Raw genomic sequence first — 55,981 nt, 5'->3', positions numbered from 1 at the left:
AGGACGCGTTCCCGACCCAGGACGTCTACGGCCCGGTCGACCACGCCGCCCTCCGCCTCATCACCTGCGGCGGCGAGTTCGACGCCGCGACCGGGCACTACCGCGACAACATCGTCGCGTTCGCCGACCTCGAGCAGGCCCAGCCCGGCCCGGCACCGCAGCCGTCCTGGCCGGCGACGACGCCCCACCGCTGACGGATCAGCGGTGGGGCCGCGCCGGTCAGGGTGTCTTGGCGGTACGGGTCACGGTGATGCGGTAGTCGCCGGCGACGAGCGGGCTCTCGTTGGCGAGCACCACGCCGTAGTACCCCTGGGTGCCGGCCGTGAAGGACGACGTCGCCACCGTCTGCTGCAGCTTCGTCGTCACCGCCGCCCGGGCCGCGTCCACCCGCCCCTGCACCCACAGGTTCGGGTTGTCCGGCCGGCTCTGCATCAGGAAGACCGCCGGCACCGTGCCGGGCGTCTGCGGCGCGACCGTGATCGTCACGGTGTCACCGAGGTTGACGAAGAGATCGAACACCGCGACCGGCTGCCCGGCGCCGAGGTGCACCGTCTCCGTGCCGTTGCTCAGCACGTGGTTGCCCTCGACGAAGCTCACCCGGTAGTCCGACTCCTCCGCGGTCGGATTGTTGAACCGGTCGACGGCGGCGACGTAGCCGCCGAACGGCCGCCGGTTGCTGTCGACGGCGACGAAGTCGACCGCCGGCTTCAGCGGGTCGAACGAGGCCGTGCTCGTGGCCAGCTGCGCGCCCGTCGCCGGGTCCTCGACCCGCAGGTCGAAGTCGTGCGAGTCGGGCGTGATCGCCACGACCGACCAGAACGGCGCGGTGGTGGCGAAGGTGTAGCGGGTCGGGACGAGGGGCTTGGGCCGCCACAGCGGGACACCGTTGGTCAGCGGCCGTTGGCACCGTCGGCGAGGTCCTGCAGCGCCGCCGTGACCCGGCCCTGCACCGCCTCGCCCGCGTCCCAGGCCTGCATGTGCGTGTCCTCGAAGTCCACGGTCACGCCGTTGGGGAACGTCAGGACCTTGTTCTGGGTGCCCAGGATCGCGAACCGGTCGGCCCACCCCTCGCTCCAGGCGCACTCCGCGCTCAGCGGCACACCCAGCTGGTGCGCCGTGCAGTCGGCGTCGAACGGCGTGTCGTGCTCGTACGCGTCCCACATCACGGCGTGACCCAGCTCGTGCACCGGCGTGGAACCGTCCGGCGCGTTGAACGTCAGGTGGATCTGGTTGGCCACCGGGCACTTCGCGCCACCGGCGCCGACACTCGGGCAGAAGAAGTCGCCGTCCGCCGAGTCCGCCGTCCACCGGACCAGGATCTGCGGGTGGCAGACCGAGTCCAGCGCGTCCCAGCAGTTGGCATTGCCGTGCGGCAGGAACATTCCAGGCCTCGGCGATCTCCTCGAACGCGTGCCACGCCCGGTGCACGGCCGCCGGCGGCTGGACCGCGCCGAGCTTCGTCGTGCTGCCGTCGACGACGTCCTCGGGGCCCTCCACCCGCACCGTATAGGCCTTGCCGGCGGCGTCGTGCACCTTCCAGCGCGTGTTCTCGGTGGCGATGATGACGTACACGTCCATGCCGCCGACGCCCGTGTCGTCGTTGCCGAAGCAGGCCGAGTAGCTGCCGTCCAGCTTGCTCACCACGGTCGCCAGCAGGGTGTCGCTGAAGACGCCCCGGTCGTAGACCCGGACCGTGGCCTGCTCGCCCGGCAGGAGCCGGCCGATCGCGTCCTCGAACAGCACGGAGCCGGTGACGCAGGCCGTCTGGCCGGTCAGGTCGGCCGCGGCCGACGCGCCCGGCCCGGGCGCGGGGCCCGGCGCGGGCCCGGTCGACCGCGCGACGACGGCCGGGCGGGCGTCGCCCGGCAGCGCCTCACCGAGCGCGTCGACCGGTGCGACGATGGCCAGCCGGGCGCCCGCACTGTCGGCGCCGGCCGTCACCGGCACCGTGGCGGCACCGTGCTCGGCCGCGCCGGTGGGCGATACCGCCCGCACCGCCGCCGTGATCTCGGCCGGACCGGCCGTGGTGGCCCGGACCGTGCCGCTGATGCGCAGGTGCGCACCGGCCCGCAGGTCCCGCCGCCCCACCGTGCGGGCCGTCGGCCCGTACGGCGTCGCCGGCCCGGCGCCGGCCGCCCGCATCCCGTCGGGTACGGCGGCCCAGGCGAAGCTCGCCGGCAGGTCGACCTCGACGGCCGCGCCGCCCCGGTCGACCGGCGAGTCGACGTCAACGGTCAACGTGACCGCCGCGCCGACCACGGGCGCGGCCGACAGCGCGACCGCCACGGTGAAGCAGTCCGCCTAGAAGGACGCACAGTGGCGGGGCGCGGGGTATGAGCCCCGCCACAGCGGGCAACGCGCCGGCCGTCAGGCGTCGCCCCGCTGGGACGCGGCGGCCTGCGGGTGGAGGTCGGCGCGGCGTCACCCGAGGCGGGCACCCGGCGGGACCTGGCCGGCCGGCACCGCGAACACGGCCTTGTACCACTCCGGCACGTAGCAGGCGGTCCCTTCACCGCCGGTGAGCTTCGCCGTGACGCGCGTGGCCGTGATCGTGAGGGCCGCGCCGTCGTTCTGGCAGCCGGCGAGCACGAACTCGAAGATCCGCGGGTCCGCGCCGGGGCCGGTCGTCTCGGTCGCGCCGCCGGTGCCGCCGTCGCGGACGCGGCCGAACTGGACCAGCACCGCAGCCGTCGGCTTGGGCGACACGGGCGCCGCCGACGAGGGCGGGGGCGCCGGCGGCGAGACCCGCGACGGGGACGGCGACGGCGCGGGCACGGACGGTGACGGCACGGGGGACGACGGCCCCGCGACCGGCGCGGGCGTGGCCGCCGGTCCGCCACAACCCGTGACCGTCAGCGCGAGCAGTACCAGCCAGAACCGTTTCCTCATGGCACTTGGACGGGCCACCCCCACGGCCCGGTTCCAACCCTTCATCGGCGTATCCGCTCTTGCCCACGTCATCCGATCAGAGTATTTACACATTCAGATCTATGCACGTGCTGCAACGACGCAGAGGGGGAAACGATCGTGGGCACATCCAAACGGACAGCCGCGGGGCTGATCGCCGTCGCGGTGATCGCCGGCCTCACGGCGACCGCGGCACCGGCCTGGTCGGCACCGCCGCCGCGGGAGCCGGTCGCCACGCGCGGCGCAAGCGACTTCCTCGGCGAGGGCAAGGGCGCCCGGGACGTGGACAACCGCAAAGGTACCGTCGCCCCCAGCGGGCAGCAGCGCTCCCTCGCCGGCAAGTTCGGCGCGGTGCGGTTCAACGCGTTCGGCACGCCACGGGCGCTCGGGCCGGCCGCGCGGGGCCGGACGTCCCTGGCCGCGGGGCTGGCGGCCGACCCGGAGACGGCCGCCCGCCAGTTCCTCGTGCAGAACCAGGCGCTGTTCGGCATCGACGAGCAGTCGGTGGCCGCGATGGACGCGGTCCTGGTCCGGCCGATCGGCAGCGCGACGGTGGTGACGCTGCGGCAGCGCTTCGGCGGACTGCCGGCCGGGCACGACGGCCTCGCCTCGATCCTCGTGAGCAACGGCGCCGTCGTGCGGGTGACGTCGTCGCTGTCCCGTGACACCCGGGAGCCGCAGCCGGCCACCGTGTCGGCCGACGACGCGATCGCCGCCGCCGCCCGCGACGCCGGGCTGACCGCGGCCCAGGTCGGGCCGGTCAAGGTCGACACCGTCGCCGTGCCAACGCCCGCCGACGGGCCGCGGGCCGCCTACGCGGTGACGCTGAGCGGCACCGACCTGACCCGGCCGGTCGCGTTCACCACCTACGTCGACGCCCGCACCGGTGGCGTGCTGGTCCGCGAGGACCTCGTCGACTACGACGCGGACAACCCGAGCTGGGCGGTGTTCCCGGCCGCGCCGACGAACGTCGTCGGCCTGGACTCGCGGGTGCGCTGGTGCTTCAGCCCGATGCCGGCCTGCGTGCGCACGGTCCGTGACCCCAACAGCGGCCAGGCCTGGGACGTCAACCTGAGCACCGGGCAGCCGACGTTCACCTCCAGCGGCAACGCGGCCAATAACGTGGTGCAGTGGGGTGGCGGGACCGCGCCGGCGCCGGCGACGGCGAAGCCGGACCGCAACTACGTCTACCCGTTCACCGACCAGTGGCGCGCCGCCCGGTGCAACCCGGCCGGGTTCACCTCGGCGCAGCGCAATGACGCCGACGCGGCGGTGACGAACCTGTTCGCCATGCACAACCGGATGCACGACTGGGCGTACACCCTCGGCTTCACGGAATCGGCTTGGAACATGCAGGTCGTCAACCTCTCGCCGGACGGGCTCGGTGGCGACCCGGAGCAGGGCCGGGCCCAGTCCAACGCGCTCGGCGGCAGCCGCAACAACGCCAACCAGGGCACTCCCCGCGACGGTCTGCCCCCGACGTCGAACATGTTCCTCTGGCAGCCGGTCGCGGGCGCGGCGTACCCGCCCTGCGTCGACGGCGACTACGACATGACCGTGATCGGGCACGAGTACACCCACGCGATCACCAACCGCATGATCGCCGGCCCCGACACCGGGATCGGCTCGTTCCAGGGCGGCTCGATGGGCGAGGCGTGGGGCGACCTGCTCGCCGGCGAGTACCTGTTCGAGAACGGCCTGCGGGCGCCGGGTGACACGCCGTTCGTCACCGGCGCGTACGTCACCGGGAACAACACGACCGGCATCCGCGACTACGACGGCAGCAAGAGCCCGCTGAACTACTCCGACATCGGCTTCGACATCCCGGGGCCGGAGGTCCACGCCGACGGGGAGATCTGGGTCGCCACCAACCTGCGCGTCCGGGCGGCGTTCGTGCAGCGCTACGGGGCCGGCACGCCGTCGCTGCAGCAGCGCTGCGCCGACGGGCAGGTGACGGTCGACGCGTGCCCGGGCAACCGGCGCTGGGCCCAGCTCACCTTCGACTCGTTCCTGCTGCAGGGCGACAGCCAGGTCAGCATGACCGACATGCGGGACAACATGCTCGCCGCCGACCTGGTCCGCTTCGGCGGGGCGAACCAGGACCTGATCTGGAACGCCTTCGCCCAGTCGGGCCTCGGCATCGACGCGACCGGCGACCCGGCCGACACCGACCCGACGCCGAGCTTCGCCTCGCCCTACGCGAACAACGCCACCGTGACCCTGCAGCCGGTCGGCGACTCGGCCGGTGCGGTCATCCGCCTCTACGTGGGTGACTACGAGGCCCGGGCCGTCCCGGTGGCCGACACCGACCCGGAGACCGCCATCCCCGACACGTTCCAGATCGTGCCCGGGCAGACGTTCTCGTTCACCGCGGTCGGGGCCGGCTACGGGCACAAGAAGTTCACGTCACTGTTCCTGCCCGGCCGGGCCCAGGACCTGAAGCTGAACCTGCCCCGCAACCTGGCCTCGACGTCGGCGGGCGCGGTGCTCACCGGCGACGGCGTCAACGTCGCCCGGCTCGGCGACGACACCGAGGTCACCGACTGGGCCTCGCTCGACGGCGTGGCCGGCAAGAAGGTCACCGTCGACCTGGCCGGCGACCGCCCGGTCTCGGTGAACACGGTCAACGTGAGCGCGCTGCTGCGCCCGGCGATCGACGGCGACGTCGACCCGCTCGGCCAGAACCGGTTCTCGGCCCTGCGCCAGTTCCGCATCCTCGCCTGCGACGCTACGGCCTCCGACTGCTCCGCCGACGCCGGCTACCGCGAGGTGTACCGCAGCGCCTCGGACGCCTTCCCGTCCGAGGCCTTCCGCCCGACCGCACCCCAGCTCAACCTCCGCACCTTCCACTTCAACCCGGTCAAGGCCACCCACCTGCGCATCCAGGTGCTGACCAGCCAGTGCACCGGCAACCCACGCTACGCCGGCGAGCAGGACAACGACCCGGCCGCGGCCACCGACTGCGCGACGGCGAGCCCGTTCGCCGCGCAGGTCCGCATCGCCGAGTTCCAGGCCTTCTCCCGCTGACGCCGGCCGATCGGAGGGGTCCACCGGGCCCCTCCGATCGACGCGGAGGCACTGATGTCACGGCCCGGCGGATCGCCTGCTGCCGCTCATTGTGGATCGGCCGGCCGGCTGAACCCTCAGCCGGTGGAGACGGCGCGGACGAATGTCACCTTGACGGTCGCGGTGCGGGCGGTGGCGCTGGTCAGGGTGGGCGTGAAGGACACGACGCCGGTGCCGGTGCAGGGCACCAGGATGTTGGTCGGGATGGCGGCGTTGGCCTGGAAGAAGCGTAGCGTCACCGGCGGCAGCGGGGACACGGACGAGCCGATGCCGACGACGATCGCGGTGCCGGCGCTGCCGGTGAAGCCCAGGCCCGGTGTGGTGTCGCCCGGCTTGACCTGGACGGCGGTGACCGTCTGCCCGGCCAGGGGGTGGCCGGTGGGCACGATGTCGGCCGGGCCGTCGCAGACGACCGCGATCCGGGACAGGCCGGCCACCCCGTTGACCTGGCCGGCGAACGCCTGGTTGGGCGAGACCGGGACGGGGTCGAGCACACCGCCGGCGACAGCGGGGTCCGCCGCCCCGAAGAGCACGGCGGCCGCGCCGAGCGGCACGAACCAGCGACGCAACTTGCTGGACATGGCTCCTCCTCCTGCCGGCCGCGCATCGGCCGGTCGACCGGGAGGCGTTCCAGGCCGTGCCATTCGATCGCGCGGGCCGACCACCTGGCGCGCATGGTCATATCGTCATACAATCTTGGCGATGGAGCTCGCTCAGCCCGAGGGGTTCGATCGTCTGCTGCGCGGGGCGATCGATGTGCATGTCCACGGTCAGCCCGACCTCGCCGACGGGCGGCCCAATCGCGGGGCCGACGTCGAGGTGGCCCGGCTCGCGCACGCCTACAGCATGTCCGGCTTCGTCCTCAAGTCGCACCTGTGGGCCACGACCGACCGGGCCCGAGCGGTCCGGGACGAGATGGCCGGCAGCGGATTCACCGTGTATGGCAGCATCACGCTCAACCCCGTCGTCGGCGGCCTCGAGCCGAGCGTCGTCGAGCTCGCGGCCGCGCACGGCGCCCGGGTGGTGTTCCTGCCGACGTGGGGTGCGGCCGCCGACGTCGCCCGCGGCGGCTACATCTCGAACCTTCTCAAGCACATCTCGCCGTCGTTCGCGGAGTACAACGCCCGCAACGCCATCGCGCTCCGCGGACCCGACGGGGCGCTGACCGCCCGGGCCCGGGCTGTCGTCGACGCCTGCCGCGCGCTCGGTCTCGCCCTGGCCACCGGGCACGCGTCGGTCGCGGAGAGCCGGGCCGTGGCCGCGTACTGCGCCGACGTCGGGCAGCGGCTGCTCATCACCCACCCGATGCATTACACGACGGACCCGGCCGAGCTGCGGGAGTTCGCCGACACGGGCGCCTTCCTGGAGTTCTGCAACGCACCGCTGGTACACCCGGATGGGCATCTGCGTCTTCGGGATGTGCACGAGGCACTGTCCGCGGTCGGGCCGCAGCGGGCGATCCTGACCACGGACGTGTTCTCCCGGTGGGTGCCGCCCGCGCCGGAATGCCTGCGCATGTTCGTCGAGCAGCTGGCCTACCTCGGCTGGACGGACGAGCAGATCGCCACGATGGTGCACGCCAACCCCCGCACGTTCCTCGAGCAGGAGAGCCCGCATGCGCGTTGACGACGTCGACCCCGCGGCCATGACCGACGCCCAGCGGGCCCTCTACGACTGGTACAGCACCGGCCCCCGCGCCGCCCCGGACAGCCCGTTCGCACTCGTCGGCCCGGACGGCCGGCTCCAGGGCCCGCCCGCGATCTGGATCCTCAGCCCACCGTTCGGCCAGGCGCTGCAGCAGATCGGCGGCGCGGTCCGGTTCGGCTCGCGGCTGCCCGCCCGGGCCCGGGAGATCGCGATCCTGCTCGTCGGGCACCACCACGACAGCGCCTTCGAACTCTACGCCCACCGCCGGGCCGGTGCCGCCGCCGGCCTGACCGACGCCGACCTGACCGCCCTGGCCGAGAACCGGGAGCCGGCCGGACTGTCCGATGTGGAGGTCTGCTGCTTCCGGGTGACCCGGCGGGTCCTCGAGCACGGCACCCTCGACGACACCGATTTCGCAGACGCCGCGGGGGTACTGACTGAGGCCGGACTCCTCGAACTGGTCACGATCGTCGGGTACTACAACATGGTCGCCTGGCAACTCGCGGTCTTCGACGTGCGGCCGCCGTCGTGAACTGGTCCATCTGGATCGTCGAGTACGGCTACGTCGAGAAGTTCCCGGCCAGCAATCTGTTCGCCGCCCAGCCGAACGAGGGGTACCGCCGCATGCCCTATTGCTTCGGACTGCTGCGCACCGCCGGCCGCTGCGTGCTCGTCGACACCGGCTTCGCCGATCCGGCCGTCCATCGGCGGCTCACCGCCAAGTACGGCGACACCCGCTGGTGCCACCCGGTCGAGGCCCTCGCGCGGGTCGGCGTGCGGCCCGACGACGTCGACACCGTCCTGCTCACCCACAACCACTTCGACCACGCCGGGTGCGTCGAGGCGTTCCCGGCCGCGCACGTGTGGATTCAGCGGCGCGAGATCGAGCGGTACCTCGCCGCCGCCGATCGGCCCGGCCGGTTCGAGTTCCTGACCCGGTCCTGCCAGGCCGACCTGCCGCAGCACCTCGCCACCCGCCCGGCCACCCTCGCCGACGGGGCGGTCACGGTCGCGCCCGGGATTGAGCTGCGGCCCGCGTACGACACCCACACCGCCGGCTCGCAGCTCGTGGCCGTCACCAACGAGGCCGACGGCGACTGGGTGTTCGCCGGCGACAACGTGTACAGCTACGAGAATCTCGAGGGCATCCGCGGCGACGGGGTCCTCGCGCCGATCGCGATGAGCACCGGCAGCGCCACCGCCTGGCTCGACCTCGCCGACGCGATGCTGGCGAGCGTCGGCGGGGACACCCGGCGGGTCCTGCCGTTCCACGAGGCGGCCGTGTGGGACCGCTTCCCGACGGTCACCTACGCCGACGGCCTGCACGTCGCCGAGGTGTCCCGGGCCGGCGGCTGAGGCTCAGGTTCTTGTCCGCAGGCTTCAGGTTCTCGTCCGCAGGCTTCAGGTTCTTGTCCGCAGGCTTCAGGTTCTCGTCCGCAGCCCGAAGCGGGCCAGCAGGCGGGTGGCCAGGGCGTAGGCGAGGTGGCCGCCGGGCCACTGGGTGACGTTGTGCCCGGCCGGGTCGTGGTAGTAGTTGTGGCAGCCGGCGTTCATCGCCGAGGCGTCGCGCCCCATCCGCCGGTCGATCCAGGCGACGAAGCGCCGCGCCGCCGACGGTGACGTGTCGATGCTGGCGCGCTTCCCGGCCCGGGCCAGGCGCCGCACCGCGCCGACGACGACCTCGGCCTGCCGCTCCAGCTGGGCGATGATGGAGACGCCGCCGTTGGTGTTGGGGCCGTAGAGGATGAAGAAGTTGGGGAAGCCCGGCACCGTGATGCCCATGAAGGCGCTGGCCCGCTCCCGCCAGGCGTCGTGGATGCTGCGCCCGTCGCGGCCCTTCACGTCGATGCTCGCGAGGAACCGGGTCGGCTGGAAGCCGGTGCTGAGGATGAGGACGTCGACGTCGTGGGACCGGCCCGTCGCGTCGACGACGCCGGTCGGGGTGACGTGGTCCACCGCGTGCGCCACGAGCTCGACGTTGTCGCGGTTCAGTGCCGGGTAGAACGTCGAGGAGATCACCGGTCGTTTGCAGCCCCACGGATACTGCGGGGTCACCGCGGCCCGCGTCGCCGGATCGGCGATGGCGGCGCCGATGAACCCCTCGCAGACCGCGCGCATCCGCCGCTGCCGGCCGGACGTGACGTCGTAGCCCTTGAACCGGCGGTTGCCCTGGTGGAAGATCCGGGCCCGGTTCAGCCGCTGCGCGAGGGGCACGTTGCGGAAAACCCAGCGTTCGCGGGCGGTGAACTCCCGCTCGTGCTTCGGCTCGATCCAGCCGGGCTCGCGCTGGAAGACCCGCACCCGCGCGGCCGCCGGGGCGATCGCCGGCACGATCTGCACGGCCGTCGACCCGGTGCCGACCACCGCGACCGACTTGCCGGTGAGGTCGTGCTCCTCCCAGCGCGAGGTGTGGAAGCACGGGCCGGCGAACGTCTCCAAACCCGGCCACTCCGGGTAGCGCGGCACGTTGAGCAGGCCCAGCGCGGAGATGACGACGTCGAACTCGGCGCGGTCGCCGTGCTCGGTGGACAGCGTGTAGGTGCCGGTCGACTCCTCCCACACCAGGCCCGTGACCCGGGTGTTCAGCCGCAGCAGCGGGGCCAGCCCGAAGCGCTCGACGACGTGCTCGGCGTAGGCCAGCAGCTCCGGCTGGGTCGCGTGGGTGCGCGGCCAGTCGTACTTGAGGAACGAGAACGAGTAGGCGTGCGAGTGCACGTCGACCTCGCAGCCCGGGTACCGGTTGTCGAACCAGGTCCCGCCGACGCCGGCCGACTGCTCGTAGATCACGACGCTGGCCGTGGCCCGCTTCCGCAGCTTGACCGCGGCCGCGATACCGCCCAGGCCGGCGCCGATGATCGCGACCCGGACCGGTGCCCGCCGGCCCATCAGCGGCCGGCCGGCGCCGGGTAGTCCGCGGCGTTGAACACCCAGCCGTCCTGGGCCGAGAAGTCGAAGCGCGGCGGGGAGAACACGTCGATGAGGTGGTTGAGGTCCGGCCCGATCGCCTCGCTGGTGTGCTGCGACGGCGGCGGGATCACGGTGACGGCCGGGGCCAGGACGGTCTCGTGCTCGTCGGCGCGCCAGTTGGCCTTGTTCGTCGTCCAGGGCCAGCGGATGTGGTGCACGTACTGCCCGGCCAGGACGATCGAGCACTGCTCGAAGTCGTCGTGGTGGTGCGGGGAGAGCTTCGCGGGGTCGCGCGGGCCCTGCTTCGGGTCGATGAAGTTCACCATGAAGGTGGTGCAGCGGTACAGCCGGAACGGCGGGTTGGACAGCGGCGGCACCGTCAGGTCGTAGCTGCGGACCCGGTAGCCGCCGACCGGCTGCGGCCACGGCGCGAACGGCGGGATGTTCTCGTGCGGCTCGGTGTAGGAGCCGGCGTTGGCGGCGAGCGCGGCGACGTCGTCCGACCTCGTCGTCAGCAGCCGCAGCACCCGGCCCCGCCCGGTGACCGTCACCGTGCTGTCCCCGGGCGGCACGACCAGCATCGTCCGCCCGCTGGCGGAGACGTCCTCGCCGGGCGTGCGGACGGTGGCCGCGAGGGTGTCGTCGGCCAGCAGCACCACGTACTCGTCCGGCTGCCCGGCCCGGGTGAACGTGGCCGTGCCGTCGAGCTCGGAGTAGCCGACGACGAAGTTCTGGCCGCGGGCGTACCAGGTCGAGACGTCCGTGGATTTGTCGGCCGGGGCCAGGTCGCGAAACGTGACGTGCTCGGAGCCGGAGAACCGCTCGGGCGCCGCGGCGGCGCCCGGCGGCCGGCTCGCCGGCAGGGTGGAGCGCAGGTCGGTGGCGTCATACGCCATTGGGGCCTCCCTTGAATGCGTCGACGGCGGCCGCAGCGGCGCCCCGCAGCAGGCTGGTGTCGTTGCTGAGCATCACGAACCGGTAGCCGCGGTCGGCCGCGGCCCGGGCCTGCGCCGCGCTCCGCACCGCCGTGCCGGCCGGCACGCCCCGCCGGTGCGCGGCGCTGAGCAGCCGGTCGACGAGCTTCTGCAGCACCGGGTCGGGCTCCGGCAACCCGGAGGACAGCTGCAGGTCGCCCAGCCCGAGGAACACGCCGTTGAGCCCGGCGACGTCGAGGATGTCGTCGACCGCCTCGATCGCGGCCCGCTCCTCCAGCTGCACGGCCCGCATGACCTCCTCGTCGCCGAAGCGCAGATACTCGGGGCGCGGCAGGCCGCCCCACCGTCCGGCCCGCGACGTGATGCCCATCCCGCGGTCACCGCCGGGCGAGAAGAGCATCTGCCGCACGGCCGCGTCCGCCTCGGCGACGGAGGTGACCCGCGGCACGAGGATGCCGTCGACGCCGGCGTCGAGCAGCCGCTGCAGGTGGCTGCCGCTGCGGTCGGGGACCCGGACGACGACCGACAGGCCGGCGCCCTGCGCGACGACCGTGGCCTGATAGACGAAGTCGAACGTCAGCGGTGCGTGCTCCTGGTCGAGCACGATGTAGTCGAATCCGGCGTCGGCCAGGATCTCGATCGGCTCCAGAGCCGGGATCTTCACCCAGGTGCCGACCAGACAACGGTCGGCCGAGGCCAACCGGCGAGCGAAACCCAATCGCGCCATGACGCTCCTCACGAGGGGTTTTAGGCTTCGGAAATGTAGCATCGTCATACGATCTGAAACAACCGTGCGGCGCACCGTTCCGGCTCGGCACGGCCCCGACCGCACTGGGTACCATGACAGGCACGACACGCCGGGTGAGTGTGGAAAGGGAGGTCGGCGGTGACGCGAGCCCCCGAGTTGCGCGTTGAACGGGCCCCGGCGCTCATTCGCTCCCAGGTCCTGGAAAACCTGCGGCAGGCGATCCTCGACCGCCGGCTCGCGCCCGGGCAGCGGCTGATCGAGCGGGAGCTGGTGGAGCTCACCGGCGTCTCGCGCACCAGCGTCCGGGAGGCGCTGCGCGAGCTCGCGGCCGAGGGCCTCGTCACCGCGGTGCCCAACAAGGGCATGGTCGTCACCAGCGTCAGCGCCGACGAGGCCCGCCAGCTCTACCAGGTGCGCTCCGTGCTCGAGGGCCTGGCCGGCCGGCTCTTCGCCGAGCACGCCGGCCCCGCCCAGCGCAAGGCCCTGGTCCGCGCCCTCGAACGGGTCGAGCGGCAGGCCGCGAAGGGCGCGCCGATCCTGGCCGCCAAGGACGCCTTCTACGACGTGCTCTTCGACGGCGGCGGCAACACCGCCCTGGCCGCCGTCGTCGGCAGCCTGCACGCGCGGGTGAGCGTCCTGCGCTCGCTGTCGATGTCGGTCCCCGGCCGCCTCGAGCACAGCCTCGCGGAGCTGCGCGCGATCGTCGACGCCGTCCAGGCGGGCGACGCCGACGCCGCCGCGGCCGCCTGCGCCCGGCACGTCGAGGAGGCCGGGAAGGCCGGCCTCATTGCCCTCGTCGACCAGCCCGAGGCCTAGGCCCACCGCCCGGCGGGAACTTTCCGCGCCGCTCACGGTTCCGCAAGATTGTATGATCGTCGTACGCTGTCCCTGCCCATCGGCCAGAGACAGGAGCGGTCCATGAGTGACGACATCAGCCGGCTCGAGCGCGGCGACCGGGTCCGGCGGGAGGTGCTCGGCGACGCCCACGTCCACCGGTCCCGCGCGCAGGCCACCGACTTCACCCGGGTCGTGCAGGAGTACGTGACGGCCAGCTGCTGGGGCGACGTCTGGTCCCGGCCCGGGCTCGACCGGCGCACCCGCAGCCTGCTCAACCTGGCCATGCTGACCGCGCTCAACCGGCCGCACGAGTTCTCCGTGCACGTGCGCGGCGCGCTGCGCAACGGCTGCACCGTGGCCGAGATCCAGGAGGTCCTGCTGCAGACCGCGGCCTACTGCGGCGCCCCGGCCGCCCTGGAGTCGTTCCGGCTCGCCGAGCGCGTCATCCTCGAGGTCCAGCAGGAGCAGGCGGCCGCGACCACGGCCGGGACCAGCGCCGCGACCACGGCCGGGACAGTCGCCGGATGACGCGCCGCACCGGCGCCCGGGTCGTCGCCGACATGCTCGACGGCTACGGCGTGACGCACGTGTTCCTCGTCCCGGCGATCCTGCGCCGCACCCTGGCCGAGCTCGAACGGCACCACCCGCACATCCACCGGGTCGTCACGCACGGCGAGAAGGCGGCCGCCTACATGGCCGACGGCTACGCCCGCGTGTCCGGGCGCCCCGGCGTCGCGATGGCCCAGGTCGTCGGGGCGCTCAACCTCGCCGCCGGCCTGCGCGAGCCGTTCCTGGCCGGCTCGCCGGTGCTCGCCCTCACCGGCGGCCGCTCCCCCGCGACCAAGTATCGGCAGGTCTACCAGGAGATCGACGACCTGCCCGCGTTCGCGCCGGTGACGAAGTTCAACGCGACGGTCGAGGACGCCGACCGGTTCCCCGACATGCTGCGCCACGCGTTCCGGGTCGCCACCACGGGCGCCCCCGGCCCCGTCCACCTGCAGATCCAGGGCAACGAGGGCCAGCTCGACGCCGACGGGACCGACGCCGAGCCGCTCGTGGAGCCCGGCTTCGCCCGGGTGCCGCCGCTGCGCCCGGCCCCGGACGAGGCGAGCGTCGCGGCGGTCCTGCGGCTGCTGGGCGAGGCCCGCCGCCCCGTGATCGTGGCCGGCGGTGGCGTGCGCGCCTCCCGCGCCGGCGCCGACCTCGTCGCCCTCGCCGAGGCGCTGGGCATCCCGGTGGCGACGTCGGCGAACGGCAAGGACACCATCCCGGGCACGCATCCGCTCTCGGCCGGCGTGGTCGGCTCCTACTCGCGGGAGTGCGCCAACCAGGTCGTCAACCGGGCCGACCTGGTCTGCTTCATCGGCACGCAGACGGGCGGCATGACCACGCACTTCTGGGCGGTACCCCCGATCGGCACCCCGGCGATCCAGATCGACGTCGAACCGTCGCACCTCGGGCGCAACTATCCCCTCCAGGCCGCCGTCGCCGCCGACGCCAAGCTCACCCTGGCCCGGATGCTGGCCCTCGCGCCCCACCACGCCCGGCCGGACAGAACGGCCTGGCTGGCCGAGGTGGACGCGGCCAAGGCGGCCTGGCGGGCCCGCCACCGCGACGTGCTCACCAGCGACGCGGTGCCGATCCGGCCCGAACGCATCTGCGCCGAGCTGACCGCCGGCCTGCCCGGCGACGCCGTCGTCGTGGTCGACACCGGCCACGCCGGCATGTGGATGGCCCAGTACCACGACACGACCGCGCCGGAGCAGGACTACCTGCGCAGTGCCGGCCACCTCGGCTGGGCGTTCTCGGCCGGCATCGGCGCCAAGTGCGGCGCACCCGACCGGCCGGTGGTGGTCTTCACCGGCGATGCCGGGCTGTACTACCACCTCGGCGAGGTCGAGACGGCCGTGCGCCGCCGGATCAACCTGGTCACCGTGGTGAACAACAACCATGGCGGCAACCAGAGCAAGCGGGGCTTCGACCGGGCCTACGGCGGGCAGGCCACGGCGCAGTCCCGCGAGCTGTGGACGTATCACGAGGTGGACTTCGCCCGGATCGCCGAGGAGATGGGTGCGCTCGGCATCCGGGTGGACCGGCCCGGCGACCTGGCGAAGGCCCTGGAGCGGGCCCTCGATGCGGACCGGCCGGTGGTGTTGGACGTGCACACCGACATCGACGCCATCGCGCCGCTGCCGGTGAGTCAGGAGCCGTAGAGCGAACGGTCGTGGGCGGCGAAGTCCCAGGCGCCGGCGCCGCCCGACGGCCGGACCGTGCTCACGACGCTGGCGCCGCCGTCGACCGAGACCACCTCGCCGGTCATGTAGGCGGCGTCGGCGCTGAGCAGGAACGCAACCACGCCCGCGATGTCCTCGCCGGTGCCGGCCCGGCGCAGAGGGGTACTGGAGGCACGGTGCGTCATGTCGTCCCGGCCGGACGCGCCGAACAGGTCGGTGGGCACGATCCCGGGGGCGACCGCGTTCACCCGCACGCCCAGCGGGCCGCCGTACATGGCGGCGCCGCGCAGGATGCCGAGCACCGCGTGCTTGGAGGTCTGGTAGGCGAGGAGGTCCGCGCTGCCGCGCAGGCTGCCGATCGAGCCGGTGATCACGATGCTGCCGCCGCCACCCTGCTCGGCGTAGCGGCGGAAGGCGGCCCGCACGCCCAGGAACACGCCGCGCACGTTGACGGCCATCACCCGGTCGAGCTCGGCCACGCTCAGCTCGGGCAGGGTGGCGTTGGAGCCCGGGATGCCGGCATTGAGGTGGTGCAGGTCGATCCGGCCGAACCGGTCGACGGCGGCGTCCGCGTAGGCGGCCACGTCGCCCTCCGCCGACACGTCGGCGCGGACCCACGCCCCCTCGGTCGGCAGTGCTCGCACCACCTGCCGCAGCCGGTCCTCGTCGAGGTCGACGGCGACGACGTGCACGCCCTCCTCCGCGAGCCGGCGGGCGGTGGCCGCACCGATGCCCCCGGCCGCACCGGTCACTACCGCGATCTTGCCGGCCAGTCCGCGCATCCGCCGCCATCCCGTCAAAGATTGTCTGCCGATCATACAATCATGCCACCGGGGCCGGGTCGCCGGCACCCCCGCGGGCCGCATCGCTCGGAAATCGCGCCGAAATCTCGTCCGGCCCTTGACAGTCGTCGGGATGGATCACCTACATTCCTCTGTACCGGATAGCCGGATGAGCACCCCGCATTGCGGGACGACACCCCGACGCTCATTGGGAGGCATCGCATGGAGATCGCCAGCGGGGACCTCCAGGTCGTGGCCCGGGTCGTCCAGCTGCTCCGGCTGCTCGCGGCCAGCGAGACCATCGACCTGGTGTCGGCCGCCGAGGAGCTCGGCGTCGGCAAGTCGACCGCCCACCGATACCTGGCGTCCATGGAGAACCACGGTCTCCTGCAGCGCCGCGACCGCAACCGCTACGAGTTCGGCGTGCTCCTGGCCGAGCTCGGCACCATGGCCCTGTCCCGGCTCGGCGTCCTCGACCTGGCCGGCCCGGTCATGGAGGAGATCAGCGAGCGCGTCCGCCACACGGTCGTGCTCAGCGTGTGGAACGGCCACCGCCCCGTGGTGGCGCAGGTCCGCGAGGACAGCAGCCGGACCGCCCGCGTGTCCATAGCGGTCGGCAGCCACCTCGGCCCCGACGCCGCCCAGACCCTCATCTTCTGGGCCTTCCGGAACCAGTCCTACCACCGGTTCCGCGAGGGCGCACCACCCGCGAACGCGACCGCGGCGGAGCTGGCGGAGGTCCGCCGCACCGGCGTCGCCGTGCGCGTGAGCCACGAGAACGGCGTCAGCGCCGTCGCGACCCCGGTCCGGGACGCGGCCGGCCAGGTCGTCGCGACGCTCGCCGTGGTCGGCATCGCCCAGTTCGTCCCCGAGGAGATCGACAGCCCGGTGGCGCGCGCCCTGTTGTCGGGCGCCGACACGATCAGCCGGCGCATGGCCAATCCGCTGGACAGCGCAGCGGACTGACACCGGCACCGGAACGCCCCGGCGCGGCCGGGGCGAAGCGGGGCGGCACCCACGGACGGTGCCGGCCCGGGATAACCGTGAGCGGGAACGAGCGACGGGTTCCCGATCGAGAAGAGGCGACAGTCATGAGGACCTTCCGCTTACTCACCTTGTTCACCGTCGGTGCCCTGACGTTGTCGGCCTGCGGCGTGGGCGGCGACCCCGGCGGCGGCTCCTCGTCGGGCAACACGCTGACGTGGGCCAGCACCGGCGGGCAGTTCCAGGAGGACGAGAAGACCGCCCTGCAGGTGCCGTTCACCGCCAAGACCGGCACGAAGTTCACCAACATCAGCCCGGCCGAGCAGGCCCAGGTCCGCACCATGGTGGCGGCCGGCAAGACCATCTGGGACCTGGCCAACATGAGCTGGATCTACGCCGGGGCCTACTGCGGCGAGCTGTTCGAGAAGCTCGACGATCCCCGGCTGGAGCGCGGCAAGTTCCCGAAGGGCACCACCGGCGACTGCTTCGTGCCGACCTACCGCTACGCCAACATCTTCAGCTACAACGCCGACCTGTACCCGGGCGAGAAGCCGACGAAGATCCAGGACTTCTTCGACGTGAAGAAGTTCCCGGGCAAGCGGGTCGTCTACGACTACCCGAAGGCCGGGCTGTTCGAGGCCGCCCTGGTCGCCGACGGCGTCGCCCCCGACAAGGTCTACCCCCTGGACCTCGACCGGGCCTTCAAGAAGATCGACACGATCAAGAGCTCCCTGGTCTTCGCGCCCAGCTACGGCGCGATCCAGCAGATGCTCGTCGACAAGCAGGCCGGCATGGTGCTCACGGTGACCGCGCGGACGATCGTGTCGGCGTCCAGCGGGGCCAACCTGGTGCCGGTGTGGGACTTCAACACCACCGACATCGGGGTGCTGGTCATCCCGAAGGGCTCCCCGCACAAGCAGCTGGCGCAGGACATGCTCGCCTTCGTCACCGAGCCCGCGCAGGCCGTCGCCTACGCCAAGCTGACCGGCACCGCCCCGGCCCGGCCCGACATCGACCTCAACACGGTCGGCTACAGCGATCAGCAGAAGCAGTTCAACGCGTTCCTGCCCAACCGCGGCACCACCATCGAGCAGGACAAGCAGTGGTGGATCGACAACACCGACGCGCTGACCAAGCGCTGGACGAGCTGGAAGGTCGGCTGAGCCGGATGAGCGTGCCGACAGCCACGACCGAGGCGCCCCCCGCCGGGCGATGCGGGCCGGCCCGCATCGCCCGGGCCCGCGTGTCCGGCTGGCTGCTCCTGCTGCCGGCGCTGGTCGCCCTGGTGGTCCTCTTCGTGCTGCCGCTGGTGAACATCGTCGTGGACAGCTTCACGGAGCCCGAGACCGGCCTGGGCAACTACGCCTCGCTGTTCACCGACGGCTACACCCTGCGCGTGCTGGGCCGCACCCTGCTCGTCGCGCTGGTCGTCGCGGTCGTGGGCGCGCTGCTGGCGTACCCCTACGCGTATGCGATGACCCTGGCCGGCCCGACGATGCGGGCGGTGCTGGTGACGATCGTGCTCGTGCCGTTCTGGACGAGCATGCTGGCCCGCAACTTCGCCTGGCTGGTGCTGATGCAGGACGGCGGCGTGATCCAGAAATTCTTCGGGCTGTTCGGGCTGGGCGACATCACGCTGGTGGGCACGACCCTGGCCGTCGGCATCTCGATGACCCAGGTGCTGCTGCCGTTCCTGGTCCTGCCGATGTACACGGCGATGGAGCAGGTCGACGGGCGCCTGGTCCCGGCCGGGCAGAGCCTCGGCGCGCCCCGGCACCGCGCCTTCCGCCGGGTCTACCTGCCGCTGTCCACGCCCGGTGTCGTGGCCGGCATGTCGCTGGTCTTCGTGCTGGCGCTCGGCTTCTACGTGACACCGGCCCTGCTCGGCTCCACCCGCAACGCGATGATCGCCCAGGTCATCAACGTGCGCACCAAGGAGCTGCTGGACTTCGGCGGGGCCGGCGCCATGGGCATGTTCCTGCTCCTCGTCACCCTCGCCGTCCTCGGCCTCAGCCGCCGCCTGGCCGGGCCCAAGCTGGCCACCGCCGCCAGCGCCGGCGGCCGGCCGGCGCGGGGCCGGGCCGGCGGCGAGCGGACCTCGGCGGTGCGGCCATGGCTGCGGGCCCACACGACGATCGTCGCGATCCTGCTCGTGGCGCCGACGCTGGTGGTCATCCCGATGAGCTTCTCCGCCGCCCGGACCTTCCGGTTCCCGCCCGACGGCTGGTCGCTGCGCTGGTATCAGGAGCTGTTCACGTCGCCGGAGTGGACCGCGGCGATCCTCAACTCCCTGCAGGTCGGCGTCTTCACCGCGCTGTTCGCCACGCTGCTGGGCACCACGGCCGCCTTCGGCCTGACCCGGCTGCGCCCGCCCTGGCGCGGCGCCGTCAACGGCTTCCTGCTCTCGCCGATGATCGTCCCGCACATCCTGGTCGCGCTGGTGGTCTTCTCCGCCTTCCTGCGCCTCGGCCTCAACGGCACCCTCATCGGCATCATCCTGGCCCACACCGCGCTGGCCATCCCGTTCGTCGTGATCGCGGTGACCGCGCGGCTGCAGGGCATGGACGGCCGCCTGGCCGGGGTGGCCGCCAGCCTCGGCGCGAGCCCGGTCTCGGCCTTCCGGCGGGTGACCCTGCCGCTGGTCCGGCCCGGCATCCTGTCCGGGACCGTGCTGGCCTTCGTCACCTCGCTCGACGAGGTCGTGATCGCCCTGTTCCTGCAGGCACCGGGGGCGATCACGCTGCCGGTCAAGATGTTCAACAGCGTCACCGTCCAGATCGACCCGACGATCTCGGCCGCGTCGAGCCTGATGGTCGTCCTGGTCAGCGTCCCCATCCTGCTCGCACAGATCGCCGGTTCGAGAAGAGGCCCCAGATGAACTCCGCGGCAATCAGCGCCACCGGTGCCCGGGTCGAGCTGACCGGCCTCAGCAAGCGCTACGGCGCGGCCGAGCCGCCCGCCGTCGACCACATCGACCTCGACATCGAGCCGGGCGAGTTCATCACCCTGCTCGGGCCCAGCGGCTCCGGCAAGACCACGACGCTCAACATGATCGTCGGGTTCACCGAGCCGACCGCGGGCAGCATCCGGCTCAACGGCCGCGACGTCTCCCGCACGCCGCCGCACAAGCGCAACCTCGGCATGGTCTTCCAGAACTACGCGCTGTTCCCGCACCTCACCGTCGCGCAGAACGTCGCCTTCCCGCTGCGCGAGCGCAAGGTGCCCGCGCCCGAGTCGGCCCGCCTGGTCGGCGCCGCCCTCGACCTGGTCGACCTGGCCGGCATGGACGGCCGCCGCCCGCACGAGCTCTCCGGCGGGCAGCAGCAGCGCGTCGCCCTGGCCCGGGCCGTCGTCTTCTCCCCCAGCGTGCTGCTGCTCGACGAGCCGCTCAGCGCCCTGGACCGCAAGCTGCGCCAGGCCCTGCAGCGCGAGATCAAGCGCCTGCACAGCGAGCTGGGCCTCACCTTCGTCTTCGTCACGCACGACCAGGACGAGGCCATGACCCTCTCGGACCGGATCGCGATCTTCGACCGCGGCCGCATCGTCGCCCTCGGCCCGCCGACCGAGCTCTACCACCGGCCGCCGAACCAGTTCGTGGCCCGCTTCCTCGGCGAGTCCAACGTCTTCGCCGGCCGGCACCTGGCGGCCGACGTCTACGCGTGGCACGACCGCAAGTGGGCGGTCGGCGGGCAGACCCCCGACGACGACCGGCACGTGCTGATCGTGCGGCCGGAGCGCCTGGCCGTGGCCGTCGACGAAACGGCGGTACCCCCCGGATCCAACACTGCCCCGGCGGTCGTCACCGACGTGTCGTTCTACGGCACCTACCACCGGGTCGAGCTCGCCTTCGGCGACGACTCGGTCGGCTGCGCCGTGCTGCCCGTCGGCGCGTCCTCGGCCGTCGGCCCGGGCGCCCGGGTCATCGCCCACTGGCGGCCCGAGGACCAGGTCCTGGTCGCCGAATGACCCCTCTCCCCCGCGACGGTAAGGACATCAGCGTGAGTACTGCCGACTACCCGTTCAACCCCGAGGCCGACGAGGACCGCCAGGTGCCCGACCCGGAGGCCGACGCCCTCCTCGTCGGCGCCGTCGACCTGCACCAGCACCCGGGCCCGAGCCCGTTCCCCCGGCGGATGAGCATCCTGGACGCGGCCCGCGACGCGGCCGGCGCCGGGTTCCGCGCGATCGTGGCCAAGTCGCACCACCACAGCATGGTCACCGACATCCTGGCGCTGCGCTCGGCCGGCCTCGGCGAACTGCCGATCGAGGTGTACGGCGGGATCGCCCTCAACCGCACCGTCGGCGGCCTCAACCCCTACGCCGTCGAGCTGGCGCTGCGGATGGGCGGCCGGATGGTGTGGTTCCCCACGCTGTCCTCCGCCGCCCACGTCCAGCACCACGAGCACCACGACACCGGCTTCCCGACGCCGGAGGTGGACCTGCGGCCGAACGAGATCATCTCGATCCTCGGCGACGACGGCAAGGTGCTGCCCGAGGTCCGCGACATCCTGTCGGTGATCGCGGCCGAGGACGCCGTGCTGACCTGCGGGCACCTCGGCATCACGGAGTCGCAGGCGCTGATCGACGCCGCGCTGGCGGCCGGCGTGCGCCGCATCGTCGTCAACCACCCCGTCTTCGTCGTCGGCGCCTCGGTCGAGCAGGCCGCCGCCTGGGCCCGGCAGGGCGTCCACATCGAGCACTGCGCGATCATGTACTACGGCCACCCCGACCGCCGCCGCGACCTCGACGAGCTGCTGGCGTTCATCAAGGCGGTCGGCGTGGAGCGGACCATCATCTCCTCCGACTCCGGCCAGAAGACCAACCCGCTGCCGGTGACCCTCTACCGCCGGGCCGTGCGCGGCCTGCTCGACGCCGGCCTGCCGGAGGCCGACATCCGGCAGCTGGTCGGGGCGAACGCCGGCGGGCTGCTGCTGCGATGACGGCGACCAGGATCGGCTTCGCGGGCCTGGGCAACATGGGCGGGCGCATGTGCGCGGCCATCGTGCGCGGCGGCCGGGAGGTGCTCGGCTACGACGTGCGGCCCGAGCTCGTCACCGCGGCCGGCGCGACGCCCGCGGGCTCGGCCGGCGAGCTGAGCGACGGCAGCGACATCGTGCTGCTGTCGCTGCCGGACAGCCACGTCGTCGAGGCGGTGGTGCTCGGCGACGACGGCCTCCTCGCACACGCGCGGCCGGGTCAGATCATCGTGGACCTGTCCACCGCCGCGCCCGACTCGACCACGCGCATCCACCGGCTGCTCGGCGAGCGGGGCGCGGCCTACCTCGACGCCGGCATCTCCGGCGGTGCGGCCGCGGCCGAGCGGGCCGCGCTGACCATGATGGTCGGCGGCGACCCCGCGGTCCTCGAGCGGGCCCGGCCGGTGCTGGAGCTGTTCGCGGCCGATATCTTCCACTGTGGACCGAGTGGTGCGGGGCACACGGTGAAGCTGCTGAACAACTTCCTCAACGCGATCGCGCTGTCGGCGACCGCCGAGGTGATGGTGGCCGGGAAGAAGGCCGGCCTGGACCTGGAGGTGCTGCTCGCCGTGCTCAACGCGAGCTCGGGCGTCAACTTCGCCACCCTGAACCGGTTCCCGAAGATCATCCACGGCGACTACCTGCGGGGCGGGCTCACCAACACGCTGATGCTCAAGGACGTGAACCTCTACGTCGAGCTGGCCGCCCGGCTCGGCGTGGCCAGCCTCAACGCCGCCGGCCCGGTCGCCAGCTTCGGCCTGGCCCGCGCGCTCGGCTACGCCGACCGGATCAGCAACACCGTCGTCGACGCCATCGGGGACCTCTCCGGCGGCGTCCGGCTGCACACCGAGGAGCCGGCCGCATGAGAATCGTGCCCGGCCGAGCCGCGGACACCCGGTCCGAGCAGCGCCCCGCCACGGTCACCGGCGAGGCCTGGTTCGACCCGATCCTGCCCACCGCCGACGGCACCACCATCACCACGGTGTTCTTCACCCCCGGCGCCCACACGTACTGGCACACCCACGAACACGGCCAGATCCTGCAGGTGCTCGCCGGGCAGGGCCTGATCCGCACCGACGGCGAACCGCCGCGGACGATCCGCGCCGGGGACACCGTGTGGGTGCCGGCCGGCGAGCGGCACTGGCACGGCGCCGCCCCCGGATCGTCCATGACGCACACCGCGATCTCGCTCGGCGTGACCCGGTGGGCCGAGGCCGTCACCGACTACCCGGGTGCGGCCGATGCCTGACACCGTCGCCTGCATCGGGCTCGGCAACATGGGCGGCCCGATGTCGGCCCGGCTCGTCCGGGCCGGCTACCGGGTCCAGGGCTTCGACGTCGCCGAGCCGGCCCGCCGGGCCCTCGCCGACGCCGGCGGGGTCGCGGCCGCCGACCTGGCCGCGGCCGTCCGCGGGGCCGCCGTGATCGTGCTCATGCTGCCCGGCTCCGACGCCGTCGCGGCCACCGTCCATGATGGACAGTTTGCCGTCGGGCCGGGCGTGACTGTCATCGACATGAGCTCCTCGGAGCCGCTGCGCACCCGGGCGCTCGCCGCCGAGCTGGCCGCGCGGGGCATCACCCTGATCGACGCCCCCGTCTCCGGCGGCGTCGGCCGGGCCCGCACCGGCGAGCTCACCATCATGACCGGCGGCGAGCCGGCCGACCTCGAGCGGGTCGCCCCCGTCCTGGCCTGCTTCGGCACGGCGACGCGGGCCGGCGGCGTCGGCTGCGGCCACGCCGTCAAAGCGCTCAACAACCTGCTGTCCGCCACCCACCTCCTGGTCACCAGCGAGGCGATCCTGGCCGGCGAACGGTTCGGCCTCGACCCGGCCACCATGCTGTCCATCTTCAACAGCTCCAGCGGCCGCAGCGGATCGACCGAGCACAAGTGGCCGAATTTCGTGCTGACCGGGCAGTACGACTCCGGCTTCGGGCTTCGGCTCATGCTCAAGGACATCCGCATCGCCGTCGGGCTCGCCGACCAGGTGGGCGCGGCCGATCCGCTCGGCCGGGCGGCCGCCGAGCTGTGGTCGCAGGCCGCCGCGGCACTCGAACCCACCGCCGACCACACCGAGATCGTCAACTGGCTGCGACAGGACGGACCGCGATGACGCTCCCCGCACGGCAGGAAGCCATCAAAGCCGAGTTCATCCGCGTTCGCGGGGTGTGGAGCGACACGTGGGAGGGGGTGCTCCGGCTCGACCCGGAGTTCCTGCAAAGCTATTTGCGGCTCTCGGCGGTACCGTGGCGATTCGGCCCGCTCGAGCCGAAAGTGAAGGAGTTCATCTACATCGCGATCGACGCCAACGCCACCCACATGTACCTGCCGGGGGTACGCCAGCACATCCAGGCCGCGCTCGAGCTGGGCGCCACCCCACAGGAGATCATGGAGGTGCTCGAGCTGGCGGCGACGCTGGGCATCCACGCGATGAACATCGGCGTCCCCGTCCTGGTCGAGGTGCTGCGGGAGCGGGGCCTGCGGACCGGGCCGGCGCCGCTCACCGAGCGCCAGGAGCGGATCAAGGCCGAGTTCACGAAGACCCGCGGCTACTGGCACGCGTTCTGGGACGAGATGCTGGAGCTCGACCCGGAGATGTTCGCCGCCTACACCGAGTTCTCGTCGGTGCCGTGGCGCTCCGGCCCGCTCGAGCCGAAGGTGAAGGAGTTCATCTACATCGCCTTCGACACCGCGGCGACGCACCTGTACGTCGAGGGCCTCAAGCTGCACATCGAGAACGCGATCGGCTACGGCGCCACCGCGGAGGAGATCCTGGAGGTCATGGAGATCGCCTCGGTCCTGGGCATCCACGCCGTGACCGCGACCGTGCCGATCCTGGTGGAGGAACTGCGGGCTAGCCGATCGTAGCGGCCAGGCCGTTCAGACCGGCCGGGGCGAACCGGCCGAGGGTGTCCGGGTCGTGGCCGGGCACCAGGTGCCGGACCTCGCGCATCGCCCGGATCCGCTCGAAGGCCGCGTACATGTCGACGAGGCTGGCCACCTGGGTGAACGGCATGCTGCGCTCGAGCTCCTCGTAGTAGTGCACCGAGTCCGATGCGAGGAGCACGGTGCCGGCGTCGGTGTCGACCAGCACGACGCTCTGCCCCGGGGTGTGGCCGCCGACCTGGAGCACCCGCACCCCCGGCGCCAGGTCGAGGGAGCCGGCGAAGGTCCGCACCCGCCCCTCCCGCTCGGCCTGCCGCAGGTATGCGAGCTCCTCGTCCTCCACCGAATGGTGCAGCAACATCCGGTTCGCGTACGGGCCGGTCCAGAAGTCGTACTCGGCCGCGGCCAGGATCACCGGTGAGGCCGGGAACAGGTCCAGGTTGCCGATGTGATCGTAGTGCGCGTGCGTGACGACGACCGGCGGGCCGGCCGCGCGGTCCACGCCGAGCGCGTCGAACGCGGCGGCGGGCTCGATCAGCGTGGTGCGGCCGCGGCGAGCACCACCGGCCGCCGAGAACCCGGTGTCCACGATGATCGTGCGCTCGGCGTTGCGGACGATCCAGAAGAAGTAGTCCATCCCGATCGGGCCGTCCGGCTCACCGTAGAGGTGGTAGTTGAGGTACACGTCGCTGCGCACCGTCTGCCGGGTCCCGTACTTGACGATCGTCACCTGGTATTTAGCGTGCGACATAGCCACCGTCCACACTCAAAATTGCGCCGGTGATGCCGCCCGACTCCGGTGCGGCCAGGAACACGATCGCCCGGGCCACCTCGTCGGGGGTCGACATCCGCCCGATCGGATGGTTGGCGAGGGTGACGGCCAGGCTCGCCGCCGGGTCCGGATCAGCCGCCCGGGCTGCGGCCATGAACTCGGTGTCGACCGCGCCGGGGGCCACGGCGTTGACCCGCACGCCCCGCCCCGCGAACTCGATCGCGAGCTGCCGGGTCAGCTGCACGATGGCACCCTTCGTCATCGCGTAGACACTCTGGTCGGCCACGCCGATCAGCCCGGAGATGGAGGCGGTGTTGACGATGCCACCCCGGGACTCGACCAACGACGGCAGCGCGGCCCGGCTGAACCGGAACACCGGCCGCACGTTGACGGCGAACAGCGCGTCGAAGTCGTCATCGGTGGTGTCGAGGATCGGCCGCCGCAGAAACCGGGCCGCGTTGTTGACGAGCAGGTCGAGCCGCCCGAACTCGGCCACCGCCCGCCCGACCACGGCCGCCGGCACCCCGTCGCCGGTCACGTCGGCGGCGACGGGCACCACCCACCCGTCCTCGGCCAGCTCGGCGACCGCGGCCGACACGTCGACCGCCACCACCCGATACCCCGCTCCGCGCAACCGCACGACCGTGCTGCGCCCGATCCCGCGAGCGGCCCCGGTCACGACGGCGATGAGATCCATGCTCTGAGCATTGTACGATCGTCATACATTTGCAAGCCCATCGTCGCACCCACCGGCGCAGCAGGTGTCGCCGCGCCAGGCGTCGCGGCCTTCCCGCACCGCGACGGCGGCGATGGCGAGGGCGGCGATCGGGTCGGCCCACCACCAGCCGAGCAGCGAGTTGACGGCGAGGCCGGCGAGCAGGACCGCGGACAGGTAGGTGCACAGCAGCGTCTGCTTGGAGTCCGCGACCGCCGAGGCCGACCCGAGCTCCCGGCCCGCGCGGCGCTGCGCGGCCGACAGCAGCGGCATCACGGCCAGGGACACCGCGGCCAGCACGAGACCCACGGTGGAGTGCTCGGCCCGGTCTGCGCCAAGGAGCGCCCGGCCCGACTCCACGGTCACGTACGCGGCGAGGGCGAAGAACGACCCGGCGATGATCCGCAGCGCGACCCGTTCCCGGCGCTCGTGGTCGGGCCCGGCGAACTGCCAGGCGACCGCGGCGGCCGACGCCACCTCGATCACCGAGTCCAGCCCGAAGCCGATGAGCGCGGCCGACGAGGCCGAAGCGCCGGCGGCGAGCGCGACGACCGCCTCGACCACGTTGTAGGCGATGGTGGCGGTCACGAACCATCGGATGCGGCGGGTGAGCAGCACGCGCCGGTCGGTGGTCAGCAGCATCAGCAGCAGCCGTCCCGCTCGGCGGCCGGGCAGGCGGCCGGGTCCACGGCCAGGACGAGGCCGAGGAGGTCGCCGAGGGCGTGGGCCAGGCGGGGATCGGCCAGCTCGTAGCGGACCCGGCGGCCCTCGGGGACGGCGGCGACGAGGCCGCAGCCGCGCAGGCAGGCGAGGTGGTTGGAGAGGTTCTGGCGGCTGGTGCCGAGCGTGTCGGCCAGCTCGGCCGGGTAGCCAGGGGCCTCCCGCAGGGCCAGCAGCAGCCGGGCCCGCACCGGGTCGGACAGCGCATGGCCGAAACGGGCGAGCACCTGGCCGGGCGTCAGCGTCTCCACCCACCGAACGGTACAGCAGATGCTGAATAAAGCAACCACTGTACTGACATGGTGGCCGCGGGACTGCAACCACGGCTCGGGCCTCGACCGTCTGGTAGGTGTGCGTTTCGCGACCTCCGGACCGCTGACCGCGGTGGTACTGCTCCTGCTGGCCACCATGACCCGCGACGGTTCCCCGGTGCACCCTCCCCTGCCACCGCCCCCGGCCCCCGCCGCCGTCCCGGTCGCCGCCGCACCCACACCCGGCGCGATGCCGTCGGCGTCCCCGAGCCCGACGTTCCACGACGGCGACGGCCCCGTCGGCTCGTTCCTCACCACGAAGAGCCAGGCGGTCGCGCTGACCTTCGACGACGGCCCGGACCCGATCAACACCCCGAAACTCCTGGCGCTGCTGCGGGAACGGCACATCCACGCCACGTTCTGCATGGTCGGCTTCCGGGTCCGCGACCGCCCCGACCTCGTCCGCGCCATCTACGCCGACGGCCACACCCTGTGCAACCACTCCTGGCAACACCTGCTGAACCTGGCCCAGCGCGACGACGCCTACATCGACTGGGACCTCAAACACACCAACGACATGATCCGGGCCGCCGTCGGCGCCGACGCCCCGATCCGCTACTTCCGCGCCCCCGGCGGCAACTTCACCCCCGCCCTCGTGGCCAAGGCCCGCTCCCTGGGCATGGACTCGATCTACTGGGACGTCGACCCCCGCGACTGGGAACACACCCACGACAACGGCGCCGCCGCCCACATCTCCCGCGTGGTGAGCGAGGTGAAGTCCCACACCCGCCCGGGCTCGATCGTCCTGTCCCACGACAACGGCCAGCCGAACACCATCACCGCCTACCAGCAGCTCCTCCCCTGGCTTCAGGAGCACTTCACCCTGGCCGGCCTCCCCACCTCCGGGCTGTAACTTTCGAAACCTCCGGGGCGGCACGCTGCGGGGGTGTGGGCGCGGGATTGCGGCCGGGCTGGAACGCGCAGGCCGACCCGGCGCTCGTGCAGGCCGAGCAGGCGGCCGGGATGTGGATCGGCAACCACACCTGGGACCACGACAACGTCAGCGACAAAGCTACCGCCTACATCCAGTCCGAGCTGCAGCGGACGCAGGACGTCATCGCGCAGTTGACGGGGACCGCGCCGAAGTTGTTCCGGCCCCCGTACGGCTCGACGAGTGCCGCGCTCAAGGCGGTCGAGGCGCAGTACGGGCTCACGGAGGTGCTCTGGGACGTCGACACGCAGGACTGGAACAACGCCACCACGGACGCGATCGTGCAGGCCGCGAGCACGTTGACGAACGGTCAGGTGATCCTCATGCACGACGGGTTTCCGAACACCATCGCGGCGGTACCGCGGATCGTGGCCGGTTTGGCGAGCCGTGGACTGTGCGCGGGGATGATCTCGACGGTGACGGGCCGCGCCGTGGCGCCCGAGGGCGGCGCCACCCCGGCGACGTCGACGGCCAGCCGGACGCCGACGGCCCCGTCCTCCCCGAGCCCCTCCCGCACGACGCCGTCGGCGTCGGCGTCGGCATCCGCGGGGGCCGGGGGCTGCACGGCCACCTACACGAAGACGGGCGAGTGGACCGGCGGGTTCCAGGCCGACGTCAAGGTCACCAACACCGGGTCGAGCACCACGACGGGGTGGGCGGTGACGCTGACGTTCGCGAACGGGCAGCGTGTCACCCAGGTCTGGAACGGGCGGACCGCGTCGGCGGCCAGCCCCTACACGGTGACGAACGAGGCGTACAACAACGCGATCCCGGCCGGTGGCAGCGCGTCGTTCGGGCTGCTGGGCTCCTGGACCGCCAGCAACTCCGGTCCGGCGGTGGCCTGTACGCGTACCCCCTGATCCGCTTCTCGCATCAAGACGTTATGCCGCAAGACGTATGTTGATTCGACCATGACTTGGGTGGTCCTCTGGATGCTCGTGTACCTCCACACCCAAGGAGGCTTGATGAGCCGGACCCGGAGGCTCTGCACCCTGCTGGCACTCGTCCTCGTGAGTGGTGGCGCCCTCGTCGTCGCCGGCGGCGCAGGACCGGCCGCCGCTGACGTCGCCGAGACCGCGTCGCCGTATCTGGTCGACTCGGTCAACACCCTCGAGCAGCGCAACCGGATCGCCGCCAGCGGGGCGGCGATCGACGGGATCGAGCACGGCGTCGCGGACATCACCGCGACGCCGTCCGAGGTCACACTCCTGCGCCAGCTCGGCTTCACCGTCACCAAGGTCCCGCGGCCGGTCACCCCCGGCCGGTCCAAGGTCCAGGACTTCCCGTCGGCCGACTCGCAGTACCACAACTACGCGGAGATGACCGCCGAGCTCAACCAGGCGGTCGCCGACCACCCGGCGATCCTGCGCAAGTCCAGCCTCGGCCTGTCGTACGAGGGGCGGGACATCCCGGTCATCAAGATCTCGGACAACGTCGCGACCGACGAGAACGAGCCCGAGGTCCTGTACACGGCGCACCAGCACGCGCGGGAGCACCTGACCGTCGAGATGGCGCTGTACCTGATCAAGCAGCTCACGGACGGCTACGGCACCGACGCGCGGATCACCGGCGTGGTCGACTCGCGCGAGATCTGGATCGTGCCGGACATGAACCCGGACGGCGGCGAGTACGACATCGCGACCGGGGCCTACCGGTCGTGGCGGAAGAACCGCCAGCCCAACACCGGCAGCAGCAACGTCGGCACCGACCTGAACCGCAACTGGGGCTTCAACTGGGGCTGCTGCGGCGGGTCGTCGGGGACGACCAGCTCCGAGACGTACCGCGGGCCCTCGGCCTTCTCGGCGCCGGAGACGCAGCGCGTCCGCGACTTCGTCCTGGGCCGCCGGGTCGGCGGGGTGCAGCAGATCAAGACCCACATCGATTTCCACACGTACGGCAAGCTCGTGCTCTGGCCGTTCGGCTACACGACGGCCAACACCGCGCCGGGGCTGGACGCCGACCAGGAGGCGACGTTCCGCACCCTCGGCGTGCAGCTGGCCGGCACCAACGGCTACACGCCCGAGCAGGCCAGCGACCTGTACATCACCGACGGCTCCATCGACGACTGGCTGTGGGCGAGCCAGGGCGTCTGGTCCTACACGTTCGAGATGTACCCGGCCGGCAGCAGCGGCGGCGGCTTCTACCCGCCCGACGAGGTGATCGCCGCGCAGACCTCGCTCAACCGGGAGGCGAGCCTGCAGATCGCCGAGTACGCCGACTGCCCCTACCGCGTCATCGGCAAGGAGGCCCAGTACTGCGGCGCCGGGACGGGCACCACCGTCTGGTCCGACGACTTCGAGACGGGCCTCGGCTGGGTGACGAACCCGAACGGCACCGACACCGCGGTCAGCGGCGCGTGGGAGCGCGGTGACCCCGAGGCCACCGACTCCAGCGGCCCGAAGCAGCTCGGCACCACGGTCAGCGGCAGCAACGACCTGGTGACAGCCCGGCTGGCCGGCTCCAGCGCGGGCGCCAACGACGTCGACGGCGGCACGACCAGCGTCCGCTCACCGAGCATCGCGCTGCCGGCGAGCGGCACGTTGACATTGAGCTATTCGTGGTACCTCGGCCACGGCAACAACGCCACGGCGGCCGACTTCTTCCGGGTCAGCGTGGTCACGAGCAGCGGCACCACCGTGCTGTTCACGGCGGCCGGCGCCGCCACCGACCGCGACGCCGCCTGGTCCACCGGCAGCGTCAGCCTCACCCCGTACGCGGGGCAGAACGTGCAGATTCTCATAGAGGCCGCGGACACCGCGACCGCCAGCCTCGTCGAGGCCGGCGTCGACAACGTGACCATCCGGCAGACGTGAACCGGCGGAGGGCTCCCGCGCGGGCGGGGGCCCTCCGTCCACGGCTCAGAACTCGGTCACCATCGGGCGGTCGTCGAGCCAGGCGATCATCTGCAGGACGAGGAAGTTCCAGTTCTGGAAGTTCCTGGTCATGATCGGTTCGCCGCTGTCGGGGTGGTAGAACTCGTGCAGGCAGCCGGTGGTCTCCAGGTCGCGGCCGAACAGCCGGACCGTCTTGCCGGCCAGGTCGCGGGCGTCGTCGTCGAAGCCGTACTTCACCAGCCCGCGGAACACCAGGTAGTTCGTGATGCCCCAGATCGGGCCGAGCCAGTTGGACGGGTTGTTGGAGGCGCGCAGGTCGTACATCTTCTCCAGCCGGGACAGCGACCGGATGCCGTAGTTGGCGGCGAACGTGCGCTGGTCGCGGACCCGCCGCACCATCCGCTCGGCCTGCTCCTGGGTCGCGAGGCCGGCCCACATCGGCAGGAAGCTCGACCAGTTGTCGACCCGCAGCAGCAGCGACGACCACGCCCGCGGCGCGCCGCTGTGCAGCCAGTCGCCGTCGTCGACGGGGCGCAGCGCGAGGTCGGCGCTGTAGAAGGTGCCGTCGCGCTCGTCCCAGCAGTGCGCGTGGATCGCGTCGGCGAGGTCCTGGGCGCGGCGCCGCCACCGCACCGAGTCCTTGACCTCACCGAGCTGCTCCAGCAGTTCGCCGTAGGCCAGGAGTTCGCGGTACATCAGGCTGTTGAGGTAGATGGCGGCGGTGCTGCGGGCCGGGCGGTAGTAGACCGACGGGTCGTTGTCGACGCCGACGGCGAAGTCGGTCTGCCAGTGGACGAGGCCGGTCTCCGCGTGGAAGTGGCGGGTGAGGTAGCCGTTGAGGAACGCCTCGAGCTTCGGCCGGTGGGGGCGCAGCCACTCGGCGTCGCCGCGCCGGCGGGACAGCAGCGCCGCGTGCTGTACCAACACGGGCTTATGGGTGTTTTGGTTCTTCGCGTATTCCGCTTCGGTGCCGAAGTCGCCGTGGCGGAGGGTGCCCTCGGGGTTGAGCTGGATCGGGATGAAGCCGTCGCGCGCGTGGTCGAGGAAGTTGAGGATGCAGCCCTCCTGGTACTGCGCGAAGCGGCCCGTCTGGCCGGTCTCGGCCTCGACCTGGGCCAGCACGACGCTGGCCAGCCAGGAGTCCCAGTCCCAGAGGTGGCCGCTGTAGTACGGCGAGTCGGGGCTGCTCGGCACCAGGAACGGGTGCTGGATGATGCCCACCGGCTCCCGCGTCATCTCCTGGCTCTTCGCGAGGATGTGCGCGCTCAGCAGCGATGCGTAACGGTCGGTCATGCTGTTCCTTCCATCGTGAGCATCGCACCGGGGTTGAGGATGCCGAGCGGGTCGAGGGCCTGCTTCACCCGCCGGGTCAGCGCGAGCGCGTCGGCGCCGAGGTAGGCCGGGAGCCACGGCTGCTTCAGCCGGCCCACGCCGTGCTCGCCGGTGATGGTGCCGCCCAGGGACAGCGCGAGCTCCATCACCGCCGCGAACGCCCGCTCGGCCCGGGCCGTGTGGCCGGGGTCGCGGGCGTCGTAGACGATCACCGGGTGGGTGTTGCCGTCGCCCGCGTGCGCGACCAGCCCGATCGTCACGTCGTGCGCGGCCGCGATCGCCTCGACGCCGGTGACCAGCCGCGGCAGCTTCGGCAGGGCAACGCCGACGTCCTCCATCAGCAGCTCACCCCGGCGCTCCAGGGCCGGGAACGCGAGCCGGCGGGCGGCGGTGAAGGCCTCACCCTCGGCCGGGTCGTCGGTCGTGAAGACCTCCGTCGCCGCGTGCTCCCGGCCGGCGGCCTCCATCGCCGCGATCTCCTCGGCGGCGGCGCGGCCGGGGGCGTCGCTCTGCGCGAGGAGCAGCGCGCGGGCACCCCGGTCCAGGCCCATGGCCGTGTGGTCCTCGACGGCGTTGATCGTGGTCCGGTCCATGAGCTCCAGCAGGGCCGGGCGCAGCCGCGCGGTGATGGCCAGGACGGCCGCGGCCGCCGCCTCCATCGTCGGGAACGTCGCGACGAGCGTCGACGCGGGCGGCGGGGCCGGCAGCAGCCGCAGCGTCAGCTCCGTCATCACGCCGAGGATGCCCTCCGAGCCGACGAACAGCTTCGTCAGCGACAGGCCGGCCGAGTCCTTCAGCCGCGGGCCGCCGAGCCGCACCGCCGCGCCGTCGGCCAGCACGACCTCCATGCCGAGCACGTAGTCGGTGGTGACGCCGTATTTGACGCAGCACAGGCCGCCGGCGTTGGTCGCGGCGTTGCCGCCGATCGAGCAGGACTCGAAGGAGGAGGGGTCGGGTGGGTACCAGAGCCCGGCTGCGGCCGCCGCCCGTTTGACTTCGACATTCAGAGCGCCCGGTTGTACCACCGCCACCCGCGCGACCGGATCGATGTCCACGGCCCGCATGCGCTCCAGCGACAGCACCAGGCCGCCGTCGACCGCTGTGGCGCCGCCGGACAGGCCGGTGGCGGCCCCGCGCGGCACGACCGGCACGCGCGCGGCCGCGGCCCAGCGCAGGACCGTCTGCACGTCGGCGGTCCCGGCCGGGCGCACGACGGCGAGGGGCCGACCGGCGGCGCGGTCCCGGGCCCAGTCCTGGCGGTACCGCTCCATCACGTCCCGGTCGACGACGACGGCCCCGTCGGGCAGTGCCGCGATGAGGGCCCCTAAGCCGGTGGTGTCCACTGTGGATCAGATCAGCTCGGACGCCGCGACGGTCAGGAAGTCGGCGAGCTCGTCGTCGAGGACGAGCCGCTCGACGATCGCGACCGCGCGGTCGACGTGCCCGGCGCTGCTCCCGGCCAGCTCGGCCCGCGCGGACGCGGCCTCCTCGGCGATGCACCGCCGCACGAGGTCGGCCGTGACGGGCTGGCCGTCGCTGAGCACGACGTTGTTGCGCCGCCACTGCCAGACCTGGGACCGGGCGATCTCGGCGGTCGCGGCGTCCTCCATGAGGTTGTAGATGGCGACCGCGCCGTTGCCGGACAGCCAGGTCGCGAGGTAGCGCAGCGCGACCGCGAGGTCGTTGCGCAGGCCCGCCTCGGTGGTATTCGTGGTGTCGGTGATGGTCACCAGGTCGGCCGGCTTGACGTCCACGCCGTCACGCTGCCGGTCGAGCTGGTTGTCCCGGTCGCCGAGCACCGCCGCGAACTCGGCCGCGCACAGCGGCACCAGGTCCGGGTGCGCGACCCACGACCCGTCGAACCCGTCGGTCGCTTCCCGCCGCTTGTCGTCGCGGACCTTCGTGAGCGCGGTCGCGTTGACGGCCTCGTCGCGGCGGCTCGGGATGAACGCGGCCATGCCCCCGATCGCCATCGCCCCGCGCCGGTGACAGGTCGACACCAGCAGCTCCGTGTAGGCCCGCATGAACGGCGCCGTCATCGTGACCGCGTTGCGGTCCGGCAGCACGTACTCGGCGCCGGAGTTGCGGAACACCTTGATCAGGCTGAACAGGTAGTCCCACCGCCCGGCGTTCAACCCGGCGATGTACTCCCGCAGCTCGTACAGGATCTCCTCCATCTCGAACGCCGCCGGCAGCGTTTCGATGAGCACGGTCGCCCGGACCGTCCCGGTGGCTATGCCGCGCGCCGCCTCGGCGTGGCGGAAGACGTCGGCCCACAGGCGGGCCTCGTCGGCGCTCTCCAGCTTCGGCAGGTAGAAGAACGGCCCGCGGCCCGGCCCGGCCAGGAGATGCGCGTTGTGGAAGAAGAACAGGCCGAAGTCGGCCAGCGCGCCGGCGACGGGTGCCCCGTCGACCTGAATGTGCCGTTCGTCCAGGTGCCAGCCGCGCGGCCGGACCACGATGACCGGCCGGTCGCCGTCCCGCAGGGTGTATTCGCGGCCCTCCGGCGAGCGGAAGCTGATGGTGCCCTCGACCGCGTCCTTGAGGTTGACCTGCCCGCTGACGACGTTGTCCCAGTGCGGTGTGTTGGCGTCCTCGAGGTCGGCCAGCCACACGTTCGCGCCGGAGTTGAGCGCGTTGATCGCCATCTTGCGCTCGGTCGGGCCGGTGATCTCCACATGCCTTCTCCGCAGGGCGGGCGGGACGGGTGCGACCTTCCAGGTCGGGTCCTCGCGGATGGCCCGGGTGTCCGGCCGCCACCGCGCCCCGTCCCTGCCGGCCTCCGCGATGCGTTGCCGCCTGGCTGGGCGCTCGGCCAGCAGGCCGGTGCGCCGCTCGCCGAAGGTCTGGTGCAGCCCGGCGACGAAGTCGAGGGCTTCGGGGGTCAGGATCGCGGCGCTTTCCACCACGTCGCTGGCCGTGAACTGCACGTCCGCCATGTAGCTCTCCCCTTTGCCACCCCGCCGCCGCGGGCGCGCGTTCGTATCCGTAATTATCGCGATAAGTCCGATGTGTCGGGCGCGTTGGTGCCTGACATGTCGGGCGCGTTCGTGCCTGACATGTCGGGCGCGCGGTCTTGCGGTGGTCAGAAGGCCGCGTCCGTGGTGGTCGTTCGGATTCGGTAAAGGCTCGTCGACGCGGTGATGTACAGGGTCCGGCCGTCGTCGCCGCCGAAGCACAGGTTGGCGATCTTCTCCGGGACCGGGATCGTGGCCAGGCGGTCGCCGGCCGGGGTGAACACCTGGACCGAGTCGGCGCTCGAACTCCAGATGCGGCCCTCGACGTCGACCCGCAGGCCGTCGGTGGCGCCCGGGCGTACGGTCACCAGGTCGCGGCCGTTGTCGCAGCGCGCACCGTCCACGACGTTGTATGCGCGGATGCCGCCCGGTGCGCCGGTGACTTGCAGGTAGCCGGTGTCCGCCACGTACAGGATCGACTCGTCCGGGGCGAAGGCCAGGCCGTTCGGATGCACCATGTCGGTGACGACCGGGGTGACCTCGCCCGAGCGTTCGTCGAAGCGGAAGACGTAGCAGCCGCCGTACTCCGGCTCGCCGGGGTGACCCTCGCGGCCGCTCTCGTGGATGCCGTACGGCGGGTCGGTGAACCAGATCGCGCCGTCGCGGGCGACGACCAGGTCGTTGGGCGAGTTGAACCGGCCCTCAGTCCAGCGGTCGACCAGGGTGTGCGGGCCGTCGTCCCCCTCGCGCTCGACGGCGCGGCGGCCGTGGCTGCACTGCACGACGCGCCCCTGCCGGTCGAGGGTGCGGCCGTTCGGATACTCGGCCTCGGCGCGGAAGACGCTGGTGGCGCCGGTCGCTTCGTCGTACTCGAGGATGCGGTTGGCCGGGATGTCGCTCCAGCGCAGGCGGCGCGACCGCGGAAGCCACACCGGCCCCTCGCCCCACGTCGTCCCGGTGAAGAGGTGCTCAAGGACCGCATCTGGCGGGAAAAGGTCCGTCACGAACGCCAACGTACAGGCCGTTGATACGTTTTAAAAGCCACCCGCCCCAACATTTTGACACGTTTCATTTTGGGGGTACCGCCAGCGCCCGCACCGACCACCCCACGCGCCGCCCCACAACCAGGCAAAGCCGCCACCGTCCCCACGAAGCACCGCCCGCACCGAACGCATCCCGGCCGCAAGCACCGCACACCCGCACGCCTCGCCCAGTGCACGGGTCGCGCAACGCCCGCATCGCGCAGTGCACGGGTCGCGCAACGCTCGCATCGCACAGCGCACGACGAACGCGCAGACGGGTGAACGGGCGAACGGGCAGACATGCGAACGCACGAACGCACGAACGGGCGAAGGTGCGAAGGTGCGAACAAGCGAAAGTGCGAACAGGCAGACACGCGAACGTGCAGACAAACGAACGTGCGAACGCGCGGACATCTGAACGTGCGGACGGGCAGACAAGTGGACGTGCGAACGTGCGGACGGGCGGGTGGTCAGCGGGAGAGGTCGCCGGCGGTGGTGGCGTCGGCCAGGAGGCGTTGGCCGGCGGTGACCATGTGGACGGCCATCGCTGAGGCGGCCGCGTCGCCGTTGCCGCTGACGATCGCGGCGTGGACGGCGTCGTGCTCGGCGATGGCCAGGCTGATCTGGGCCGGATCGTGTACTGCCCGGTCCACCCAGACCCGCAGCAGCGACCGGATGATCCGCAGCAGGTCGACCAGGGTGCCGTTGCCGGTGGCGTCGGCGAGTTCCTGGTGGAAGCGCTGGTCGGCCTCCACGAACGCGGGGATGTCGTCGCCCGCGGAGCGCATCCGCCGCAGGTGTTCGCCGAGCCGGGCGACGCTCTCGGGGCTCATCCGCTCGGCGGCCAGGCGGGCCGCGTAGATCTCGAGGGCGCCGCGGAGCTCGACCAGGTCCTCGGTGCGGCGCTTGCCGATCAGCATGCCCCAGCCGAGGCTCTGCGGCAGGAGTTCGCTGGTGCTGCCGCGCAGGAAGGTGCCCGCACCGGCGCGTACCTCGACGATGCCCAGGATCTCCAGTGCGGCCAGGGCCTCGCGGACGGCTGAGCGGCCGACGCCCAGTGTCGTCGCGAGCTGCCGTTCGGGTGGCAGGCGGGTGCCGGGCTCCAGGCGGCCGCTGGTGAACAGGTCGAGCAGGCTCGTCGCGACCGCCGACACCGCGCTCCCCGACGGCAGTGTGCCGAGCGCGGCACCGATCTCCGCCGAGCGGTCATCGCGGTACGCAGGCATGCCATCACGATAGCCGAGCGCGAAATGGCACAACCAAGCCATTCCCAAAACCGGTCAACCGGTTGTTATGATGGCGGCATCACCCCCGCAGAAGCTGCCGCCGGCCGACCGCGTCCCCACCGACGAGGCCTGTGTCGCCTGATTGAAGGGTCCATGCATGACCCGGCTGTTCAACGACCCCGTTGCCTTCGCTGACGAGATGACCGACGGGTTCGCCGCCGCCTACGCCCGGTACGTGCGCCGCGTCCCCGGTGGCGTCGTCCGCGCGGAAGGCGCCGCCCCCGGCGAGGTGGCCGTCGTGATCGGGGGCGGCTCCGGCCACTACCCCGCGTTCGCCGGCCTCGTCGGCCCCGGTGTCGCGCACGGCGCCGCCATGGGTGACCTGTTCGCGTCGCCGTCCGCCGCGCGGGCCGAGTCGGTGGCGCGGGCCGCCGACGGTGGCGCCGGTGTCCTGTTCTGCTACGGCAACTACGCCGGCGACGTCCTCAACTTCACCGAGGCCCAGGAGCGGCTGCGGGCCGCCGGCGTCGACGTGCGGACCGTCCTGGTCACCGACGACGTGTCCAGCGCGCCGCCCGAGGCCCGGGGGCGCCGCCGCGGCATCGCCGGGGACCTGGCCGTGTTCAAGCTGGCCGGCGCGGCCGCGGCCCGCGGGGACGACCTCGACGCGGTCGAGCGGATCGCGCGGCGGGCCAACGACCGCACCCGTACCCTCGGCGTCGCCTTCTCCGGCTGCACGCTGCCCGGCGCCGATCAGCCGCTGTTCCGCGTGCCCGCGGGCCGGATGGCGGTCGGGATGGGCATCCACGGCGAGCCCGGCATCTCCGACGACGACCTGCCCACCGCCGACGACCTGGCCGCCCTGTTCGTCGACCGCCTCATCGAAGAGCTCCCCGACGACGTCGCCACACCCGCGGGTGGACGCGTCGCCGTGATCCTCAACGGGCTCGGGTCGGTCAAATACGAAGAGCTGTTCGTCGTGTACCGCTCGATCGCCCGACGACTCGCCGAAGCCGGTCTGACCGCGGTCGAACCGGACGTCGGCGAGTTCTGCACCAGCTTCGACATGGCCGGCGCGTCGCTCACGCTGGTCTGGCTCGACGAGGAGCTCGAGGAGCTCTGGCGGGCCCCGGCCGACACCCCCGCCTACCGCAAGTCCCCGAGCGCCGTAACGAGGACAGTCGTGGAGTCCAGCGGTGAGGCTCCGGCCGAGGAACAGCGGCGCGCCCCCGGCTCCGAAGCGTCCCAGCGGGCGGCGGTCACGGTCCGCTCGGTGCTCGACGCGATCGCCGAAACCCTCGATGCGGCCGCCGACGAGCTGGGCCGCCTCGACGCGGTGGCCGGCGACGGTGACCACGGCATCGGCATGCGCCGGGGCTCCCTGGCGGCGGCCGAAGCGGCCCGGCGGGGCCACGGCCGGGGCTGCGGCCAGGTCCTGACGGACGCCGGTGACGCCTGGGCGGACAAGGGCGGCGGCACCTCCGGAGCCCTGTGGGGCACGACGCTGCGCACGCTCGGCCGCCACCTCGGCGACCAGGACGCACCGACACCGGAAACGGTCGCCGCGGCGGTTGCGCAAGCCCTCGCGGCCGTCCGGCGTCAGGGCGGAGCGGCCCCGGGCGACAAGACCCTCGTCGACGCCTTCGCCCCCTTCGCCGAGGAGCTGACCGGCCGGGTCGCGGCCGGGGACCCCCTCGCCACCGCCTGGCAAGCGGCCGCCCAGGTCGCCACCGCCGCCGCCGACGCCACCGCCGACCTGCTCCCCCGCCTCGGCCGCGCCCGCCCCCACGCCGGACGCAGCCTCGGCACCCCCGACCCGGGCGCCCGATCCTTCGCCCTGGCGATGACCGCCGCCGCCCAGCGGCTGCGACAAAACGAAGCAGCATCGTGACCGAACACAACCTCCGTACCCCAAACCCGGGCGCCCGCGCCGTCGCCATGACCGCCGGCGACCAGTGTCCGCGGCGACGCGAAGACCGAACGGCAATGACCGCCGCCGCCCGATACCAGACGCAACGCCAAGACCAAGTCGAGGAGACATCGTGACCGACCGCCTCAGGATCGTCGTCGGTGGTGACGACGCCGGGTTCCGATACAAGGAGATTCTCAAGGCCGATCTGGCGGCCAGCGACCTCGTCGCCGAGGTCATCGACGTGGGGGTGGACGCGGACGGGCACACGCCCTACCCGGCGGTCGCGATCGAGGCGGCCGAGCTGGTCGCCCGGGGTGAGGCCGACCGGGCCCTGCTGGTCTGCGGCACCGGCCTCGGCGTGGCCATCGCGGCCAACAAGGTCCCCGGCATCCGGGCCGTGACCGCGCACGACAGCTTCTCCGTCGAGCGGTCCGTGCTGAGCAACGACGCCCAGGTGCTGTGCCTGGGCCAGCGGGTCATCGGGATCGAGCTGGCCCGGCGCCTGGTCCGCGAGTGGCTCGGGTACCGCTTCGACCCGGCCAGCGCCAGCGCCGACAAGCTGGCCGTCCTCGGCCGGTACGAGCTGAAGGAAGCGTCGTGATCGTCGGCGTGAGCCTCAAGATGTACTTCGGCCTGCGCCAGGCCCATGACTGGTGCCGCGCGGTCGCGGAGCTGGCCGCGCACAGGCCGGAGCTCGCGGACGGCCGCACCGTGCTGTTCGTCGCCCCGAGTCACGTCGCCATCCCCGGCGCGGCCGAAGCGTTCGCGGGCACCCCTGTCCGGATCGCCGCCCAGGACGTCGCGGCCGCCGAGCGCGGGGCCTACACGGGCGAGGTGAGCGCGGCCGAGCTGGCCGAGGCCGGCGTCCGCGTCGTCGAGATCGGCCACGCCGAGCGGCGCGCCCGGTTCGGGGAGACCGACGAGATCGTGGCCGCGAAGGTCACCGTCGCGGCCCGGCACGGCATCACCCCGCTCATCTGTGTCGGCGCCGACCCGGAGGCCGAGCTCCGTGCGGCCCTCAGCGGCAACCCGCCGGGGCCGGTGTGGGTGGCCTACGAGCCCCTCGCGTACATCGGTGCCCCGAAGCCGGCCCCGACGCACGAGATCACGCCCGTGACCCGGCGCCTGCGCGAAGTCCTCGCCGAGTACACCGCCGACGGCGCCGTCCTCTACGGCGGCAGCGCCGGCCCGGGCCTGTTCGGCGAGCTCGGGGACAGTGTCGACGGCCTGTTCCTCGGCCGCTTCGCCCACGATCCCGCGAACCTGATCAAGGTCCTGGACGAAGGGGCACACCGATGATCGGCCTGGGTACCTACTCGTTCTTCTGGCAGCTGTCCGACCGCATGCCCCAACCGCTGACCCTAGGTGACGCCCTGGACCAGACCGCGGCGCAAGGCCTGCAAGTTTTCCAGATCTGCGACTACCCCAAGATCATGGACTTCGATGCAAACGCACTGCGGGACCTGCGGCAGCGCGCGGACGACCTCGGTCTCACGCTCGAACTCGGTACCCGCGGCACCACCGTCGAGCACCTCCAGCAATATCTCCGCCTCGCCGAGGTGCTCCAGGCCAAAATCCTCCGCACCATGCTCAATCCGGTCGGCGACGACGCCACGCCGCAGGAGTCGGAGGAACGGCTGCGCAAGGTGCTGCCGGACTACGACCGGGCCGGGGTCACGATCGCGCTCGAGACCTATGAGCGAGTACCCACGAAAACGCTTGTGAGGCTCGTCGAAACGGTCGGGTCCGAACGGCTCGGCGTGTGCCTGGACCCCGGCAACGGCGTGGCCGCGCTCGATCTGCCCGCCGAGACCATCGACCGGTGTGCGCCGTACGTCAAGGACGTCCACGTCAAGGACTTCGCGTTCACCCGCGGCGAGGGCTGGGTCGGGTTCCAGTACACCGGGGCCCCGCTCGGCACCGGCCTGCTCGACTACGGCCACCTCGAGCGCGCCGTCGAACCGGAGCGTCACGGCCTCTCCCAGATCGTCGAGCACTGGCTGCCCTGGCAGGGCGACCCGGCGGCGACCGCGGCCGAGGAGCGGCGCTGGACGGCCGTCGCCGTCGAATACCTCCGCGACTACCAGAAGGAGCACGACCATGCGTGACAGCGAGACATTGAAGATCGCGGTGATCGGGGCCGGCGGGAAGATGGGGATGCGGGTCTCCGACAACCTCGTCAAGACCGACCACCAGGTGTGGTACAGCGAGAACTCCCCCGCCGGCCAGGAGCGCGTGACCGCCACCGGCCGCACCCTCACCGACTCCCCCACCGCCGTGGCCGACGCCGACGTGGTCATCCTGGCCGTGCCCGACCTGGCCCTGCAGGCGGTCTCGGCCGACCTGGTCGCGCGGATGAAGCCCGGCAGCGTCGTGCTGACCCTCGACCCGGCCGCCGCCTACGCGGGCCTGCTCACCCGGCGCGACGAGGTCATCCAGGCGGTCACGCACCCCTGCCACCCGTCGGTCTTCGTGGAGCGGCACACGCCGGAGGAGTACGCGGACACGTTCGGCGGCATCGCCGCGCTGCAGGACGCGATCGCGGCCGTCGAGTCCGACGACCCGGCCGTCAAGGCGCGGGTGGAGGCGGTCGTGCGGGCCATCTTCGCCCCCGTCGGCGACGTGCACTGGGTGACGGTGAAGCAGCTGGCCCAGCTGGAGCCGACGCTGGTCGAGACCATCGCCTGCATGGTCGGCTCGCTGCTCAAGGAGGCCCTGGACGAGACCGTGGCCGGCGGCGTGCCGGAGCCGGCGGCCCGGGCCATCCTGCTCGGCCACACCCAGGTCGCCCTGGCCAACACGCTCAAGGGCGACAACCCGTTCAGCGACGCCTGCCTCATCGCGATGGACTACGGCCGCGAGTCGATCCTGCGCGACGACTGGAAGAAGGTCTTCAAGGACGACGAGCTGGACCTGGTGCTGGCCCGGATGCTGCACCTGCGCGAGATCAGCCGGCACTAACTTTCGGGTTTGGTGCTGGCCCGCACGACGAGCTCCGGTGTGAACACCTCATGGTGGACCGCACCGGACTCGATGTTCTTCAGCAGCAGGTCCACGGCGACGGAGCCGAAGTCCTCGTGCGGCGTGCGGATGGAGGACAGCGGCACGATCGACGACTCGGCGTATTCGATGTCGTCGTAGCCGATGACGGCGATGTCCTCCGGGATGCGCACCCCGGCCGTGACGAACGCGTGCATGATGCCGATCGCGAGGAGGTCGTTGACGGCGAAGACGGCGTCGGGCCGCAGCGCCGGGTCGCGGGCGACGATGCGGTGCCCGACGGCCCGGCCGGCCCGGATGGTGCGCTCGGCGATGTCGACGACCTCGAGGGTGGCCGTGCCGGCCTCCCGGACCGCGAGGCTGGCCCCTTGCAGCCGGCCGGCGACCTGCTGGATCGACAGCGGCCCGCCGACGAACGCGATCCGGCGACGGCCGAGGGTCAGCAGGTGCTCGGCGGCGAGCCGGCCGCCGACGACCTCGTCGACCGACACCGACGGCTGCTTGTCGGAGACCGCCCGGCCGCCGATGAGCACGTTGGGGGTGCCGCGGCGGCGGACCTCGGCGAGGCGGTCCTCGAGCCGCTCGAACGACGCCACCAGCATGCCGCGCACCCGGTAGCGCTCGAACAGCCCGATGTACTGGTCCTCCCGCTCCCGGTTGCCGTGGGCGTTGACGACGAACACGGCGAGGCCGTGCTCGGCGGCGCGGGTCTCGACGCCCTCGACGAGGGTGAAGAAGAACGGGTTGGCGAAGTCGGGGGCGATGTAGGCGATCGCGTTGCTCTCCCCGAGCCGCAGCTGCCGGCCGACGATGTTCGGGACGAACCCGAGCTCCTTGATGGCCAGGCGAATCCGCTCGGCCTTCTGCTCCGACACCCGCTCCGGATGGTTGAGATAGTGCGACACCGTGCCCAGCGCGACCCCGGCATGCTTCGCCACCTCGCGAATGCCGACCTTGTTCACCGCGCCGCCAACTCGTTCGCTCAACTACCCAAACCTCTCACGGTGGTACCGGACTCACGCGGCACGAGCCGGTAGCGCGGACGCACACCGGCCAGGACCCGCTCGACATCGTCCACCATGTATTCGAAGAACCGCGGCTCGGCGGCGTCCGTCACCCCGGCGATGTGCGGGCTGAGGAACACGTTAGGCATTGTGCGCAGCGGCGAGTCGATCGGCAAGGGCTCGGGCTCGACGACATCGAGGCAGGCGATGAGGTCGTCGCGGCGCAGCCGCTCGATCAGCGCCCCGGTGTCGACGACGGCGCCGCGGGAAACGTTCACGAACACCGTCCCGGGCCGCATCCGGGCGATCTGCTCGGCCCCGATCAGGCCGGTCGTCGCCTGGGTCAGCGGGACGAGGCAGATGACGACGTCGGAACGCTCCAGCACCACGTCGAGGCTGGTCAGGTCGATGTCGTAGGCGTTGGCGAGCACGTCCGGGGCGCCGGGGTCGCTGGCCAGGACGCGCACGTGGAACGGCCGGAGCAGTTCCAGGAGCCGGCGGCCGATGTTGCCCAGCGCGATGAGGCCGACGGTCTTGCCGGTGAGCTCGCCGCGCAGGTAGCCGGGGTCGTCGAGGAACACGGTCCGGTCGGGCCAGAGCAGCTCCCCGGCGACGATCCGGCGGAACAGGGCGCCCGCGTTGCGCAGGCCGATCATGGCCAGGGCCAGGGCCCACTCGGCGACCGGGTCGGAGGAGCCGTTGGTGGTGTCGGACACGACGATCCCGCGGCGGTGCGCGGCCTCGACGTCGACCTTGAACCCGAAGCGGTCGCCGTGGGTGTCGCCGATCATCCGCAGCCGCGGGGCGGCCGCCATGACCTCGTCGGTGATCCGCGGGGCGCCGTAGCTCACGACGAGCGCGTCGAGGTCCCGGACGAACTCGGTGACGCGGGCGGTCAGCGCCGGGTCGTCGGCCGGCGGGCCGAACACCCGGTCGGGGCCGTCGAGCTCGAGCCAGGCGACCTCGGCGTAGCGCTCCATCCGCTCGACGTCCTTGGCGAAGAAGTACCGTCGCCGGCCCGCGCTCGTGACGACGATCCCGACCTTCGGCCGTGCCGCGCTCATCGCAGGTGTCCCCGTTCGCGTAGGAGTGCTTCGAGGGTGCCGCCCTGGATGCGGGCGACGTCGTCCTCGCTCAGGAAGCCGGCGTGGTCGCGCAGGACCTGCAGCGCCTGGCGGTAGCTGTGGTGGGGCAGCAGCGACGGCCAGTCCGACGACCAGACCATCCGGCCGGCGCCCCAGGACTCGGCGAACGCCTTGACGATCGGCAGCCGGTCGAGATACGGGTAGTCCCACGGCCGGTCGTGCCCGTAGTAGTACCCGGACACCTTCACCAGCAGGTTCGGGATGTCCTCGCGGTCCAGGACGAGCCGCAGGGCGGCATCGATGCCGTCCGGGTGCAGCATCACGACGGCCAGGTGGTTGACCATGATCGGCAGGTCGGGGTACCGGCGGGCGACGTCACGCAGGTCGTCGTACCAGTTCGGCGGGGCCGCGAGGGTGACCAGGAGCCGGGCGTCCCGCGCGACCCGGAAGAACTCCAGGCCCTCGTCGGAGTGCAGCCAGCCGTCGTTGTCGGGGGCCAGGTAGTGGGAGATGCCGACCGGCCGGTACCGCTCGACGGTCGCCCGGAGGCGGTCCGCGGCGCCCGGCCGGTGGTAGTCGGGGCCGAAGCGGCTGTCGATGTCGGCGACCTGGAGCAGCCGCCCCGGGTGGGCCGCCGCGACCTCGGCACCGTAGTCGTTGTTGTCCTCGGCGTGCTCGATCCGGGCGTTGACCACCAGCGCGGCGTCGACGCCGGCCCGGTCCATGTCGAGGAGCAGGTTCTCGGCCCGCCCGCGGGAATCGGTGTCGGGGACGTCGGGCCGGTAGGGCCAGCGGGGCCAGACATGGGTGTGGGCGTCGACGATCAACCCTTCACCGACCCGGCGGTGAGGCCGCGCATGACCTGCTGGTTGAGGATCAGGTAGACGGCGAGGGTGCCGAACACGGTGATGCTGATGGCGGCGAAGAGGGGGCCGTAGTCGACGGAGCCGTACTCGTCGCTGAAGTGCAGCAGGCCGACCTGGACCGTGGAGAGCTTCGAGTCCACGTTGAACGTCAGCGCGATGAGCAGGTCGTTCCAGACGGAGAAGAACTGCAGCAGGCCGATCGTGAACAGGCCGTTGCGGATCAGCGGCAGGCCGATCGAGAAGAAGCAGCGGAACGGGCCGCCGCCCTCGATGGCGACGGCCTCGAACAGCTCCCGGGGTACCGCGCGGAAGTACGTGGCCATCATGAAGACGGTGAGCGGGAGGCCGTGCCCGACGTACGTGATGATCAGCGGCAGGTAGCTGTCGGAGAGGTTGAGGTTGAAGTAGATGGTGAACAGCGGCAGCAGCACCATCTGCAGCGGGACCATCATGCCGCCGACGATGAGGAAGAGCACGGCGTTGCGGCCCTTCCACACCATCACCTCAAGGGCGAAGCCGGCCGCGGCCCCCAGCAGGAGGATCAGGATCAGCGACGGTACCGTCACGATGAGGCTGTTGAGGGCGTAGTGGCCCAGGCTGCCGGTCGTCCACGCGTCGACGTAGTTGTGCCACTGCATCCCGCTGGGCAGCGACCACAGGGGCTCGTCGACGATCTCGCTCTTCGTCTTGAGCGAGTTGGTCAGCAGCCAGAACATCGGGTAGATCTCGGCGATGACGATCACCGCGATGAGCAGCTTCACCAGCAGGCCGCCGGTGAGCCGGCCGGCGAGCGAGCCGGACTCCCGGCGCGGGGACCCCTTCCGCGCGAGCGGGGGTGCTTCGACGTTGGTCGCGGTCACGGTTCAGCCCTTCGTGAGGTCGCGGCGGGAGGAGCGGAAGACGAACAGGGTCACGGTCAGGCACAGCATCGTGATGACGAGCGCGAGCGTGCTGCCGTAGCCGAAGTCGCCGAAGCTGAAGGCCGTCTTGAACATCAGCAGGTTCAGCGGCGTCGTCTGGTATCCCGGGCCGCCGTTGTTGAGCGCCACGATCGAGTCGAACACCTTGAGCGACGCGTTGAGGCTGAAGATGACGGTGGCGAGGAGCACGGGCATCGACAGCGGCAGCACGATGTGCCGGATCAGCCGCCAGTTGCCGGCGCCGTCGAGGCGGGCCGACTCCATGATCTCCTCCGGGATCTCGATGAGCCCGGCGTAGAGCAGGATCGCGAAGAAGCCCATGGTCCGCCACAGGTCCATGACGACGATGACGATGAACGCCTTGCCGCCGTCGGCGAACCAGTCGATGTCACCGAGCCCGACGAACCCTAGCAGCGCGTTGACCGGGCCCTCGGTCGGCGAGGAGGCGAACATGCGGTTGAACAGCAGGGCGACGGCGACGGTCGGCACCACGACCGGGAAGAACACCAGGGTGCGCACGAACGTCGAGGCCTTGCGCAGGACGAAGACGTAGAGCAGGGCCAGGGCGTAGCCGAGGACGATCTGCCCGACGCTGATGACGAGGGCGTACTTGAGCGTGAACCACAGCGCGTGCCCCGCCTGGGGGTCGTTGAAGAGCCGGTCGATGTTCTTCATGCCGGTGAACTCGAACCCGCGGACCGGGTTGCCGTGCATGAAGGCCAGGAAGAGGGACCAGATCGCCGGGACGACCATGACTCCCAGGTAGATCAGCAGCGCGGGCAGCAGGAAGGTCGCGATGGCCTTCTTGCTTCCGAAGACGTGCTTCACGGGAGGACCTCTCCGTTGAGGGCGGGCGGCGGCGCCGGGTGGGGCGCCGCCGCCCCGATCGAAGGGTGGATCAGACCGCGCCGATTCAGGACTCGGCGTCGAGGTCCGACTGGATGAGCGTCATGAAGTCCTTGGCCGACATCGCGCCGGTGAGCAGCGGCGCCGCGTTGGCGCTGGAGTCGTTGTTGGCCTTGGGGGTGAAGAGGCCCTCGAACCACAGCACCGACGCCGGCGCCGAGTCGATCTTCTTCTGGATGTCGGAAGTGAGCGGGGGCAGGGTGTCGACCGGGGTGTTGACCTTGAAGCCGGAGAACGTGCCCTGCTTCTTCAGCGACTCCGAGCCCCAGTTCTTCGCGATGCAGGTCAGCCAGGAGCCGACGCCGTCGTTGTACAGCTTCGCGTTGATGGCGTTGGGGGAGCCGACGTTGGCCGGGTAGCCCTTGATGCCGGGGACGCCGAAGAAGCCGATGTTGTCGCCGACCTTGTTCTGCTTGGGGTCGTTGACCGCGGCGAGGAACCAGGTGCCCATGTACATCATGGCCGCGCTGCCGTTGAGCATCTGCGCGTTCATGGTGTCGTAGTCGAGGTTGGTGATGCCGTCGATGAAGTACTTGCCCAGCTCCTGCAGCTTCTGCGCGGCCGCGACGTACTGCGGGTCGGTGAGCTTGGCCTTCTTGTCCTTGACCTTCTGCAGCGCGTCCGGCCCGAGCTGGCTGTAGAGGATCGCGCCGAGCCAGCGGCTGATCGTCCAGCCGGTCTTGCCGGAGGCGACGAACGGGGTGACGCCCTCGGCCTTGAGCTTCACCGCGGCGGCCTGGAGCTCGTCCAGCGTCGTCGGGATCGCGATGTTGTGGTCGGCGAAGATCTTCTTGTTGTAGAAGATGCCCTCGATGTTGAACTGCAGCGGCACCGTCGGGAAGCTGCCGGCGTAGAGCTGCTCGATGACCGACTGCGCGGCCGGGGTCACCTGGTCCAGCACGCCGAGCTTTTGAAACGTTTCCTTCAGGTCGAGGACCTGGCCGGAGGCCTGCAGGTCGCCCTTCGGGGCGATCAGCGACTGGGTGCCGGCGTAGAGCACGGGCAGCGCGTTCTGGCCGCCGAGCAGCTGGACCTTCGCCTGCATCTCGGAGCTCGGCGTCTGCGACAGGGTGTAGGGCAGCGCCTTCTGCGCGTCCGAACACTGGTTGGCCTTCAGGTCGTCGAACATCGCGCCGGTCTGGGTGTTCTCCGTCGTGACCAGCACGGAGAACTCCTTCGCGCCGCCCGCGGCGGCGGGGTCGTCCTTGCCCGAGCATCCCGCCAGGAGAAGGCTCGTCAGCGCTGCGATCGCGATGGGAACGCTCGCACGGCGGGGCATCATGCGAATATCCACGTTCAGGCTCCTTCAAGATTCGCACCCTGAGCGGGACTCCCAGCTCCGGCGCGTTGGGGTGATGAAACGTTACAAGCTGATTTCAGCCCGGTCAACAACCTGTACTGAAACGTAATCAGGTGTCGCGGGACCGCACTTCGTCGCCCGCGGCCTCGAGATTCGCGAAGGTCATCTCTGAGTACTTCCGGGACAACAGCATGCCGTCGGCGCCGCCGTCCAGCGCGGCCCGCACCGACTTGCGTACCTCGTCCGGCGTCGTCTGGATGACGTGATCCGGCGTGGGGATGTTGATATCGAGCCCCGGATACACGGCCACCGTGTCGGCGGTGGCCGCGACCGCGCGCCGCGTCTCGCGCAGCACGTAGTCCGGGGAGAGCCCGACGGCCGGCAGGTCGTCGAACGCGATGGCCTCGTCGTAGCCGAGCGAGGTGCGGAACAGGTCGAACACCGTCTGCTCCGGCACGCCGCGGAACACTCGGCCCGCGACCGTGCGGATGTAGTGATGCAGCCGGTAGCCGGCGCAGTTGTTGTACAGCACCGGCTTGATGAAGTCCGAGTAGGACGACATCTTCCCGAAGTCCAGCTGGGACCGGTACCAGGGGGAGAACGAGTTGTGGTGCCAGATGTGCCAGCCGACCCGGACCTCGGGGTCGAGGAACTTGACGGTCCCATAGAGCCGGGCCTGGAACTCCTCGTACGCCCGGTGCCACAGCCGGTCCCAGGCGATGATCTCCGGGTAGGTGCCCAGGAGCCGCAGGAAGCGGATGAAGGAGGAGTCCCCGACCGGCTCGTCGGGGGCCTGGTCGTTGAGCAGCCGGTCCAGCTCCAGGTAGCCCTGGCGGGCCCGGCGCACGTCGACGCCCTCGCGCTCGCCGGCCTCGACGCACCAGCGGCAGAAGCAGTACGGGTTGCCGTTGCGGGCGAACCCGCCGTCGCCGAGCGCGTTGTCCAGGGGGCCGTTGCGCTCGGAGCCCCACATGATGCCATCGAGGTGGTAGCTCTTGACCTGATCCTCGACCAGCGAGAGCCACCAGTGCTGATAGTCGGGGTTGCGCAGGCACGCGTAGGCGTCGGCCCGGCCCCAGGCGTCGACCTGCAGGACCTTCGGCCAGTTCGGCACGTGTTTCGTGAGGCCCGAGTGGGTGTTCTCGAGCAGGAAGGAGTAGACGGCGAGGCCGCGCTCCCGGGCCGCCGGGATGACGTCGCCGAGGGCGTCGAACCCGTCGACCTCGGCGTCGCGGGCCCGGTGCGGCCCGAGCACGGTCCCGCCGTAGAACTCCGGGTGCTGGGTGACGAACGACCCGCCGAGGTGGACGTCGTCCTTCTCCTGCGGGCCGTGGCCCGGCCACGGCCGGTAATAGGTCTGCCGGCCGGCCAGCCCGCGGTCGAAGGCCTGGGTCGCGACGAACACCGCGTTGACCGCGGCCTTCTCCACGACCGTGTCGAGCACCTTCTCGACGCCCTCGTCGGCGAACGAGATGGCGCCGACCTGGATCCCGATGAGCGGGGCCATGCCTACTCCTCCCCCGGGCCGAGGGCCGCCGGAATCTCCACGCCCAGCTCGATGAGCTGGTCGGTGACGACCCGGATGGCGTTGAGGGCCTTCGGGAAGCCGCAGTACTGCACCACGTGGATCACCGTCTCGAGGATCTCGGTCGGGGTGCAGCCGACCCGGATCGCGCCCCGCGTGTGGCCCCGCAGCTGCGGCTCGAGGCCGCCGATGGTCACCAGCGAGGCCAGGGAGAGCAGCTCCCGCTGGGCGAGGGTCAGGCCCGGGCGCGAGTAGATGTCGCCGAAGTTGAACTCGACGCCGAACCGGGCCAGGTCCTGCGCGAGGCCGGTCTGCATCTCGACCAGGCCGTCGGCCTTGCCTTCGCCGTAGACCGCTTCGAACCAGTGCGCGCCTTTTTCGAACCGTTTCAAGGTGACCTTCTCGTTAGATGGAGTGGCCGCCGTCGAGCGGCAGGACGACGCCGGTGACGTTGACACCGGCCGGGCCGGCCAGGAACACGATCGCCGCGGCCAGATGCTCGGGGTCACCGAGCAGCCGGGTCGGGATCTGGTCGAGCAGTGCCTCGCGCCGCTGCGGGGTGTCCCGGTCCCGGCCCGGGGTCGCCTGGGCCCCCGGCGCGATCGCGTTGACGGTGACGCCCTGCTCGGCGACCTCGATGGCGAGGGCCTTGGTGAGCCCGACGACCCCGGCCTTGGCCGCGGCGTATGCGGTCGCCCCGCGCACGAGCCGGCCGCCCGACACCGCGGCGATCGAGGCGATGTTGACGATCCGGCCCGACCGCGCGGCCAGCATGGCCGGCAGCACCGCCCGGGTCACGTTGAACACCTGGTCGAGGTTGCGGGCCAGCTGGGTCCGCCAGGTCTCCGCGCTCATCTCGTGGAAGAAGCTCACGGCCCCGCCGCCGGCGCCGTTGACCAGGATGTCGACCCCGCCGAGGCGGCCGATGAGCCCGGCCGTCGCGGCCTGGACCGCGTCGAAGTCGGTCAGGTCCACGGCCGCGGAGGCCCACTCGCGGCCCGCGGCCCGCACCCGGTCGCCGGTGCCGCCGAGGCCACCGGCGTTGAGGTCGAGCCCGCCGACGTCCGCGCCCTCCCGCGCGAAGACCTCGCAGATGACCGCGCCCAGCGCGCCCGCGGCCCCGGTGACGATCGCCCGCCGGCCCTCTAGCTGTCCCACACGCTCTCCTTGTACTCGTCCCGCCACCGGTGCCGCGCGGTGAAGCCCAGCTCGTCGCGGGCCTTGCGGGTGGACATCAGCGACTCGAACTCGCCCAGGTCGGCGGCGACGGGCACGCCCGGGAACCACCGGGCGGCCAGGTCGGCCGACGGGATGTCCAGGCCGGTGTCGGGGGCCGCGACGTTGTAGACGGCGAACCCCGGCTCGCCCCGGGCCAGGGCGAGGGCCACCGCGCGGGCGCCGTCGCGGGCGTCGACGTAGGACCCGAGCAGGTCCCGGCGGTAGCCGGGGTCCGACGCCCGGGCGAACCCGCCGTACTCCCCTTCGCCGACGACGTTGGTGAAGCGCAGCGCCGTCACCGACAGCTCCGGCTGCCAGGTGATGAGCTGCTCGGCCATCGTCTCCTCGAGGACCTTGCCCAGCCCGTAGGTGTTGCGGGCGGCCCGGTGGTCCTCGGTGACCGGCAGCGCGGGCGGCGGTAGGTCGAACGGGAAGCCCATCGCCGTGATGCTGGAGGCGAGGACGATCCGCCGGATGCCGGCCCGCAGCGCGGCGAAGTGCACGTTGAACGCCGCGACCATGTTGTTATGAAACGTTGTCACATCCGGTACCAGACCGTTGACCGGGATGGCGGCCAGGTGGACCAGCGCGTCCAGGCCCGCGTGCCGCGCGGTGACGCCGAGCAGCGAGTCCAGCACCTGGCCGTAGTCGGTCAGGTCGACCCTCGTGAAGCCGAATCCGGCCTCGCCCGAAAGGTCCAGCCCAAGCACCTCGTGCCCGTCTTTGCGCAGGTGAGCCAGGGTAGCCCGGCCCAGCTTCCCGGAGCTGCCGGTGACCGCGATCCTCATGTCGTTCCCTCCTGCAATCCCCCGGACCGGTAACGAGCCGGAAGATCGTCGGGTGGCGCCGGGCGGGGTGTAGCTCCGGCTGGGGTCCATCTTGTTTCGCTGGTTGAAACGTGTCAAGAACTGTTGTTACAGTGCGGTCCGCCAAACCGTTTCGAGGAAAGGCCAACGAAATGCCGGGCACGCCCTCCGCGCCGCGGATTGAACATCACCGCGAGCCCCGGGGCATCGGCGAGCCCGCCCCGCGTGTTTCGTGGACGACGACGGCGGAACCGGACTGGCGCCAGTACGCGTATGAGCTCGAGCTCGCGCGCCGCGGTACAACCGAAGTGGTCCGGGTCGAAACGACCGAGCAGGTCCTGGTCCCTTGGCCGTCGGAGCCACTCCTCTCCCGGGAGCGGGCGACCGTCCGCGTCCGGGTGGCCGGGGGCGACGGGGCGTTCGGCCCCTGGTCGGAGCCCACGGAGCTGGAGGCCGGGCTGCTGGAGGCGGGCGACTGGGTGGCCGCACCGGTCGGCGCGGCCTGGGAGGAGGACCCTGAGTCCGACGACCGCCGCCCGTCCCTGGTCCGCCGGGAGTTCACGGTCGGGGCCGGCCTGGTCGCGGCCCGCCTCTACGCGACCGCGCACGGCCTCTACGAGGTCGAGCTCAACGGAACAAGGGTCGGCGACGACGCCATGTCGCCCGGCTGGACCGTCTACGGCCAGCACCTGCGCTACTACACCTACGACGTGACCCCACTGCTGCGCGAGGGCGGCAACGCCATCGGCTCGTGGCTCGGCGACGGCTGGTACCGCGGGCGCCTGGGCTGGCGCGGCGGGTTCCGCAACGTCTTCGGCGCGGACCTGTCGCTGCTCGCCCAGCTGGAGCTGCACTACGACGACGGCCGGATCGAGACCGTCGCCACCGACGCGTCCTGGCGGGCCGCGCCGAGCCCGATCATCCGGACCGGCAACTACGACGGCGAGGACTACGACGCCCGCGCGGAGCAGCCCGGGTGGTCGTCCCCCGGTTTCGACGACACCGCCTGGACGACCGTTGCGGTGCACGAGCAGGATCCGGGGGTACTGCGTGCGCCGAGCGGCCCGCCGGTGCGCTGCACGGAGGAGGTCGTCCCGGTCGCGGTGCTCACCGCACCGAGCGGCGCCCGCATCCTCGACTTCGGCCAGAACCTCGTCGGCCGCCCCCGGATCCGGGTGCACGGCCCGCGCGGCGCGACCGTGCGCATCCGGACCGCCGAGGTGCTGCAGGACGGGGAGCTGTACACCCGCCCGCTGCGCTCGGCGCGCTCCACCGACCACTACACCCTCGCCGGCCGCGAGACCGAGGAGTGGGAGCCGCGGTTCACGTTCCACGGCTTCCGCTACGCCGAGGTCACCGGCTGGCCCGGCGACCTCGACGCGGCCGTCGCCGCCGGTGACGTCGTGGCCCGGGTCTACCACACCGACCTGGAGCGCACCGGCTGGTTCGGCTGCTCCGACCCGATGCTGGAACAGCTGCACAGCAACGTCGTCTGGGGCATGCGCGGCAACTTCCTCGACATCCCGACCGACTGCCCGCAGCGCGACGAGCGCGTCGGCTGGACCGGCGACCTGCAGGTCTTCGCCCCGACGGCGACGTTCCTCTACGACGTGTCCGGCATGCTGGCCGGCTGGCTGCGGGACGTGGCCCGCGAGCAGCTCTCCGACGGCACGATCCCCTGGTATGTCCCGGTGATCCCGTCGAAGCACATGTGGACCCCGATCCGGCCCGGCGCGGCCTGGGGCGACGCCGGCACGCTGACCCCGCTGACCCTGTTCGACCGCTACGGCGACGTGGCGGTCGTCGCGCGGCAGTTCGACAGCGCCCGCCGCTGGGTCGACCTCATCGACCGCCTGGCCGGCCCCGACCATCTGTGGAACGAGGGCTTCCAGCTCGGCGACTGGCTCGACCCGGCCGCGCCGCCGGAAGACCCGGCCGACGCCACCACCGACCGCTACCTGGTCGCCACCGCCTACTTCGCCGCCTCCGCCCGCGCCGTGGCCCGGATGGCCGACCTCCTCGGCCGCCCCGACGACCGGGCCCACTACACGCACCTGGCCGACGCGGTCCGCAAGGCCTTCGCCGCCGAGTACGTCCTCCCGGGCGGCCGGATGACCAGCGATGCCCAGACCGCCTACTCCCTGGCCCTGGCCTTCGACCTGATCCCCGACCCGGCCGAGCGCGCGGCCGCGGCGACCAGGCTGGCCGAGCTCGTCGCGGAGGCCGGCAACCGCATCGCGACCGGCTTCGTCGGCACCCCCCTCGTCTCCGACGCGCTGTCCGCCAACGGCCGCCTGGCCACCGCCTACGACCTGCTCCTCGAGCGCGGGTGCCCGTCCTGGCTCTACCCCGTCACGCAGGGCGCGACCACCATCTGGGAGCGCTGGGACGCCCTGCTCCCCGACGGCACGGTCAACCCGGGCCAGATGACGTCGTTCAACCACTACGCCCTGGGCGCGGTCGCGGACTGGATGCACCGCGTCGTCGCCGGCCTGGCCCCCGCCGCCCCCGGCTACCGGGAGATCCTGTTCCGCCCCCGGCCCGGCGGCGGCCTCACCCACGCGTCCGCGCGGCACATCACCCCCTACGGCGAGGCCTCCATCGCCTGGCACCGCACGCCCGACGGCCTGGAGGTCGACGTGACGGTGCCGACCGGCACCACGGCCGTCCTCGACCTGGAGGGACTGCCGCCGCGGCCGCTCGGCCCGGGCCGCCACCACCATCACCACCGGACCGCCGCGTGACCGGACTTCCCGTCGTCGTGCGCGGCCTCGGCCTGGACGACGCGGAGCGGCAGGAGCTGCGCGACGCCGCCGGGCCCGGCCTCGACCTGCGCTTCCCGGCCGACGGCGCGGACGTGGACTTCACCGACGTCGTCGCCGCGGTCGGCCGGGTCGGCGACGCCGAACTGGCCGCGGCCCCGGCGCTGCGCTGGATCCACCTGTGGACGGCCGGCGCCGACCACGCCTTCACCCCCGGCCTGCTGGCCCGGCCCGAGATCACCTTGAGCGCGTCCGCCGGCAACGGGGCGGTCGGCCTCGCGGAGCACGCGATCCTGCTGCTCCTGCTCCTCGACCGGGGCGGCTGGCACTGGGCCCGGGCGCAGCGGGAGCACCGCTGGGACCCGGCGACGCACGGCGAGCTGGCCGGCCGGACCATCGGCCTCGTCGGGTTCGGCAACGCGGGCCGGCACCTCGCCGGGATCGCCCGGGGCATGGGCATGCGCGTCCTCGCGACCCGCCGCACCGCCGGCGACGACCCGGCCGTGGACGCCATGTATCCGCCGGACCGGCTCACGCGGATGCTCCCGGAGTGCGACGCCGTCGTCGTCACCGCCCCGCTCACCCCGCAGACCCGCGGGCTGCTGGGCGAGGCCGAGTTCCGCGCGATGAAGCCGACCGCCTACTACGTGAACGTCTCCCGGGGCGAGGTCGCCGACGCCGACGCGCTCGACCGGGCGCTGGACGAGGGGTGGATCGCCGGCGCCGGCCTCGACGCCCACCACGTCGAGCCGCTCCCGCCCGGCAGCCCGCTCTGGGACCGGCCCAACGTGCTCGTCACCCCGCACAACGGGTCGACCTCGCGGCAGTCCCGCCGCCGGTCCTTCGACACCGTCGCCGCCAACCTGCGCCGGTTCGCGGCCGGGGCGCCCCTCGCCTCCGTGGTGGACCGGACCGCCGGATACTGAACCGCTCGCCCCTCGAGGTACGAC

The 55,981-nt window shown here is 72.0% G+C and carries 55 protein-coding genes (1 of these 55 only partly in view); 28 read left to right on the top strand and 27 right to left on the bottom strand.

All coding sequences use genetic code 11. The annotated features are described in order from the left end of the window. Positions 1-194 carry the 3' portion of a class F sortase gene (locus tag ACIA8L_RS37785; RefSeq protein ID WP_395912185.1) on the top strand. 481 nt of this gene lie to the left of the window's left edge, so only the last 194 of its 675 coding nucleotides appear in the window; the start codon falls outside the window, past its left edge; the stop codon is at positions 192-194. Between the two features lie 25 nt (positions 195-219). Here ACIA8L_RS37785 and ACIA8L_RS37780 read toward each other — a convergent pair whose 3' ends face one another. Both ACIA8L_RS37780 and ACIA8L_RS37775 read right to left on the bottom strand, forming a co-directional pair. Then, positions 220-807, bottom strand: a complete 588-nt coding sequence (locus ACIA8L_RS37780; RefSeq protein ID WP_395912184.1) for a hypothetical protein — start codon at positions 805-807, stop codon at positions 220-222. An 83-nt stretch (positions 808-890) separates the two neighbouring features. Beyond that, positions 891-1,382, bottom strand: coding sequence for a hypothetical protein (locus ACIA8L_RS37775; protein WP_395912183.1), 492 nt, complete (start codon positions 1,380-1,382; stop codon positions 891-893). Positions 1,383-1,750: 368 nt separating this feature from the next. Here ACIA8L_RS37775 and ACIA8L_RS37770 point away from each other — a divergent pair, with 368 nt between their 5' ends. After that, positions 1,751-2,305, top strand: coding sequence for a hypothetical protein (locus ACIA8L_RS37770; protein WP_395912181.1), 555 nt, complete (start codon positions 1,751-1,753; stop codon positions 2,303-2,305). A gap of 116 nt (positions 2,306-2,421) precedes the next feature. On the opposite strand, the gene ACIA8L_RS37765 is transcribed toward ACIA8L_RS37770, so the two are convergent. After that, on the bottom strand, positions 2,422-2,889 hold the full coding sequence (locus tag ACIA8L_RS37765) for a hypothetical protein (protein WP_395912179.1): 468 nt from the start codon (positions 2,887-2,889) through the stop codon (positions 2,422-2,424). Positions 2,890-3,027: 138 nt separating this feature from the next. Here ACIA8L_RS37765 and ACIA8L_RS37760 point away from each other — a divergent pair, with 138 nt between their 5' ends. Next, the gene (locus ACIA8L_RS37760; protein ID WP_395912178.1) at positions 3,028-5,934 is read left to right on the top strand and encodes a M36 family metallopeptidase; all 2,907 of its coding nucleotides are present in this window, start codon (positions 3,028-3,030) and stop codon (positions 5,932-5,934) included. 116 nt (positions 5,935-6,050) lie between these two features. Here ACIA8L_RS37760 and ACIA8L_RS37755 read toward each other — a convergent pair whose 3' ends face one another. Further along, positions 6,051-6,554 carry a hypothetical protein gene (locus ACIA8L_RS37755; RefSeq protein WP_395912177.1) on the bottom strand — a complete coding sequence of 168 codons (504 nt, stop codon included), beginning with the start codon at positions 6,552-6,554 and terminating at the stop codon, positions 6,051-6,053. Positions 6,555-6,675: 121 nt separating this feature from the next. Between ACIA8L_RS37755 and ACIA8L_RS37750 the strand changes: the two genes are divergently transcribed. From ACIA8L_RS37750 to ACIA8L_RS37740, 3 genes are read left to right on the top strand one after another with little or no spacing between them, the layout of a single operon-like run. Then, positions 6,676-7,599, top strand: a complete 924-nt coding sequence (locus tag ACIA8L_RS37750) for a DUF6282 family protein (RefSeq protein WP_395912175.1) — start codon at positions 6,676-6,678, stop codon at positions 7,597-7,599. Further along, entirely contained in the window at positions 7,589-8,152 is a 564-nt protein-coding gene (locus ACIA8L_RS37745) for a carboxymuconolactone decarboxylase family protein (protein WP_395912173.1), read from the top strand. The genes ACIA8L_RS37750 and ACIA8L_RS37745 overlap by 11 nt, the downstream gene beginning before the upstream one ends. Beyond that, positions 8,149-8,976, top strand: a complete 828-nt coding sequence (locus ACIA8L_RS37740) for an N-acyl homoserine lactonase family protein (RefSeq protein ID WP_395912171.1) — start codon at positions 8,149-8,151, stop codon at positions 8,974-8,976. Before ACIA8L_RS37745 ends, ACIA8L_RS37740 begins: the two co-directional genes overlap by 4 nt. 66 nt (positions 8,977-9,042) lie before the next feature. Here ACIA8L_RS37740 and ACIA8L_RS37735 read toward each other — a convergent pair whose 3' ends face one another. From ACIA8L_RS37735 to ACIA8L_RS37725, 3 genes are read right to left on the bottom strand one after another with little or no spacing between them, the layout of a single operon-like run. Next, positions 9,043-10,506: a flavin-containing monooxygenase gene (locus tag ACIA8L_RS37735; protein WP_395912169.1), complete on the bottom strand. Its 1,464-nt coding sequence runs from the start codon at positions 10,504-10,506 to the stop codon at positions 9,043-9,045. Next, on the bottom strand, positions 10,506-11,423 hold the full coding sequence (locus tag ACIA8L_RS37730; RefSeq protein WP_395912167.1) for a hypothetical protein: 918 nt from the start codon (positions 11,421-11,423) through the stop codon (positions 10,506-10,508). Before ACIA8L_RS37730 ends, ACIA8L_RS37735 begins: the two co-directional genes overlap by 1 nt. Then, on the bottom strand, positions 11,413-12,189 hold the full coding sequence (locus tag ACIA8L_RS37725; protein WP_395912165.1) for an HpcH/HpaI aldolase/citrate lyase family protein: 777 nt from the start codon (positions 12,187-12,189) through the stop codon (positions 11,413-11,415). The genes ACIA8L_RS37730 and ACIA8L_RS37725 overlap by 11 nt, the downstream gene beginning before the upstream one ends. A 159-nt stretch (positions 12,190-12,348) precedes the next feature. On the opposite strand from ACIA8L_RS37725, the gene ACIA8L_RS37720 reads away from it, so the two are divergent. The 3 genes from ACIA8L_RS37720 to ACIA8L_RS37710 all read left to right on the top strand — a co-directional run bounded on the left by ACIA8L_RS37720 (position 12,349) and on the right by ACIA8L_RS37710 (position 15,260). Continuing rightward, positions 12,349-13,026, top strand: a complete 678-nt coding sequence (locus ACIA8L_RS37720; protein WP_395912163.1) for a GntR family transcriptional regulator — start codon at positions 12,349-12,351, stop codon at positions 13,024-13,026. 102 nt (positions 13,027-13,128) lie between these two features. After that, positions 13,129-13,575 carry a carboxymuconolactone decarboxylase family protein gene (locus ACIA8L_RS37715; protein WP_395912162.1) on the top strand — a complete coding sequence of 149 codons (447 nt, stop codon included), beginning with the start codon at positions 13,129-13,131 and terminating at the stop codon, positions 13,573-13,575. Beyond that, positions 13,572-15,260, top strand: a complete 1,689-nt coding sequence (locus tag ACIA8L_RS37710; protein WP_395912160.1) for a thiamine pyrophosphate-binding protein — start codon at positions 13,572-13,574, stop codon at positions 15,258-15,260. Before ACIA8L_RS37715 ends, ACIA8L_RS37710 begins: the two co-directional genes overlap by 4 nt. Here the strand turns inward: ACIA8L_RS37710 and ACIA8L_RS37705 are convergent. Continuing rightward, positions 15,248-16,063: an SDR family NAD(P)-dependent oxidoreductase gene (locus ACIA8L_RS37705; RefSeq protein WP_395912159.1), complete on the bottom strand. Its 816-nt coding sequence runs from the start codon at positions 16,061-16,063 to the stop codon at positions 15,248-15,250. The two genes, ACIA8L_RS37710 and ACIA8L_RS37705, sit on opposite strands and share 13 nt — an antisense overlap. A gap of 222 nt (positions 16,064-16,285) precedes the next feature. Here ACIA8L_RS37705 and ACIA8L_RS37700 point away from each other — a divergent pair, with 222 nt between their 5' ends. The 9 genes from ACIA8L_RS37700 to ACIA8L_RS37660 all read left to right on the top strand — a co-directional run bounded on the left by ACIA8L_RS37700 (position 16,286) and on the right by ACIA8L_RS37660 (position 24,889). Then, positions 16,286-17,029 (top strand): IclR family transcriptional regulator, encoded by a 744-nt coding sequence (locus tag ACIA8L_RS37700; protein WP_395912157.1) that lies wholly within the window; start codon positions 16,286-16,288, stop codon positions 17,027-17,029. A 125-nt stretch (positions 17,030-17,154) separates the two neighbouring features. After that, the gene (locus ACIA8L_RS37695) at positions 17,155-18,210 is read left to right on the top strand and encodes an extracellular solute-binding protein (RefSeq protein ID WP_395912155.1); all 1,056 of its coding nucleotides are present in this window, start codon (positions 17,155-17,157) and stop codon (positions 18,208-18,210) included. A 5-nt stretch (positions 18,211-18,215) separates the two neighbouring features. Then, the gene (locus ACIA8L_RS37690; RefSeq protein WP_395912153.1) at positions 18,216-19,925 is read left to right on the top strand and encodes an ABC transporter permease subunit; all 1,710 of its coding nucleotides are present in this window, start codon (positions 18,216-18,218) and stop codon (positions 19,923-19,925) included. Continuing rightward, positions 19,922-21,013, top strand: coding sequence for an ABC transporter ATP-binding protein (locus ACIA8L_RS37685; protein WP_395912151.1), 1,092 nt, complete (start codon positions 19,922-19,924; stop codon positions 21,011-21,013). The genes ACIA8L_RS37690 and ACIA8L_RS37685 overlap by 4 nt, the downstream gene beginning before the upstream one ends. Positions 21,014-21,045: 32 nt before the next feature. Further along, positions 21,046-21,987, top strand: a complete 942-nt coding sequence (locus ACIA8L_RS37680; protein ID WP_395912150.1) for a DUF6282 family protein — start codon at positions 21,046-21,048, stop codon at positions 21,985-21,987. Further along, positions 21,984-22,889 carry an NAD(P)-dependent oxidoreductase gene (locus tag ACIA8L_RS37675; RefSeq protein WP_395912148.1) on the top strand — a complete coding sequence of 302 codons (906 nt, stop codon included), beginning with the start codon at positions 21,984-21,986 and terminating at the stop codon, positions 22,887-22,889. The genes ACIA8L_RS37680 and ACIA8L_RS37675 overlap by 4 nt, the downstream gene beginning before the upstream one ends. Then, positions 22,886-23,272: a cupin domain-containing protein gene (locus tag ACIA8L_RS37670; RefSeq protein WP_395912146.1), complete on the top strand. Its 387-nt coding sequence runs from the start codon at positions 22,886-22,888 to the stop codon at positions 23,270-23,272. Before ACIA8L_RS37675 ends, ACIA8L_RS37670 begins: the two co-directional genes overlap by 4 nt. After that, positions 23,265-24,134, top strand: coding sequence for an NAD(P)-dependent oxidoreductase (locus tag ACIA8L_RS37665; RefSeq protein WP_395912144.1), 870 nt, complete (start codon positions 23,265-23,267; stop codon positions 24,132-24,134). Before ACIA8L_RS37670 ends, ACIA8L_RS37665 begins: the two co-directional genes overlap by 8 nt. Then, entirely contained in the window at positions 24,131-24,889 is a 759-nt protein-coding gene (locus ACIA8L_RS37660; protein WP_395912142.1) for a carboxymuconolactone decarboxylase family protein, read from the top strand. The genes ACIA8L_RS37665 and ACIA8L_RS37660 overlap by 4 nt, the downstream gene beginning before the upstream one ends. On the opposite strand, the gene ACIA8L_RS37655 is transcribed toward ACIA8L_RS37660, so the two are convergent. Genes ACIA8L_RS37655 through ACIA8L_RS37640 form a run of 4 tightly spaced genes read right to left on the bottom strand, consistent with a single transcriptional unit; the run spans position 24,876 to position 27,365 of the window. Further along, positions 24,876-25,658 (bottom strand): N-acyl homoserine lactonase family protein, encoded by a 783-nt coding sequence (locus ACIA8L_RS37655; protein WP_395912140.1) that lies wholly within the window; start codon positions 25,656-25,658, stop codon positions 24,876-24,878. The genes ACIA8L_RS37660 and ACIA8L_RS37655 overlap by 14 nt on opposite strands. Continuing rightward, positions 25,645-26,376, bottom strand: coding sequence for an SDR family NAD(P)-dependent oxidoreductase (locus ACIA8L_RS37650; protein WP_395912138.1), 732 nt, complete (start codon positions 26,374-26,376; stop codon positions 25,645-25,647). The genes ACIA8L_RS37655 and ACIA8L_RS37650 overlap by 14 nt, the downstream gene beginning before the upstream one ends. Before the next feature lie 21 nt (positions 26,377-26,397). After that, a complete protein-coding gene (locus ACIA8L_RS37645) occupies positions 26,398-27,036 on the bottom strand; it encodes a cation transporter (RefSeq protein ID WP_395912136.1) in 639 nt (212 codons plus the stop codon). Beyond that, positions 27,036-27,365 carry an ArsR/SmtB family transcription factor gene (locus ACIA8L_RS37640; RefSeq protein WP_395912134.1) on the bottom strand — a complete coding sequence of 110 codons (330 nt, stop codon included), beginning with the start codon at positions 27,363-27,365 and terminating at the stop codon, positions 27,036-27,038. Before ACIA8L_RS37640 ends, ACIA8L_RS37645 begins: the two co-directional genes overlap by 1 nt. Before the next feature lie 100 nt (positions 27,366-27,465). Here ACIA8L_RS37640 and ACIA8L_RS37635 point away from each other — a divergent pair, with 100 nt between their 5' ends. From ACIA8L_RS37635 to ACIA8L_RS37625, 3 genes are all read left to right on the top strand, one after another. Beyond that, on the top strand, positions 27,466-28,278 hold the full coding sequence (locus tag ACIA8L_RS37635) for a polysaccharide deacetylase family protein (protein WP_395912133.1): 813 nt from the start codon (positions 27,466-27,468) through the stop codon (positions 28,276-28,278). Positions 28,279-28,313: 35 nt separating this feature from the next. Next, the gene (locus ACIA8L_RS37630) at positions 28,314-29,216 is read left to right on the top strand and encodes a cellulose binding domain-containing protein (protein WP_395912131.1); all 903 of its coding nucleotides are present in this window, start codon (positions 28,314-28,316) and stop codon (positions 29,214-29,216) included. A gap of 102 nt (positions 29,217-29,318) precedes the next feature. Next, positions 29,319-31,169, top strand: a complete 1,851-nt coding sequence (locus ACIA8L_RS37625; protein WP_395912328.1) for a M14 family zinc carboxypeptidase — start codon at positions 29,319-29,321, stop codon at positions 31,167-31,169. Positions 31,170-31,214: 45 nt separating this feature from the next. Here the strand turns inward: ACIA8L_RS37625 and ACIA8L_RS37620 are convergent, their stop codons facing one another. From ACIA8L_RS37620 to ACIA8L_RS37600, 5 genes are all read right to left on the bottom strand, one after another. Beyond that, complete coding sequence (locus ACIA8L_RS37620) at positions 31,215-32,483, bottom strand: MGH1-like glycoside hydrolase domain-containing protein (protein ID WP_395912129.1); 1,269 nt, start codon at positions 32,481-32,483, stop codon at positions 31,215-31,217. Further along, positions 32,480-33,793, bottom strand: a complete 1,314-nt coding sequence (locus tag ACIA8L_RS37615; protein WP_395912326.1) for an FAD-binding oxidoreductase — start codon at positions 33,791-33,793, stop codon at positions 32,480-32,482. Before ACIA8L_RS37615 ends, ACIA8L_RS37620 begins: the two co-directional genes overlap by 4 nt. A 78-nt stretch (positions 33,794-33,871) precedes the next feature. Next, entirely contained in the window at positions 33,872-35,461 is a 1,590-nt protein-coding gene (aceB, locus tag ACIA8L_RS37610; protein WP_395912128.1) for a malate synthase A, read from the bottom strand. A gap of 146 nt (positions 35,462-35,607) precedes the next feature. Then, complete coding sequence (locus tag ACIA8L_RS37605; RefSeq protein WP_395912126.1) at positions 35,608-36,483, bottom strand: SMP-30/gluconolactonase/LRE family protein; 876 nt, start codon at positions 36,481-36,483, stop codon at positions 35,608-35,610. A gap of 488 nt (positions 36,484-36,971) precedes the next feature. Next, the gene (locus ACIA8L_RS37600; RefSeq protein ID WP_395912125.1) at positions 36,972-37,727 is read right to left on the bottom strand and encodes a FadR/GntR family transcriptional regulator; all 756 of its coding nucleotides are present in this window, start codon (positions 37,725-37,727) and stop codon (positions 36,972-36,974) included. Positions 37,728-37,884: 157 nt separating this feature from the next. Here ACIA8L_RS37600 and ACIA8L_RS37595 point away from each other — a divergent pair, with 157 nt between their 5' ends. The 5 genes from ACIA8L_RS37595 (at position 37,885) to ACIA8L_RS37575 (ending at position 42,600) form a co-directional block, all read left to right on the top strand. Next, the gene (locus tag ACIA8L_RS37595; protein ID WP_395912124.1) at positions 37,885-39,618 is read left to right on the top strand and encodes a dihydroxyacetone kinase family protein; all 1,734 of its coding nucleotides are present in this window, start codon (positions 37,885-37,887) and stop codon (positions 39,616-39,618) included. A gap of 151 nt (positions 39,619-39,769) precedes the next feature. Next, complete coding sequence (locus ACIA8L_RS37590; RefSeq protein ID WP_395912122.1) at positions 39,770-40,240, top strand: ribose-5-phosphate isomerase; 471 nt, start codon at positions 39,770-39,772, stop codon at positions 40,238-40,240. Beyond that, complete coding sequence (locus ACIA8L_RS37585) at positions 40,237-40,938, top strand: triose-phosphate isomerase family protein (RefSeq protein ID WP_395912121.1); 702 nt, start codon at positions 40,237-40,239, stop codon at positions 40,936-40,938. Before ACIA8L_RS37590 ends, ACIA8L_RS37585 begins: the two co-directional genes overlap by 4 nt. Next, positions 40,935-41,747 carry a sugar phosphate isomerase/epimerase family protein gene (locus tag ACIA8L_RS37580; RefSeq protein WP_395912119.1) on the top strand — a complete coding sequence of 271 codons (813 nt, stop codon included), beginning with the start codon at positions 40,935-40,937 and terminating at the stop codon, positions 41,745-41,747. Before ACIA8L_RS37585 ends, ACIA8L_RS37580 begins: the two co-directional genes overlap by 4 nt. Continuing rightward, positions 41,740-42,600 (top strand): phosphogluconate dehydrogenase C-terminal domain-containing protein, encoded by an 861-nt coding sequence (locus ACIA8L_RS37575; protein WP_395912117.1) that lies wholly within the window; start codon positions 41,740-41,742, stop codon positions 42,598-42,600. Before ACIA8L_RS37580 ends, ACIA8L_RS37575 begins: the two co-directional genes overlap by 8 nt. Here ACIA8L_RS37575 and ACIA8L_RS37570 read toward each other — a convergent pair. The 10 genes from ACIA8L_RS37570 to ACIA8L_RS37525 all read right to left on the bottom strand — a co-directional run bounded on the left by ACIA8L_RS37570 (position 42,597) and on the right by ACIA8L_RS37525 (position 52,251). Then, positions 42,597-43,625 carry a LacI family DNA-binding transcriptional regulator gene (locus tag ACIA8L_RS37570; protein WP_395912115.1) on the bottom strand — a complete coding sequence of 343 codons (1,029 nt, stop codon included), beginning with the start codon at positions 43,623-43,625 and terminating at the stop codon, positions 42,597-42,599. The two genes, ACIA8L_RS37575 and ACIA8L_RS37570, sit on opposite strands and share 4 nt — an antisense overlap. Then, on the bottom strand, positions 43,622-44,707 hold the full coding sequence (locus tag ACIA8L_RS37565) for a hydroxyacid dehydrogenase (protein WP_395912113.1): 1,086 nt from the start codon (positions 44,705-44,707) through the stop codon (positions 43,622-43,624). The genes ACIA8L_RS37570 and ACIA8L_RS37565 overlap by 4 nt, the downstream gene beginning before the upstream one ends. Beyond that, complete coding sequence (locus tag ACIA8L_RS37560) at positions 44,704-45,555, bottom strand: amidohydrolase family protein (protein ID WP_395912112.1); 852 nt, start codon at positions 45,553-45,555, stop codon at positions 44,704-44,706. Before ACIA8L_RS37560 ends, ACIA8L_RS37565 begins: the two co-directional genes overlap by 4 nt. Continuing rightward, positions 45,552-46,454: a carbohydrate ABC transporter permease gene (locus tag ACIA8L_RS37555; protein WP_395912111.1), complete on the bottom strand. Its 903-nt coding sequence runs from the start codon at positions 46,452-46,454 to the stop codon at positions 45,552-45,554. The genes ACIA8L_RS37560 and ACIA8L_RS37555 overlap by 4 nt, the downstream gene beginning before the upstream one ends. 3 nt (positions 46,455-46,457) lie before the next feature. Then, complete coding sequence (locus ACIA8L_RS37550) at positions 46,458-47,342, bottom strand: carbohydrate ABC transporter permease (RefSeq protein WP_395912109.1); 885 nt, start codon at positions 47,340-47,342, stop codon at positions 46,458-46,460. A gap of 85 nt (positions 47,343-47,427) precedes the next feature. Next, positions 47,428-48,714: an ABC transporter substrate-binding protein gene (locus ACIA8L_RS37545; RefSeq protein ID WP_395912108.1), complete on the bottom strand. Its 1,287-nt coding sequence runs from the start codon at positions 48,712-48,714 to the stop codon at positions 47,428-47,430. 115 nt (positions 48,715-48,829) lie between these two features. Beyond that, a complete protein-coding gene (locus tag ACIA8L_RS37540; protein WP_395912106.1) occupies positions 48,830-50,227 on the bottom strand; it encodes a hypothetical protein in 1,398 nt (465 codons plus the stop codon). A 2-nt stretch (positions 50,228-50,229) separates the two neighbouring features. Next, positions 50,230-50,637: a carboxymuconolactone decarboxylase family protein gene (locus ACIA8L_RS37535; RefSeq protein WP_395912105.1), complete on the bottom strand. Its 408-nt coding sequence runs from the start codon at positions 50,635-50,637 to the stop codon at positions 50,230-50,232. A 13-nt stretch (positions 50,638-50,650) separates the two neighbouring features. Beyond that, positions 50,651-51,403, bottom strand: coding sequence for an SDR family NAD(P)-dependent oxidoreductase (locus ACIA8L_RS37530; protein WP_395912103.1), 753 nt, complete (start codon positions 51,401-51,403; stop codon positions 50,651-50,653). Then, positions 51,391-52,251 carry an NAD-dependent epimerase/dehydratase family protein gene (locus ACIA8L_RS37525; RefSeq protein ID WP_395912102.1) on the bottom strand — a complete coding sequence of 287 codons (861 nt, stop codon included), beginning with the start codon at positions 52,249-52,251 and terminating at the stop codon, positions 51,391-51,393. The genes ACIA8L_RS37530 and ACIA8L_RS37525 overlap by 13 nt, the downstream gene beginning before the upstream one ends. A gap of 326 nt (positions 52,252-52,577) precedes the next feature. Here ACIA8L_RS37525 and ACIA8L_RS37520 point away from each other — a divergent pair, with 326 nt between their 5' ends. Together ACIA8L_RS37520 and ACIA8L_RS37515 are read left to right on the top strand one after the other, a co-directional pair. Continuing rightward, positions 52,578-55,013, top strand: a complete 2,436-nt coding sequence (locus ACIA8L_RS37520) for a family 78 glycoside hydrolase catalytic domain (RefSeq protein WP_395912101.1) — start codon at positions 52,578-52,580, stop codon at positions 55,011-55,013. Further along, positions 55,010-55,957, top strand: coding sequence for a D-2-hydroxyacid dehydrogenase (locus ACIA8L_RS37515; protein WP_395912099.1), 948 nt, complete (start codon positions 55,010-55,012; stop codon positions 55,955-55,957). Before ACIA8L_RS37520 ends, ACIA8L_RS37515 begins: the two co-directional genes overlap by 4 nt. The last annotated feature ends 24 nt before the right edge of the window (positions 55,958-55,981 follow it).

The sequence above is a fragment of the Dactylosporangium sp. NPDC051541 genome, assembly GCF_044454505.1.
Taxonomy (GTDB): Bacteria; Actinomycetota; Actinomycetes; order Mycobacteriales; family Micromonosporaceae; genus Dactylosporangium.
Note: the sequence above shows the minus strand (reverse complement) of the source record. Positions and strands in the feature narration are given on the sequence as shown.

Bases quoted from the DNA above. Each gene is read 5' to 3' on its own strand.
- ACIA8L_RS37580 (WP_395912119.1), top strand. From the start codon at position 40,935: ATGATCGGCCTGGGTACCTACTCGTTCTTCTGGCAGCTGTCCGACCGC.
- ACIA8L_RS37700 (WP_395912157.1), top strand. From the start codon at position 16,286: ATGGAGATCGCCAGCGGGGACCTCCAGGTCGTGGCCCGGGTCGTCCAG.
- ACIA8L_RS37670 (WP_395912146.1), top strand. From the start codon at position 22,886: ATGAGAATCGTGCCCGGCCGAGCCGCGGACACCCGGTCCGAGCAGCGC.
- ACIA8L_RS37665 (WP_395912144.1), top strand. From the start codon at position 23,265: ATGCCTGACACCGTCGCCTGCATCGGGCTCGGCAACATGGGCGGCCCG.
- ACIA8L_RS37715 (WP_395912162.1), top strand. From the start codon at position 13,129: ATGAGTGACGACATCAGCCGGCTCGAGCGCGGCGACCGGGTCCGGCGG.
- ACIA8L_RS37745 (WP_395912173.1), top strand. From the start codon at position 7,589: ATGCGCGTTGACGACGTCGACCCCGCGGCCATGACCGACGCCCAGCGG.
- ACIA8L_RS37675 (WP_395912148.1), top strand. From the start codon at position 21,984: ATGACGGCGACCAGGATCGGCTTCGCGGGCCTGGGCAACATGGGCGGG.
- ACIA8L_RS37655 (WP_395912140.1), bottom strand. From the start codon at position 25,658: ATGTCGCACGCTAAATACCAGGTGACGATCGTCAAGTACGGGACCCGG.
- ACIA8L_RS37755 (WP_395912177.1), bottom strand. From the start codon at position 6,554: ATGTCCAGCAAGTTGCGTCGCTGGTTCGTGCCGCTCGGCGCGGCCGCC.
- ACIA8L_RS37695 (WP_395912155.1), top strand. From the start codon at position 17,155: ATGAGGACCTTCCGCTTACTCACCTTGTTCACCGTCGGTGCCCTGACG.
- ACIA8L_RS37690 (WP_395912153.1), top strand. From the start codon at position 18,216: ATGAGCGTGCCGACAGCCACGACCGAGGCGCCCCCCGCCGGGCGATGC.
- ACIA8L_RS37615 (WP_395912326.1), bottom strand. From the start codon at position 33,793: ATGGAGCGGTACCGCCAGGACTGGGCCCGGGACCGCGCCGCCGGTCGG.
- aceB (WP_395912128.1), bottom strand. From the start codon at position 35,461: ATGGCGGACGTGCAGTTCACGGCCAGCGACGTGGTGGAAAGCGCCGCG.
- ACIA8L_RS37710 (WP_395912160.1), top strand. From the start codon at position 13,572: ATGACGCGCCGCACCGGCGCCCGGGTCGTCGCCGACATGCTCGACGGC.
- ACIA8L_RS37735 (WP_395912169.1), bottom strand. From the start codon at position 10,506: ATGGGCCGGCGGGCACCGGTCCGGGTCGCGATCATCGGCGCCGGCCTG.
- ACIA8L_RS37705 (WP_395912159.1), bottom strand. From the start codon at position 16,063: ATGCGCGGACTGGCCGGCAAGATCGCGGTAGTGACCGGTGCGGCCGGG.
- ACIA8L_RS37660 (WP_395912142.1), top strand. From the start codon at position 24,131: ATGACGCTCCCCGCACGGCAGGAAGCCATCAAAGCCGAGTTCATCCGC.
- ACIA8L_RS37650 (WP_395912138.1), bottom strand. From the start codon at position 26,376: ATGGATCTCATCGCCGTCGTGACCGGGGCCGCTCGCGGGATCGGGCGC.
- ACIA8L_RS37685 (WP_395912151.1), top strand. From the start codon at position 19,922: ATGAACTCCGCGGCAATCAGCGCCACCGGTGCCCGGGTCGAGCTGACC.
- ACIA8L_RS37750 (WP_395912175.1), top strand. From the start codon at position 6,676: ATGGAGCTCGCTCAGCCCGAGGGGTTCGATCGTCTGCTGCGCGGGGCG.
- ACIA8L_RS37765 (WP_395912179.1), bottom strand. From the start codon at position 2,889: ATGAGGAAACGGTTCTGGCTGGTACTGCTCGCGCTGACGGTCACGGGT.
- ACIA8L_RS37645 (WP_395912136.1), bottom strand. From the start codon at position 27,036: ATGCTGCTGACCACCGACCGGCGCGTGCTGCTCACCCGCCGCATCCGA.
- ACIA8L_RS37575 (WP_395912117.1), top strand. From the start codon at position 41,740: ATGCGTGACAGCGAGACATTGAAGATCGCGGTGATCGGGGCCGGCGGG.
- ACIA8L_RS37565 (WP_395912113.1), bottom strand. From the start codon at position 44,707: ATGAGCGCGGCACGGCCGAAGGTCGGGATCGTCGTCACGAGCGCGGGC.
- ACIA8L_RS37600 (WP_395912125.1), bottom strand. From the start codon at position 37,727: ATGCCTGCGTACCGCGATGACCGCTCGGCGGAGATCGGTGCCGCGCTC.
- ACIA8L_RS37730 (WP_395912167.1), bottom strand. From the start codon at position 11,423: ATGGCGTATGACGCCACCGACCTGCGCTCCACCCTGCCGGCGAGCCGG.
- ACIA8L_RS37620 (WP_395912129.1), bottom strand. From the start codon at position 32,483: ATGACCGACCGTTACGCATCGCTGCTGAGCGCGCACATCCTCGCGAAG.
- ACIA8L_RS37525 (WP_395912102.1), bottom strand. From the start codon at position 52,251: ATGAGGATCGCGGTCACCGGCAGCTCCGGGAAGCTGGGCCGGGCTACC.
- ACIA8L_RS37775 (WP_395912183.1), bottom strand. From the start codon at position 1,382: ATGTTCCTGCCGCACGGCAATGCCAACTGCTGGGACGCGCTGGACTCG.
- ACIA8L_RS37540 (WP_395912106.1), bottom strand. From the start codon at position 50,227: ATGGCCCCGCTCATCGGGATCCAGGTCGGCGCCATCTCGTTCGCCGAC.
- ACIA8L_RS37595 (WP_395912124.1), top strand. From the start codon at position 37,885: ATGACCCGGCTGTTCAACGACCCCGTTGCCTTCGCTGACGAGATGACC.
- ACIA8L_RS37725 (WP_395912165.1), bottom strand. From the start codon at position 12,189: ATGGCGCGATTGGGTTTCGCTCGCCGGTTGGCCTCGGCCGACCGTTGT.